Source organism: Roseicyclus amphidinii (assembly GCF_030163755.1).
GTDB lineage: Bacteria > Pseudomonadota > Alphaproteobacteria > Rhodobacterales > Rhodobacteraceae > Roseicyclus > Roseicyclus amphidinii.
In genome coordinates, this window is the sequence record NZ_JASJOE010000014.1 from 1 (window position 1) to 54,731 (window position 54,731).

Annotated in this window: 58 protein-coding genes and 1 other RNA gene (1 of these 59 running past the window's edge); 30 read left to right on the top strand and 29 right to left on the bottom strand. The window is 68.6% G+C overall.

All coding sequences use genetic code 11. The annotated features are described in order from the left end of the window. Positions 1-577: FAD-dependent oxidoreductase (locus QQK83_RS06690; protein ID WP_284262836.1), on the bottom strand; the 577-nt coding region annotated here is incomplete at its 3' end. 142 nt (positions 578-719) lie between these two features. Next, on the bottom strand, positions 720-1,766 hold the full coding sequence (hemE, locus tag QQK83_RS06695) for a uroporphyrinogen decarboxylase (protein WP_284262839.1): 1,047 nt from the start codon (positions 1,764-1,766) through the stop codon (positions 720-722). A gap of 105 nt (positions 1,767-1,871) precedes the next feature. Here hemE and hemC point away from each other — a divergent pair, with 105 nt between their 5' ends. The 6 genes from hemC (at position 1,872) to QQK83_RS06725 (ending at position 8,921) form a co-directional block, all read left to right on the top strand. Further along, positions 1,872-2,834, top strand: coding sequence for a hydroxymethylbilane synthase (gene hemC / locus QQK83_RS06700; RefSeq protein ID WP_284262841.1), 963 nt, complete (start codon positions 1,872-1,874; stop codon positions 2,832-2,834). A 124-nt stretch (positions 2,835-2,958) separates the two neighbouring features. After that, positions 2,959-3,543 (top strand): dTDP-4-dehydrorhamnose 3,5-epimerase, encoded by a 585-nt coding sequence (rfbC, locus tag QQK83_RS06705; protein ID WP_284262843.1) that lies wholly within the window; start codon positions 2,959-2,961, stop codon positions 3,541-3,543. After that, positions 3,540-4,580: a dTDP-glucose 4,6-dehydratase gene (gene rfbB / locus QQK83_RS06710; RefSeq protein ID WP_284262845.1), complete on the top strand. Its 1,041-nt coding sequence runs from the start codon at positions 3,540-3,542 to the stop codon at positions 4,578-4,580. Before rfbC ends, rfbB begins: the two co-directional genes overlap by 4 nt. 3 nt (positions 4,581-4,583) lie before the next feature. Continuing rightward, entirely contained in the window at positions 4,584-5,444 is an 861-nt protein-coding gene (gene rfbD, locus QQK83_RS06715) for a dTDP-4-dehydrorhamnose reductase (protein WP_284262847.1), read from the top strand. Continuing rightward, entirely contained in the window at positions 5,441-6,310 is an 870-nt protein-coding gene (rfbA, locus tag QQK83_RS06720; RefSeq protein ID WP_284262849.1) for a glucose-1-phosphate thymidylyltransferase RfbA, read from the top strand. The genes rfbD and rfbA overlap by 4 nt, the downstream gene beginning before the upstream one ends. A gap of 58 nt (positions 6,311-6,368) precedes the next feature. Beyond that, positions 6,369-8,921 carry a glycosyltransferase gene (locus QQK83_RS06725; RefSeq protein WP_284262851.1) on the top strand — a complete coding sequence of 851 codons (2,553 nt, stop codon included), beginning with the start codon at positions 6,369-6,371 and terminating at the stop codon, positions 8,919-8,921. Positions 8,922-8,941: 20 nt separating this feature from the next. On the opposite strand, the gene QQK83_RS06730 is transcribed toward QQK83_RS06725, so the two are convergent. After that, positions 8,942-9,757: a Stf0 family sulfotransferase gene (locus QQK83_RS06730; RefSeq protein ID WP_284262853.1), complete on the bottom strand. Its 816-nt coding sequence runs from the start codon at positions 9,755-9,757 to the stop codon at positions 8,942-8,944. A gap of 148 nt (positions 9,758-9,905) precedes the next feature. Here QQK83_RS06730 and QQK83_RS06735 point away from each other — a divergent pair, with 148 nt between their 5' ends. The 3 genes from QQK83_RS06735 to QQK83_RS06745 are packed head-to-tail and all read left to right on the top strand — an operon-like array spanning position 9,906 to position 13,715. After that, entirely contained in the window at positions 9,906-12,347 is a 2,442-nt protein-coding gene (locus QQK83_RS06735; RefSeq protein ID WP_284262856.1) for a heavy metal translocating P-type ATPase, read from the top strand. Further along, the gene (gene cueR / locus QQK83_RS06740) at positions 12,344-12,742 is read left to right on the top strand and encodes a Cu(I)-responsive transcriptional regulator (RefSeq protein WP_284262858.1); all 399 of its coding nucleotides are present in this window, start codon (positions 12,344-12,346) and stop codon (positions 12,740-12,742) included. Before QQK83_RS06735 ends, cueR begins: the two co-directional genes overlap by 4 nt. Before the next feature lie 52 nt (positions 12,743-12,794). Then, positions 12,795-13,715 (top strand): DMT family transporter, encoded by a 921-nt coding sequence (locus QQK83_RS06745; RefSeq protein WP_284262860.1) that lies wholly within the window; start codon positions 12,795-12,797, stop codon positions 13,713-13,715. 5 nt (positions 13,716-13,720) lie between these two features. Here QQK83_RS06745 and QQK83_RS06750 read toward each other — a convergent pair whose 3' ends face one another. The 3 genes from QQK83_RS06750 to nudC form a co-directional block, all read right to left on the bottom strand. Further along, positions 13,721-14,194, bottom strand: a complete 474-nt coding sequence (locus QQK83_RS06750) for an SRPBCC family protein (protein ID WP_284262862.1) — start codon at positions 14,192-14,194, stop codon at positions 13,721-13,723. 104 nt (positions 14,195-14,298) lie between these two features. Next, complete coding sequence (locus QQK83_RS06755) at positions 14,299-15,021, bottom strand: sulfotransferase family 2 domain-containing protein (protein WP_284262865.1); 723 nt, start codon at positions 15,019-15,021, stop codon at positions 14,299-14,301. A gap of 144 nt (positions 15,022-15,165) precedes the next feature. After that, positions 15,166-16,143 carry an NAD(+) diphosphatase gene (gene nudC, locus QQK83_RS06760; protein ID WP_284262867.1) on the bottom strand — a complete coding sequence of 326 codons (978 nt, stop codon included), beginning with the start codon at positions 16,141-16,143 and terminating at the stop codon, positions 15,166-15,168. 150 nt (positions 16,144-16,293) lie between these two features. On the opposite strand from nudC, the gene QQK83_RS06765 reads away from it, so the two are divergent. The 4 genes from QQK83_RS06765 to QQK83_RS06780 all read left to right on the top strand — a co-directional run bounded on the left by QQK83_RS06765 (position 16,294) and on the right by QQK83_RS06780 (position 21,170). Then, entirely contained in the window at positions 16,294-18,177 is a 1,884-nt protein-coding gene (locus QQK83_RS06765; protein ID WP_284262870.1) for a bifunctional 2',3'-cyclic-nucleotide 2'-phosphodiesterase/3'-nucleotidase, read from the top strand. A 168-nt stretch (positions 18,178-18,345) separates the two neighbouring features. Then, positions 18,346-19,359, top strand: coding sequence for an ABC transporter substrate-binding protein (locus QQK83_RS06770; protein WP_417750340.1), 1,014 nt, complete (start codon positions 18,346-18,348; stop codon positions 19,357-19,359). 186 nt (positions 19,360-19,545) lie between these two features. Beyond that, on the top strand, positions 19,546-20,406 hold the full coding sequence (locus QQK83_RS06775; protein WP_284262872.1) for an ABC transporter ATP-binding protein: 861 nt from the start codon (positions 19,546-19,548) through the stop codon (positions 20,404-20,406). Then, positions 20,403-21,170, top strand: coding sequence for an ABC transporter permease (locus QQK83_RS06780; RefSeq protein WP_284262874.1), 768 nt, complete (start codon positions 20,403-20,405; stop codon positions 21,168-21,170). The genes QQK83_RS06775 and QQK83_RS06780 overlap by 4 nt, the downstream gene beginning before the upstream one ends. Positions 21,171-21,192: 22 nt before the next feature. Here QQK83_RS06780 and QQK83_RS06785 read toward each other — a convergent pair whose 3' ends face one another. Then, positions 21,193-22,293 carry a TauD/TfdA family dioxygenase gene (locus tag QQK83_RS06785; protein ID WP_284262876.1) on the bottom strand — a complete coding sequence of 367 codons (1,101 nt, stop codon included), beginning with the start codon at positions 22,291-22,293 and terminating at the stop codon, positions 21,193-21,195. A 297-nt stretch (positions 22,294-22,590) separates the two neighbouring features. On the opposite strand from QQK83_RS06785, the gene ffs reads away from it, so the two are divergent. After that, an RNA gene (ffs, locus tag QQK83_RS06790) (signal recognition particle sRNA small type) lies at positions 22,591-22,689 on the top strand. Between the two features lie 43 nt (positions 22,690-22,732). Here ffs and QQK83_RS06795 read toward each other — a convergent pair. Beyond that, positions 22,733-23,101 carry a hypothetical protein gene (locus QQK83_RS06795; RefSeq protein ID WP_284262878.1) on the bottom strand — a complete coding sequence of 123 codons (369 nt, stop codon included), beginning with the start codon at positions 23,099-23,101 and terminating at the stop codon, positions 22,733-22,735. A 108-nt stretch (positions 23,102-23,209) separates the two neighbouring features. Between QQK83_RS06795 and QQK83_RS06800 the strand changes: the two genes are divergently transcribed. The 6 genes from QQK83_RS06800 (at position 23,210) to QQK83_RS06825 (ending at position 28,475) form a co-directional block, all read left to right on the top strand. Next, positions 23,210-24,970: a DNA polymerase III subunit gamma/tau gene (locus QQK83_RS06800; RefSeq protein ID WP_284262880.1), complete on the top strand. Its 1,761-nt coding sequence runs from the start codon at positions 23,210-23,212 to the stop codon at positions 24,968-24,970. Positions 24,971-24,991: 21 nt separating this feature from the next. Next, entirely contained in the window at positions 24,992-25,336 is a 345-nt protein-coding gene (locus tag QQK83_RS06805) for a YbaB/EbfC family nucleoid-associated protein (RefSeq protein ID WP_284262882.1), read from the top strand. Between the two features lie 12 nt (positions 25,337-25,348). Next, positions 25,349-25,948, top strand: coding sequence for a recombination mediator RecR (gene recR / locus QQK83_RS06810; RefSeq protein ID WP_284262884.1), 600 nt, complete (start codon positions 25,349-25,351; stop codon positions 25,946-25,948). A 60-nt stretch (positions 25,949-26,008) separates the two neighbouring features. Next, on the top strand, positions 26,009-26,665 hold the full coding sequence (gene trhA, locus QQK83_RS06815) for a PAQR family membrane homeostasis protein TrhA (protein ID WP_284262886.1): 657 nt from the start codon (positions 26,009-26,011) through the stop codon (positions 26,663-26,665). 122 nt (positions 26,666-26,787) lie between these two features. Further along, positions 26,788-27,549 (top strand): electron transfer flavoprotein subunit beta/FixA family protein, encoded by a 762-nt coding sequence (locus QQK83_RS06820; protein WP_284262888.1) that lies wholly within the window; start codon positions 26,788-26,790, stop codon positions 27,547-27,549. After that, positions 27,549-28,475, top strand: a complete 927-nt coding sequence (locus QQK83_RS06825) for an electron transfer flavoprotein subunit alpha/FixB family protein (RefSeq protein WP_284262890.1) — start codon at positions 27,549-27,551, stop codon at positions 28,473-28,475. Before QQK83_RS06820 ends, QQK83_RS06825 begins: the two co-directional genes overlap by 1 nt. A gap of 60 nt (positions 28,476-28,535) precedes the next feature. Here the strand turns inward: QQK83_RS06825 and QQK83_RS06830 are convergent, their stop codons facing one another. Then, positions 28,536-29,354: a DUF6473 family protein gene (locus QQK83_RS06830; RefSeq protein ID WP_284262891.1), complete on the bottom strand. Its 819-nt coding sequence runs from the start codon at positions 29,352-29,354 to the stop codon at positions 28,536-28,538. Between the two features lie 210 nt (positions 29,355-29,564). Between QQK83_RS06830 and QQK83_RS06835 the strand changes: the two genes are divergently transcribed. Beyond that, positions 29,565-30,440 (top strand): 3-hydroxybutyryl-CoA dehydrogenase, encoded by an 876-nt coding sequence (locus tag QQK83_RS06835; protein WP_284262892.1) that lies wholly within the window; start codon positions 29,565-29,567, stop codon positions 30,438-30,440. A 90-nt stretch (positions 30,441-30,530) separates the two neighbouring features. Here the strand turns inward: QQK83_RS06835 and QQK83_RS06840 are convergent, their stop codons facing one another. From QQK83_RS06840 to QQK83_RS06870, 7 genes are all read right to left on the bottom strand, one after another. Further along, positions 30,531-31,430, bottom strand: coding sequence for a lysophospholipid acyltransferase family protein (locus QQK83_RS06840; RefSeq protein WP_284262893.1), 900 nt, complete (start codon positions 31,428-31,430; stop codon positions 30,531-30,533). A 42-nt stretch (positions 31,431-31,472) separates the two neighbouring features. Next, positions 31,473-31,754, bottom strand: a complete 282-nt coding sequence (locus tag QQK83_RS06845) for an HPr family phosphocarrier protein (protein WP_284262894.1) — start codon at positions 31,752-31,754, stop codon at positions 31,473-31,475. Further along, positions 31,754-32,143, bottom strand: a complete 390-nt coding sequence (locus QQK83_RS06850) for a PTS sugar transporter subunit IIA (RefSeq protein WP_284262896.1) — start codon at positions 32,141-32,143, stop codon at positions 31,754-31,756. The genes QQK83_RS06845 and QQK83_RS06850 overlap by 1 nt, the downstream gene beginning before the upstream one ends. Then, the gene (rapZ, locus tag QQK83_RS06855) at positions 32,140-33,081 is read right to left on the bottom strand and encodes an RNase adapter RapZ (RefSeq protein WP_284262898.1); all 942 of its coding nucleotides are present in this window, start codon (positions 33,079-33,081) and stop codon (positions 32,140-32,142) included. The genes QQK83_RS06850 and rapZ overlap by 4 nt, the downstream gene beginning before the upstream one ends. Positions 33,082-33,204: 123 nt before the next feature. Beyond that, on the bottom strand, positions 33,205-33,702 hold the full coding sequence (locus tag QQK83_RS06860; protein WP_284262899.1) for an HPr kinase/phosphorylase: 498 nt from the start codon (positions 33,700-33,702) through the stop codon (positions 33,205-33,207). A gap of 13 nt (positions 33,703-33,715) precedes the next feature. Further along, on the bottom strand, positions 33,716-35,431 hold the full coding sequence (locus tag QQK83_RS06865; protein ID WP_284262987.1) for a sensor histidine kinase: 1,716 nt from the start codon (positions 35,429-35,431) through the stop codon (positions 33,716-33,718). Between the two features lie 30 nt (positions 35,432-35,461). Then, positions 35,462-36,163 carry a response regulator transcription factor gene (locus QQK83_RS06870; protein WP_284262901.1) on the bottom strand — a complete coding sequence of 234 codons (702 nt, stop codon included), beginning with the start codon at positions 36,161-36,163 and terminating at the stop codon, positions 35,462-35,464. A 325-nt stretch (positions 36,164-36,488) separates the two neighbouring features. On the opposite strand from QQK83_RS06870, the gene QQK83_RS06875 reads away from it, so the two are divergent. Further along, positions 36,489-38,087, top strand: a complete 1,599-nt coding sequence (locus tag QQK83_RS06875; protein ID WP_284262903.1) for a phosphoenolpyruvate carboxykinase — start codon at positions 36,489-36,491, stop codon at positions 38,085-38,087. Between the two features lie 65 nt (positions 38,088-38,152). Beyond that, positions 38,153-38,707 carry a DUF3859 domain-containing protein gene (locus tag QQK83_RS06880; protein ID WP_284262905.1) on the top strand — a complete coding sequence of 185 codons (555 nt, stop codon included), beginning with the start codon at positions 38,153-38,155 and terminating at the stop codon, positions 38,705-38,707. An 8-nt stretch (positions 38,708-38,715) separates the two neighbouring features. On the opposite strand, the gene QQK83_RS06885 is transcribed toward QQK83_RS06880, so the two are convergent. Continuing rightward, on the bottom strand, positions 38,716-39,489 hold the full coding sequence (locus tag QQK83_RS06885) for a sulfite exporter TauE/SafE family protein (protein ID WP_284262907.1): 774 nt from the start codon (positions 39,487-39,489) through the stop codon (positions 38,716-38,718). Positions 39,490-39,673: 184 nt separating this feature from the next. Here QQK83_RS06885 and QQK83_RS06890 point away from each other — a divergent pair, with 184 nt between their 5' ends. Then, positions 39,674-41,359 carry an acyl-CoA dehydrogenase family protein gene (locus tag QQK83_RS06890; protein WP_284262910.1) on the top strand — a complete coding sequence of 562 codons (1,686 nt, stop codon included), beginning with the start codon at positions 39,674-39,676 and terminating at the stop codon, positions 41,357-41,359. Between the two features lie 100 nt (positions 41,360-41,459). Further along, complete coding sequence (gene thpR / locus QQK83_RS06895) at positions 41,460-41,999, top strand: RNA 2',3'-cyclic phosphodiesterase (RefSeq protein ID WP_284262912.1); 540 nt, start codon at positions 41,460-41,462, stop codon at positions 41,997-41,999. Positions 42,000-42,001: 2 nt separating this feature from the next. Here the strand turns inward: thpR and recO are convergent, their stop codons facing one another. Beyond that, positions 42,002-42,739 (bottom strand): DNA repair protein RecO, encoded by a 738-nt coding sequence (gene recO / locus QQK83_RS06900; protein ID WP_284262913.1) that lies wholly within the window; start codon positions 42,737-42,739, stop codon positions 42,002-42,004. 65 nt (positions 42,740-42,804) lie between these two features. Here recO and QQK83_RS06905 point away from each other — a divergent pair, with 65 nt between their 5' ends. Then, the gene (locus tag QQK83_RS06905; RefSeq protein WP_284262915.1) at positions 42,805-43,422 is read left to right on the top strand and encodes a Pr6Pr family membrane protein; all 618 of its coding nucleotides are present in this window, start codon (positions 42,805-42,807) and stop codon (positions 43,420-43,422) included. On the opposite strand, the gene QQK83_RS06910 is transcribed toward QQK83_RS06905, so the two are convergent. Beyond that, positions 43,419-43,748, bottom strand: a complete 330-nt coding sequence (locus QQK83_RS06910) for a DUF1491 family protein (RefSeq protein ID WP_284262916.1) — start codon at positions 43,746-43,748, stop codon at positions 43,419-43,421. The two genes, QQK83_RS06905 and QQK83_RS06910, sit on opposite strands and share 4 nt — an antisense overlap. Before the next feature lie 3 nt (positions 43,749-43,751). Then, positions 43,752-44,657, bottom strand: coding sequence for a GTPase Era (era, locus tag QQK83_RS06915; RefSeq protein ID WP_284262917.1), 906 nt, complete (start codon positions 44,655-44,657; stop codon positions 43,752-43,754). A 181-nt stretch (positions 44,658-44,838) separates the two neighbouring features. On the opposite strand from era, the gene argC reads away from it, so the two are divergent. Next, entirely contained in the window at positions 44,839-45,753 is a 915-nt protein-coding gene (gene argC / locus QQK83_RS06920; protein WP_284262919.1) for an N-acetyl-gamma-glutamyl-phosphate reductase, read from the top strand. Here argC and QQK83_RS06925 read toward each other — a convergent pair. The 8 genes from QQK83_RS06925 to ispH all read right to left on the bottom strand — a co-directional run bounded on the left by QQK83_RS06925 (position 45,750) and on the right by ispH (position 52,139). Further along, the gene (locus tag QQK83_RS06925; protein ID WP_284262920.1) at positions 45,750-46,511 is read right to left on the bottom strand and encodes an NAD(P)H-dependent oxidoreductase; all 762 of its coding nucleotides are present in this window, start codon (positions 46,509-46,511) and stop codon (positions 45,750-45,752) included. The two genes, argC and QQK83_RS06925, sit on opposite strands and share 4 nt — an antisense overlap. Before the next feature lie 99 nt (positions 46,512-46,610). Further along, positions 46,611-47,294 carry a ribonuclease III gene (rnc, locus tag QQK83_RS06930; RefSeq protein WP_284262922.1) on the bottom strand — a complete coding sequence of 228 codons (684 nt, stop codon included), beginning with the start codon at positions 47,292-47,294 and terminating at the stop codon, positions 46,611-46,613. Next, complete coding sequence (gene lepB / locus QQK83_RS06935; protein ID WP_284262923.1) at positions 47,291-48,076, bottom strand: signal peptidase I; 786 nt, start codon at positions 48,074-48,076, stop codon at positions 47,291-47,293. Before lepB ends, rnc begins: the two co-directional genes overlap by 4 nt. A gap of 93 nt (positions 48,077-48,169) precedes the next feature. Then, on the bottom strand, positions 48,170-48,793 hold the full coding sequence (locus QQK83_RS06940) for a trimeric intracellular cation channel family protein (protein WP_284262925.1): 624 nt from the start codon (positions 48,791-48,793) through the stop codon (positions 48,170-48,172). Beyond that, complete coding sequence (gene rnhA, locus QQK83_RS06945; protein WP_284262927.1) at positions 48,790-49,239, bottom strand: ribonuclease HI; 450 nt, start codon at positions 49,237-49,239, stop codon at positions 48,790-48,792. Before rnhA ends, QQK83_RS06940 begins: the two co-directional genes overlap by 4 nt. A gap of 11 nt (positions 49,240-49,250) precedes the next feature. Continuing rightward, complete coding sequence (locus tag QQK83_RS06950) at positions 49,251-49,700, bottom strand: DUF3429 domain-containing protein (protein WP_284262930.1); 450 nt, start codon at positions 49,698-49,700, stop codon at positions 49,251-49,253. A 140-nt stretch (positions 49,701-49,840) separates the two neighbouring features. Then, complete coding sequence (locus tag QQK83_RS06955; RefSeq protein ID WP_284262931.1) at positions 49,841-51,016, bottom strand: ATP-binding protein; 1,176 nt, start codon at positions 51,014-51,016, stop codon at positions 49,841-49,843. Between the two features lie 163 nt (positions 51,017-51,179). Then, the gene (gene ispH, locus QQK83_RS06960; RefSeq protein ID WP_284262933.1) at positions 51,180-52,139 is read right to left on the bottom strand and encodes a 4-hydroxy-3-methylbut-2-enyl diphosphate reductase; all 960 of its coding nucleotides are present in this window, start codon (positions 52,137-52,139) and stop codon (positions 51,180-51,182) included. A 144-nt stretch (positions 52,140-52,283) separates the two neighbouring features. Here ispH and QQK83_RS06965 point away from each other — a divergent pair, with 144 nt between their 5' ends. Further along, the gene (locus QQK83_RS06965; RefSeq protein ID WP_284262935.1) at positions 52,284-52,757 is read left to right on the top strand and encodes a c-type cytochrome; all 474 of its coding nucleotides are present in this window, start codon (positions 52,284-52,286) and stop codon (positions 52,755-52,757) included. A 7-nt stretch (positions 52,758-52,764) separates the two neighbouring features. Then, a complete protein-coding gene (locus tag QQK83_RS06970) occupies positions 52,765-53,397 on the top strand; it encodes a class I SAM-dependent methyltransferase (protein WP_284262937.1) in 633 nt (210 codons plus the stop codon). Positions 53,398-53,490: 93 nt separating this feature from the next. On the opposite strand, the gene QQK83_RS06975 is transcribed toward QQK83_RS06970, so the two are convergent. Beyond that, positions 53,491-54,066, bottom strand: a complete 576-nt coding sequence (locus tag QQK83_RS06975; RefSeq protein WP_284262939.1) for a LabA-like NYN domain-containing protein — start codon at positions 54,064-54,066, stop codon at positions 53,491-53,493. 122 nt (positions 54,067-54,188) lie between these two features. Between QQK83_RS06975 and folK the strand changes: the two genes are divergently transcribed. Then, positions 54,189-54,731, top strand: the 5' portion of a protein-coding gene (folK, locus tag QQK83_RS06980) for a 2-amino-4-hydroxy-6-hydroxymethyldihydropteridine diphosphokinase (RefSeq protein ID WP_284262941.1). 69 nt of this gene lie beyond the right edge of the window; only the first 543 of its 612 coding nucleotides appear in the window; it begins with the start codon at positions 54,189-54,191; its stop codon lies off the right edge, out of view.

Consider the following 54,731-nt stretch of genomic DNA (forward strand, 5'->3'; position numbering starts at 1 on the left):
CGCCGTCGGCGAGCGTCAGCCGCGCCCCCTCCCGCCCGGTCACGGGCTGCGCCACCACCTCGGCCCCGGCGGCGACGGCCAGCGCCTCCTCGGCCCGGCGCATCGCGCGCGGATCGATCACGCCGCCCGAGGGATCGAAGACCGCGACACTGCCCGCGGGCAGCGCGAACATCGGCGCCCGCGCCGCTAGCGCCGCCCCCTCCAGCCGCTCATGCACCAGCCCCAGCCGCGCGGCCGAGCCCGTCACCGAGGCCATCATCCCCGCCATCGGCCCCTTTGTGGGCCCCGCCATCATCGCGCCGCATTGCGTGAAGAAGCCGATCCCGCTGCGCGCCTCGAGATCCCGATACCGCGCCATCGACCGCGTCGACAGCCGCGCCCAGACCGGATCTTCGGCGATCCCCCGCGTGATCCGCCCCGCATCGTGGAAACTGCCGAACGGCCCGTCATGTGCCACGGGGTCTTCGGGCTCGTCCGGCCCCACCAGCATCACGCGGCACCCCGCCTCGGCCAGGTGCCGCGCACAGGCGCTGCCCATCAGGCCGCGACCGACGACGATGATATCCGCGCGCCTCACTCCGACCTCCGGCTCGATGACGACCGTGGTGTGATCCGTATTTTTGGAAAGATGAAGGACAATTCGACTAAAATGCGCCGGGCCCCTTCATCTTCCTCCAAATACGGACGGCGACCGGTCCGCCACGGGCGCGCCGTTCCGGTCAGGAGCGGATCGTCTCCAGCAGCAGGTGAACGTTCTCCGGGTCGGCCTCGGGCGTGATGCCATGGCCGAGGTTGAAGATATGCGGCCCGCCCTTCAGCGCATCGACGATGCGGCGCGTCTCGTCCACCAGCGCCTGCCCGCCGGTGATCATGTGCTTCGGGTCGAGGTTGCCCTGCACGCAGCTGTCGGGCTGCAGGTGTTCGGCCGCCCATGCCGGATCGACCGAGGTGTCGATGGCCAGCCCGTCCGCGCCGACGGCTTTGGCGAAGCCCACGTATTTCTCGCCCGCTTCCCGCGGGAAGGCGATGACCGGCAGGCCGGGGTGACGGCGCTTCAGCTCCGCCGTGATCCGCTTCGCAGGCTCCAGCGCGTAGCGGTCAAAGGCCTCGCCCTTCAGCGATCCCGCCCAGCTGTCGAAGATCTTGACCACCTCGGCACCCGCCTGCACCTGGCAATCCAGGTATTCGATCGTGGCCGCGGTCAGAAGCTCCATCAGCGCGTCGAATGTGGCCGGGTCACCCTGCCGCAACGCGTGCGCAGGGGCCTGGTCGGGCGTGCCGCGGCCCGCGATCATGTAGGTCGCCACCGTCCAGGGCGCCCCGGCAAAGCCGATCAGCGTCGTCTCCTCGGGCAACTCGCGCGACAGGATGCGCACCGTCTCGTAGACGGGCGCGAGGTGGTCGTGGATGTCGTCCTTGCCCTTCAGCGGGGTCAGCCCCTCGGGGCCGGTGATGGTGGACAGGCGCGGTCCCTCGCCGGTGACGAACCACAGGTCGGCCCCCAACGCATCGGGGATCAGCAGGATGTCGGCAAAGAGAATCGCCGCGTCGAACCCGTATTTCCGGATCGGCTGCAGCGTCACCTCGGCGGCGAGGTCGGAATTGTAGCACAGCGACAGGAAATCCCCCGCCTGCGCGCGCGTCGCGCGATACTCCGGAAGGTAGCGCCCCGCCTGCCGCATCAGCCAGACGGGCGGCACATCCATCGCCTCCCCGGCGAGGGAACGCAGCAGTTTCTTCCGGCCGGTGGGGGGCGCGTCAAACATGGGAATTGTCCTTCGGTCGTTTGCGGGACAGGAATTGTCCGCGCAACAGAGTCTGTCAACCCGAAGGCGATTGTCAAGCAAAGTTGACAGGTATAGAAAGGCCCCATGACGATCGACCTCCCCACCCCCGCCCAACCGCTCCGCATCGGCACCCGTGGCTCGCCGCTGGCGCTGGCGCAGGCGCATGAGACGCGCGGCCGCCTGATGGCCGCCTTCGACCTGCCCGAAGCGGCCTTCGAGATCGTGGTGATCAAGACCACCGGCGACGACCGCAGCCTGATCGACGCCGACATCGCGTTGAAGACGCTGGGCGGCAAGGGTCTCTTCACCAAGGAGATCGAGGAGGACATGCTGTCAGGCAAGATTGACATCGCCGTCCACTCCATGAAGGACATGCCGGTGCTGCAGCCGCCGGGCCTGTTGCTCGACACCTACCTCCCGCGCGAGGATGTGCGCGACGCCTTCGTCTCGCTGCATCACGACAGCCTCGCCGCGCTGCCCGAGGGGGCGGTCGTCGGCTCCTCCAGCCTGCGCCGCCGGGCGCAGCTGGCCGCACGCCGCCCCGACCTGCGCGTGGTCGAGTTCCGCGGCAACGTGCAGACCCGGATGAAGAAACTGGGCGACGGGGTCGCCGATGCGACCTTCCTCGCCATGGCAGGCCTGCGCCGCCTCGGCATGACCGAGGTGGTGAAATCCGCCATCGCCCCCGAGGACATGCTGCCCGCCGTGGCGCAGGGCGCCATCGGGATCGAGCGTCGCGCGGATGATACCCGCGCCGCCGCCATGCTCGAGGCGATCCACCACGGCCCCACCGGCCAGCGCCTTGCCGCCGAGCGCGCCTTTCTCGCCGGGCTCGACGGTTCCTGCGAGACGCCCATCGCGGGGCTGGCGGAACTGGACGGCGGCACGCTGCGCCTGCGCGGCGAGATCCTGCGCCCCGACGGCTCCGAGGTGCTGACCGACGACCAGAGCGCCCCCATCGAGGATGGCGCGGCGCTCGGTGCCGAGATGGCGCGCGCGATGCGGGCGCGGGCGGGCGAGGATTTCTTCGACTGGATCACGGCCTGATCCGGGTGTGATCCGGGCCTGATCGGCCGGGCGGGGGGCTGCCCGGTTGCCGCCCCGGCCCCGACGTGCTTTCTATCGCGCGTGTCACCGCAAGGCGGTGAGGTGCTTGAATGGGGCGAAGCGGATGCAGATCGAGCAGACAGGTCTTCCCGGTCTCCTGGTGATCACGCCGCGCCGCTTCGGCGATGCGCGCGGCTTCTTCGCCGAGACCTGGAACAGCGACAGGTTTGCCGAGCATGGCATCACCACCGGGTTCGTGCAGGACAACCATTCCCTCTCGTCGCAGCCCGGCACAGTGCGCGGGTTGCATTTCCAGACCCCGCCGCGCGCGCAGGCCAAGCTGGTGCGCTGCGGGCGCGGGGTTCTGTTCGACGTGGCCGTCGACATCCGCCGCGGTTCGCCGAGTTACGGGCGCTGGTTCGGCATCGAGCTGAGCTTTGAGAACGGCCGCCAGCTGATGATCCCCGCGGGCTTCGCCCATGGTTTCGTCACCCGCGCCCCCGAGACCGAGATCATCTACAAGTGTTCCGACATCTACGCCCCCGAGACCGAGGGCGCGTTGCGTTTCGACGACCCCGACATCGGCATCGACTGGGGCATGGGCGACACCGCGCCGATTCTGTCGGACAAGGACGCCGCCGCGGGCGGTTTCGCGGGCTTCGACAGCCCCTTCACCTTTGACGAGACGAACGAGGGGGCGGGCGCATGAAGCTCATGGTCACCGGCGGCGCGGGCTTCATCGGGTCCGCCGTGGTGCGGCTTGCCGTGGCGCGCGGGCACTCGGTCGTGAATGTCGACAAGCTGACCTATGCCGCCTGCCTCGACAATGTCGCCAGCGTGGCCGAAAGCCCGCTCTACGCCTTCGAACAGGCCGATATCTGCGACCGCGCCGCGATGGACCGCATCCTTGCGGCGCATCGCCCCGATGCGATCATGCATCTCGCCGCCGAAAGCCACGTGGACCGCTCCATCGACGGGCCGGGCACCTTCATCGACACCAACATCACCGGCACCTACACGCTATTGGAAGCCGCCCGCGCCCACTGGACCGCGCAGGGCAAGCCCGAAAGCTTCCGCTTCCACCATATCTCGACCGACGAGGTCTATGGCACGCTGGGCGAGACGGGTCTCTTCACCGAAGACACGCCCTACGCCCCCAACAGCCCCTATTCCGCGTCGAAAGCCGCCTCCGATCACCTTGTCCGGGCGTGGCACGAGACCTATGGCCTGCCGGTTGTCCTGACCAATTGTTCCAACAACTACGGCCCCTTCCACTTCCCCGAGAAGCTGATCCCGGTCGTGATCCTCAACGCGCTGGCGGGCAAGCCCATCCCGGTCTACGGGCAGGGCCTGAATGTGCGCGACTGGCTGTATGTCGAAGATCACGCCGACGCCCTGCTGCTCGTCTGCGAGAAGGGCGCGCTTGGCCGCAGCTACAACATCGGCGGCAACAACGAGCGTCGCAACATCGACCTTGTCCGCACCATCTGCGCCCTGCTGGACGAGCGCCGCCCCGAAAGCGCGCCCCATGACCGGCTCATCACCTACGTCACCGACCGCCCCGGCCATGACCTGCGCTACGCGATCGACGCAAGCCGGATCACGTCGGAACTGGGCTGGCAGCCCTCCGTCACGGTTGAGGAGGGGCTGGCCAAAACCGTCGACTGGTATCTCGCCAACGAGGACTGGTGGCGCGCGCTTCAGGCCCGCGACGGGGTGGGCCAGCGCCTCGGCAAGGCGGGCTGAGGCATGAGCGTGCTCGTCTTCGGCCGCTCCGGGCAGGTCGCCACCGAGCTGCGCGCGCACGCGCCCGTCACCGCGCTGGGCCGTGACGCCGCCGACCTGACCGACCCTGACGCCTGCGCCGCCGCGATCCGCGCCCATGGCCCCCGCGCCGTCATCAACGCCGCCGCCCACACCGCCGTCGACCGCGCCGAGACGGAAGAAGACCTCGCCACCACGATCAACGCCGATGCCCCCGCCGCCATGGCGCGGGCCTGTGCCGACCTGGGCATCCCCTTCGTCCATATCTCGACCGATTACGTCTTCGCGGGCACCGGCGCGGCACCTTGGCAGCCGGGCGACGCAACCGCGCCGCTTGGCGCCTATGGCCGCTCCAAGCTGGCGGGCGAAAACGCGGTGCGCGCCGCGGGCGGCCCCCATGTGATCCTGCGCACGTCCTGGGTGGTCTCGGCCCATGGGCAGAACTTCGTCAAGACGATGCTCCGCCTCGGGGCCGAGCGTGAGCGCCTGACCATCGTCGCCGACCAGGTCGGCGCGCCGACGCCCGCCCGCGCCATCGCGGCGGCCTGCCTGTCCATGGCCGACCAGCTGACCGCCGACCCGGCGAAATCCGGCACCTACCATTTCGCGGGCACGCCCGACACCTCCTGGGCCGGCTTCGCCCGCGAGATCTTCGCGCAGGCGGGCCTGTCCTGCGACGTGATCGACATCCCGACCTCGGACTATCCCACCCCCGCCAGGCGCCCGCTCAACTCGCGCCTCGATTGCAGCGCCACGACCACGGCCTTCGGCATCGAACGCCCCGACTGGCGCGCGGGCCTTGGCGACATTCTCCAAACCCTCGCCTCGGAAGGACAATCCTCGTGACCCAACGCAAGGGCATCATTCTGGCTGGTGGCTCGGGCACCCGGCTCTACCCGGTGACGCTGGGCGTCTCCAAGCAACTCCTGCCGATCTACGACAAGCCGATGATCTACTACCCGATCACCGTGCTGATGCTCGCGGGTATCCGCGAGATCGCCATCATCACCACCCCGCAGGACCAGGAGCAGTTCCAGCGCACGCTCGGCGACGGTGGCCAATGGGGCCTGAGCCTGAGCTATATCGTCCAGCCCAGCCCCGACGGGCTGGCGCAGGCCTATCTGCTGGCGCGGGATTTCCTGAACGGTGCGCCCTCGGCGATGGTGCTGGGCGACAACATCTTCTTCGGCCACGGCTTGCCGCAGCTCCTGGCCGAGGCCGATGGGCAGGCAACCGGCGGCACCGTCTTCGGCTATCATGTCGCCGATCCCGAGCGCTACGGCGTGGTCGATTTCAGCGCGGACGGGTCCGTGAACGCGATCATCGAAAAGCCCGAGCACCCGCCCTCGAATTTCGCCGTCACCGGCCTCTATTTCCTCGACGGCACCGCCCCCGAGCGCGCCGCGACGGTCCGCCCCTCGGCCCGCGGCGAGCTCGAGATCACCTCGCTTCTGGAGACCTACCTTGCGGATGGCGCGCTGCGCGTCAGCCGCATGGGCCGCGGCTATGCCTGGCTCGACACCGGCACCCACGGCAGCCTGCTGGATGCCGGGAACTTCGTCCGCACGCTCGAGGAACGGCAGGGCATGCAGACCGGCTCCCCGGACGAGATCGCCTTCAACCAGGGGTGGATCACCGCCGAGGAACTGTCCCAACGCGCTGCGATCTTTGGCAAAAACGATTATGGCCGCTATCTTCTGTCGCTGATATAACACACGGGCGGCCCGCCGGGCCGGTGTTCAGAGTGTTGTCGTTCGAGTTGCGCCGCCGGTGTTTTATCGCCTTTACGCCCTCTACCTGCGCTACGTCGCGCATCACGCGGACCGGCTTGGCGGGTTTTCCATGCCGCGCGACCGCGGCCGGCGGCTGGGCCATATCGAGGAGATCAGGCGCGCCGACGGCACCACCCGCATCGTCGGATGGACCGGCGCACCCGAGCTGCGCCTGAGCTGGCCCGAAGGCTCGACCAGCGTCACGCCGACGATCGCGCGCCCGGACGTGACCCGGCGCTTCGGCCTGCCGCTGCAGTCCGGTTTCGAGATCGAGGCCCCCGAGGGGCAGCGCCCGCTTGTCCTGCATGTCCCCACCTCCGGCGGCCGGGTGCTGGACCTGCCGGTGCCCCATCCCGCCGATCCGCCGACGCCCCGCGCGTTGCGGCGGCTGCGCCGGGCCTTCGTGCTCGACCTGCTGTTCGCGCTGCCGGCGGCGCTGCGCTGGCTCGCCACCCGCGACCCGTCCGCCCGCGCGCGGATCAAGCACGCCTTCGGGCTCGAGGCCGTGGCCGTGGCCCTGCCGCTCGATGCGCGCTATTTCACCGGCCGTCCGGTTCCGCGCTCGGACAAGCCGGTGACGGTGATCCTTCCGGTTCACAACGCCTTCGACCTGCTGCCCGAGATGCTCCGCCGCCTCGAGGCGCATACCGATTGCCCCTGGCACCTCGTCATGGTCGAGGATGCCTCGACCGATGCCCGAGTGCGCCCTTTCTTGCGCACCTGGGCCGAGGAACGCCGCAGCCATGTCACCCTGATCGAGCTGCCCGAGAACCTCGGCTTCGTGGGCGCGGTCAACCGCGCGCTCGAGGCCGTCGCCGCCGGTGCGCGCGCCCGTCCGGGGCCGGGCCATGTCATCTTGCTGAACTCCGACGTGATGCTGCCGCAGGGCTGGGCCTCGCGGCTGCTCGCGCCCTTCGACGGCGACCCCTCCATCGCCTCGGTCACGCCGATGTCGAACGACGCCGAGATCTTCTCGGTCCCCACCATCTGCGAGTCGCTGCCGCTTCCCGACGGCATGGTCGACCGGATCGACGCGGTCGCCCGCGCCCTGTCGCAGCCTGCGCGCCTGCCCTCCGCACCGACCGGCGTCGGCTTCTGCATGGCCATGAACGCCCGCTGGCTCGCGCGTGAGCCGCGCCTCGACACCGCCTTCGGCCGCGGCTACGGCGAAGAGGTCGACTGGTGCCAGAAAACCCGCCGCGCGGGCGCGCGCCATGTCGGCCTGCCCACGCTGTTCGTCGAGCATCGCGGCGGCCAGAGCTTCGGCCGCGAGGCCAAGGCCGCCCTCGTGCTCAAGGCCAACGCCGCCATCGCCCGGCGCTACCCGACCTATGACCTCGAGGTGCAATCCTACATCGGCCGCGACCCGCTGCGCAGCCCGCGCCTTGCGCTCGCCGTGGCGCTCGCGGGCGAGATGAGCCTCGACGCGCTGCCGCTTTTCCTCGCGCATTCCATGGGCGGCGGCGCCGACCACGCCCTGAACGCCGAGATCGCGGCCCGCACCGCGCAGGGGCAATATGCCCTCGTCCTGCGCGTCGGCGGCCCGCACCGCTGGCAGCTCGAGGTGCATGGCCCCCACGGCACCCTCAGCGGCACGACCGGCAGTCTCGACCATGTCCGCCGCATGCTCGACCCGGTTCCGGCGCTGCGCATCGTCTATTCCTGCGGCGTCGGCGACCGCGACCCCGTCACGCTCCCCGAGGCGCTCCTGTCGCTAGACCGCCCCGACAGGCCCACCCGTGTCGAGGCGCGGCTGCATGATTACTTCCCGGTCAGCCCGTCCTATTGCCTGCTCAACGCCGATGGCCGCTACCGCGGGCCGGTGCGGGCCGACACCACCGACCCCGCCCACACCAGCCCCCGGCCGCAGGGCCGCGTCGCCTCGCTGCGCGAGTGGCAGGCGGCCTGGGGCCGCTTCCTGTCGCGTTGCGACGAGATCACCGTGTTTTCCGAATCGAGCCGCTGGCACCTGCTGGAAACCTACCCCGGCCTGCACGGCCGCGTCGCCTACCGGCCCCACGCGATGATCGAGCGGATCCCGCGCATCCACGCCCCCGGACACGGGGCCTCGGCCGCCGGCACGGTCGCGGTGCTGGGCAACGTCAACCTGCAAAAGGGGGCGGGCGTGCTGACCGCCCTCGCCGACCGCATCGCGCAGCGCGGCACCGGCCCGCGGCTGGTGCTGATCGGCAACATCGACACCGCCTTTTCCCTGCCGCCCTCGGTCAAGCTGCACGGCAGCTACGCGCGGTCCGATATCGCCGATCTCGCGGAACGCTACGGGGTGACGGCGTGGCTCGTGCCCTCGATCTGGCCCGAGACCTTCTCCTTCGTCACCCACGAGGCGCTGGCGACCGGCCTGCCGGTCTACGGCTTCGACATCGGCGCCCAGGGCGAGGCGCTGAGGCGCGCGCCCAACGGCATGGCGATCCCCTTCGACCCCGACGCCGACCACGCCGCGGCGATCCTCGCGGCCTTCGACAACCGCGCCCCCGGCTGGGTCGAGCCGGGCACGCCCTCGCCCCGCGCCCTCGACGAGGCCGCCGAGTAACGCCCCCGCAACCGGCGGCGCTACCCCTCGGCCGGATCGTCCCGGTCGTGGCCGCGGCAGGCCGCCGCCAGAACCTCGCGGTAGGCGGCGCGAAAGGCGTCGTTCGTCGCATCGGCCTGCTTGGCAAGCCGGGTCTCCGAAGGCTGCCAATCGGGGCAGGGCTGCCCGATCTCCTGCATCACATGGCGCAGCGTCTCGGCCGGGTGGCTGACCAGCGCCTCGTAGGTCACCTCGGTGACCGCAAGGCCGAAGGCTTCGAAGATCATCGGGAAAAGTGCATCCTCGCGGACCACCGCCGCGACCTGCCGCGTGATCCGGTCCGCGTCATACCGCGGGGTGACCTGGGTCTCGACCGGGGTCAGGCTGGTCCATTTGCCGGTCTGCCACGCGATCTCGCGCGAAATCGCCTGCCCGACCACGTCACGCCGGCGGATATGCACCACCCGCAATCCGCCCTCGTGCATCTCGGGGATGCGGCAGCGCAAGAGCATCAGCAACTGGTCCCAGGACGCCTTGACGCCAAAGGGCACGCGATGCCGCTCGGCCAGCTCGGTGAAATAGCCGGGGAAGGTCTCGACGCCCCAGGCCTCGCATCGGCGCGCGACCGTGTCGGCATTCAACGCCTCGCCCAGCCCCGCCACGCGCCCGGTCGAGCGCATGAGTTCCGCAAGATGGTTCGATCCGCTGCGATTGGTGAAGGCGATCACGACAAGCGGATGCGGGATCACAGGGCCGCTGCCCTCCCAGCAAAGCTTGCCGTCGAACACCGCCTCGATCTCCTGCTGGTGCATCCCGGTGTCGCCGAGCTGCGCAAGAAAGAGGTCTGCATACTGCATGTACTGTCCCGTCGCGGTCCTGCCGCGGCCGCTTGCCAAAGCAATAGACGACGCGGCGCAGCTTGAAAAGTCAAAGGCCCCGGATCGGGGGCTTGACCCTCCAGTCACTGGAAGGCCTATGTCCCTCCCATCGAACCCGGAGGGCAGCATGCCGCGCGATACCCAGCACAAGACCCGGCGCTATGCCGTGGACAACCTCACCTGCGGCGGCTGCGTTGCGCGGGCCGAGGCGGCGCTGGCGGCCGTGCCCGGCGTCGTGTCGGCGCAGGTGAACCTTGCCACGCGCCGCGCGGATGTCGTCACCGACGACGGCTTCGACGCCACGGCGCTGGATGCCGCGATGCGCGGCGCGGGCTACCCGGTGCAGCCCACCGGAGGCCGCGAGCTTCGCGTCGCGGTCGCCAACATGACCTGCGGCGGCTGCGCCTCGCGCGCCGAAACCGCGCTCAACGCCCTGCCCGAGGTGCTCGAGGCGCAGGTCAACCTCGCTCTCAAGCGCGCCGATATCCGGCTCGCCGAGGGGGCCGACCTCGCTCGCGTCGAGGCCGCGATGAAGGCCGCGGGCTATCCCGTCACCCCGCTCGACCCGCCCGAGACGGCCAACAGCGACCCCGACACGCCCGAGGATGAAACAGCCCCGCTCCGCCGCGCCTTTCTCTGGGCCGCGGCGCTGACCCTTCCGGTCTTCGTGATGGAGATGGGCGGCCACCTGGTCCCCGCCTTCCACCACTGGCAGATGCAAACCTTCGGCACCTTCCGCCTGCATCTCGTGCAGTTCCTGCTGACCACCGCCGTCCTCTTCGGACCGGGCCGGGTGTTCTTCCGCCTCGGTGTGCCCGCGCTGATGAAAGGCGCGCCCGAGATGAACAGCCTTGTCGTCCTCGGCGCGGGTGCCGCCTGGATCTGGTCCACCGTCGTCACCTTCGCGCCGCAGGTGATCCCCGAAACCGGCCGCTTCGTCTATTTCGAGGCCGCCGCCGTCATCGTCACCCTGATCCTTCTGGGCCGCTGGCTCGAGGGGCGCGCGCGCGGTCAGGCGGGTGCCGCGATCCGCGGCCTCATGGCGCTCCGCCCCGACACCGCCTTGCGCGTCGAGAATGGCCAAGAGACCGAGGTGCCGCTGTCCGACCTGCGCCGCGGCGACCTTGTCCGGCTCAAGCCCGGCGGCCGCGTGGCCGTCGACGGCGAGGTGGTCGAGGGTGAGACCTACATCGACGAGGCGATGCTGACCGGCGAACCCCTTCCCGTCGCCAAGCGCGCGGGCGACCCCGTCTCCGCGGGCACCGTCAACGGCACCGGCACGCTGCTTTACCGCGCCACCGCCGTGGGGGCCGACACCGTGCTCGCGCGCATCGTCGCCATGGTCGAGGACGCACAGGCCACCCGCCTGCCGGTGCAATCGCTGATCAACCGCGTGACCGCGATCTTCGTGCCGGTGGTGCTTGTCATCGCGCTGCTCGCTGCGGGCGCGTGGCTCGCCTTCGGCCCCGAGCCGGCCAAGGCGCTGGTGATCGGCGTTTCCGTCCTGATCATCGCCTGCCCCTGCGCCATGGGCCTTGCGACCCCCGTCTCGATCCTCGCCGGCACGGGCCGCGCCGCCGAGCTGGGCGTGCTCTTCCGCAAGGGCGACGCCTTGCAAGACCTCTCCCGCGTCACCCTCGTCGCCTTCGACAAGACCGGCACCCTGACCGAGGGGCGGCCCTCCGTCACCGCCATCGCCCCCACCAGCGACTGTGACGAGGCCACGCTCCTCACCCTCGCCGCCGGGGCCGAGGCGGCGTCAGAGCATCCGCTCGCCCGCGCCATCCTCTCCGAGGCCCGCGCCCGCGACCTGACGCCTGCCCGCACCGACAGCTTCGAGGCCGTCACCGGCGGCGGCGTCATCGCCATGATCGAGGGTGAAACCCTCCGCCTCGGCTCCCGCGCCTTCCTCGAAGCCGAAGGCGTCGCCGTCCCCCCCACCGATCCCGGCCCCGCGACCGAGGTGCATGTCGCCCGCGGCGCGCTCTACCTCGGCCACCTCGCCCTTTCGGACAAGCTCAAGCCCGAAGCCGCCCGCGCCGTCGCCGCCCTCAAGGCCCGCGGCGTGACCGTGGCGCTTCTCTCCGGCGATGCCGAGGGGCCGGTCGACGCCGTCGCGCGTGAACTGGGCATCGACGAAGCCCACGCCCGCCTTTCCCCCGCCGCCAAGCGCGAACAGGTCGCGGCGTGGCGCAAGCAGGGCCTGAAGGTCGCCTTCGTCGGCGACGGCCTCAACGACGCCGCCGTGCTGGCCGAGGCCGATGTCGGCATCGCGCTGGGCACCGGCACCGACGTGGCGATCGAGGCGGGCGACGTGGTGCTTGTCTCGGGCGCGCCCACCGGCGTGGCCACCGCGATGGAGGTCTCGCGCCGCACCCTGCGCAACATCGCGCAGAACCTCGTCTGGGCCTTCGGCTACAACGTCGCGCTCATCCCCGTCGCCGCGGGCCTTCTGGCCCTGCTCGGTGGCCCCTTCCTCAACCCCATGCTGGCGGCGGGCGCGATGGCGGCAAGCTCCGTCCTCGTCGTCCTCAACGCCCTCAGACTGCGCCGGATGGAGGCCGCATGAACATCGGAGATGTCGCCCAGGCCGCGGGCCTGCCCGCCAAGACCATCCGCTATTACGAGGATATCGGCCTGATCGCGCCCGACCGCAGCGCCAACGGCTACCGCCGCTTCACCGCGGCCCACCTCCACAAGCTCGCCTTCATCGCCCGCGCCCGCGGCCTCGGCTTCTCCATCGAGCAATGCCGCACCCTGCTCGCCCTCTACGAGGACCGCGACCGCGCCAGCGCCGACGTCAAGGCGCTCGCCGAAACCCACCTGGCCGAGATCGACGCCAAGATGCGGGAACTCTCCGAGATGCGCCGAACGCTGGCCGATCTCGTCCACGCCTGCGCGGGCGATCACCGCCCCGACTGCCCGATCCTCACGGGCCTCGCCGCCCCGGTCGAGACCGATTGAACCCCGCCCGCACCGGGCGTAGGGTCGCCCCACATCCCCCACCCGGTGCGCCATGTCCCCGCTTCGCGGCATCACCCTCAAGATCCTGTCGGTCTGCGTCTTCGTGGCCATGGCCTCGATCATCAAGGCCACTTCCGACAGCATCCCCCCCGGTCAGGCGGTGTTCTTCCGCTCGCTCTTCGCCATCCCCGTCATCGGCGTCTGGCTGGCGATGCGAGGCGAGCTGCACACCGGGCTGACCACGCGAAACCCCATGGGCCACGTCTGGCGCGGGCTGGTCGGCACCTCCGCCATGGGCCTCGGCTTCGCCGGCCTCGGCCTCCTGCCGCTGCCCGAGGTCACCGCCATCGGCTATGCCGCGCCGATCCTCGTGGTGATCTTCGCGGCCATGTTCCTCGGCGAACAGGTGCGCCTCTTCCGCCTGTCGATGGTGGCGCTCGGCATGGCCGGCGTGCTCGTCGTCCTCAGCCCCCGGCTGCAACTCGACCCCGCTGCCGCCGACACGCGCGAGACGCTGGGCGCGGTCCTCGTCCTGCTCTCGGCGGTCTGCGCCGCGCTGGCGCAGGTCTTCGTGCGCAAACTGGTCCAGACCGAGACGGTCTCGGCCATCGTCTTCTACTTCTCGATCACCGCGACGGTCCTGTCGCTCCTGACCCTGCCCTGGGGCTGGACCCTTCCCGAACCGCAGGTGCTGGCGCTGCTGATCTGCGCGGGGCTTCTGGGCGGGGTGGGGCAGATCCTGCTCACCTCCAGCTACCGCCACGCCGACGCCTCGCTGATCGCGCCCTTCGAATACGCCTCGATGATCCTGTCCATCGCGGTGGGCTACACCGTTTTCGGCGAGGTGCCGGGCGCGGCCACCCTCGCGGGGGGCGCCATGGTCGTGACCGCCGGTATCCTCATCATCTGGCGCGAGCGCCAGTTGGGGATCGAACGCGCGCGCCAGCGCAAGGCGGGCCCGAGCCAGCCGTAACAGGCCTAACTCCGCTGGCTCCGCCGATAGGCCGCCTCGACCGCGTTGCCCTGCCGCGCGATCATGCCCTGAAGCCGCTGCAACACCTTGCCGCGCGCCAGCTTCATGGTCTGCAGCAACAGCCGCGCGGTCAGCGTGTTGGCCGACAGCTCCAGCACCAGCGCGACCCGCGTCACCTCGGCCGACAGGGGGATGAACTGCATCTCGTGGCGGCATTCCATCCCGCCGATGCGGCTTTCGATCACGCACAGCTCGTCGGGAATCATCTGCGTCACCCGCGAGGCGATGGCCCGCGCCTTGCCCCTCACGGTGACCTCGCCGCGCCACTCGACACCCTCGGCCGCCTGCGTCCAGTTGCCGACCCGTGTCACCCGCGCGCCGCGTCCGCGCGCCTCGTCCTCGAACCCGGAGAAATCCGTGAATTGCCGCCACACCAGATCCTGCGGCGCGTCCACATCCTCGGAAACCTTGAATTTCATCCTGCACCCTTACCCAGACACCCGTTACGCCGCCCGCAACATCCCGCGTCATCCCGCGATCCCGACGCCCGGTCAACCGGCGTCAGCCCACAGTCAGCCCACCGTCAACCGACCGTCACCGACTGCCACAGCGCGTCCGCGCCGACCGTTTCGCCCTCGACCAGATGCGCATAGGGCTCCCAGTAATCCGGGAACAGCTGGAAGGCGACATCGGTCCGGCAGATCTCGAGGATTTCCAGCTGTACATCCTCGTCCAGTGCGAAGAAATCAAGCTTCGCCCCACCGGTCTGCAGCCGCGGCATCCGGGCCTGCGCGCCGCAGGCCGCGTTCACGAAATCCGCCAGCTCGTCGACCTCTTCCAGCCGGAAGATCCGCTCGTAGAACCCCGCATCCGTCCCGACGAAGGCCTGCTGCTTCAGGAAATGCCGCGCCATGGGCTTCGAGCATTGCAGGTAGCCGATGTAATTCTCGACAAAGGTCGAGATATCCGGGTCCGGCGGCAGCCCCTGCTGCAACAACTCGCGCCCGGCCGCCTCGATCGACAGCTCGCGGTAATGCAGCACCCGGTTGGAATAGCCCGACAGGAACCGCCGGACCGGGTCGCGCAGCAAGGCGAACGTCCGGTAGCCCTCGATGGCGGCGTGATCCACCCGGTTGAACCGGTAATTCGCCGTCAGCTTGTTCGCATCGACCGGCTGCCCCTGCACCGAGTAGTTGCGGAATGGAAAGCCGTTCTCGACATGGAAGAGGAAGGCCCTCAGCGACGTTCCCCCGGCCTTGGGTGAGAAAAAGAACGCCATCCGCTGCGCGGGCATGATGTATGGCATGACCTGACCCCTACTCGATACGCCTGATATCTCTTGTTTTCCATCACTCTAGCAGACAAGCGCCGCACCCGACAACAGGGCAGGTGCCGCGCCGGGCGCAGCTGTGGCAGCTGTGGCGGTGGGCGGCAGGGGCGGCCCGCTGCGTCAATCCAGCCGGTCCGCCAGCCAGGCCTCGAGCAGGAAATGCGCGATCGCGCCGCGGCGCGCGGGCCGGATCTCGGGGTGGGTGCCGGCAAAGACCGTCAGCATCTCCGAGCGGCTCACCCAGCGCGCGGCCTCGATCTCCTCGGGGTCGATCTCGATCTCGTCGCTCACCGCCTCGCCCCGGCAGCCCATCATCAACGAGGCCGGAAACGGCCAGGGCTGAGCCGCCAGGTAGTCGACCGCGCCCACCCTGACGCCCGTCTCCTCCAGCACCTCGCGGCGCACCGCGGCCTCGATGGTCTCGCCCGGCTCGACGAAGCCCGCCAGCAACGAGAACATCCCCTCGGGCCAGCCGGGCGAGCGGCCCAGAAGCACCCGCTCGCCGCGGGTGATCAGCATGATGACCACCGGGTCGGTGCGCGGGAAATGATGCGCGCCGCAGGCGCCGCAGCGCCGTTGCCACCCGGCTTCCGCGATCTCGGTGGGCGCGCCGCAGCGCGCGCAGAACCCGTGGCTCCGGTGCCAGTTCAGCAGCGCCCGCGCCGTCGCCGCCAGCTCCGCGTCGCGCGCCGACAGCTGCGTCATCACCGCGCGCAGCTCACGAAAGGCGGTGCCGTCTCCGGCCTCGGGATGGCGCTGCACCGTGGGGTCGAGAAACGCGCCGATCTGCGCCTCGTCCACCGGCTCCTGCGGCTCCCAGCCCGAGATGTCCTGCGCAAAGATCGCCGCGCCCTCGATCCGGCCAAGAAACAGCGGTTCTTCCTCCGCCGCCGTCAGCACCCCGTGCCCCGCGGGCACCAGCGCCAGCCGGCAGCCCCCCTCGGCCGGGTCGCCCGCCACCAGCGGCTTGCCCCGCCAGACCGGCAGGATGCCCGCCCCCGCCGCCAGTTCCCCCGCCAGCGCCGCCGCGTCGCGCCGCTCTGCCGCCGAGCGGTCCAGGTCCGAACCGCCGAATGTCACCCCGAACGCATGTCGCATCGCCTATCCTTTCACCGCTCCCTCGCCATGGGTATGGCGCGTCGGCCACAGTGGGCGCAATCCATCCCGAAATCCATGGGCTTGCCCGCGATGCGGTTTGTGGTGGCCCGGCCACCTCGAATAGTTGTGACTGGAAAGGTTTGACACGCAATGGTCGTCACGCGGACACTGCAGGGACTTCCGGCCGACCGCGACGGGCGCGCGGCGCTGCTCGACCTGCGCCTTCTGGCCAGTTCCGACCTGCACGCCCACCTGTGCCCGTTCAACTACTTCACCGACCGCCGCGACGATGGCGTCGGCCTTGCCGGCCTTGCCGACCTGATCGCGCAGGCCCGAGCCGACTGCCCCAACACGCTCCTGCTGGACAATGGCGACACGCTGCAGGGCGCGCCGCTCGGCGATGCCGCCGTCTCGGATCTCCTGCCCGAGGGCAGCGCCCACCCGATGATCGCCGCGATGAACGCGCTCGGCTACGACGCCGCGACGCTCGGCAACCACGATTTCGACTTCGGCCTCGCCGCGCTGGAGCGCGCCCTTGCCGACGCGCGCTTCCCGGTCCTGCTCGCCAACGCGACCCGGTCCGGCGGCGCGCCCTTCCTGCCGCCCCATGTCATCCTCGAGCGCAGCCTCACCGACCGCGCCGGCCGCGCGCACAGCCTGCGCATCGGCCTCACCGGCGTCGTGCCGCCGCAGCTGGCGCAATGGGGCCACGCCCATCTCGCCGGGCGGATCGAGGTCGCGCCCATGCTCCCCGCCGCCGCCCGCGCCACCGCCAGCCTGCGCGCCGCGGGCGCGGATCTTGTCATCGTCATGGCCCACAGCGGCCTCGGCCAGCCCGACGCACCGCCCGATGCCGAGAACGCCGCCCGCGCCATCGCCCGCATCGCCGGGGTCGATGCCGTGATCGCCGGACACAGCCACGGCGTCTTTCCGCCCGAGGGCCTCGCTCGCCACGACCCCGGCGCGGCGGCGCTGGTGCAGCCGGGCTGCAACGGCTCGCATCTCGGCCAGATCGACCTCGTCCTGTCGCGCGACCGCATCTCCGACCGCTGGACCGTCTCCGCCGCCACCAGCCGCACCACCCCCGCCCCCGGCACCCCGCCGCCCAAGACCCGCCAGCCGCGCGCGCTGCGCGACCAGCTGTCGCGCGCCCATCGCATGACCCGCAGCTATGCCGCCCGCGTCATCGGCCGCAGCGCGGTCCCGCTCGAGACCTATTTCAGCCTCCGCGCGCCCTGCGCCGCGACCCAGCTGATCGCCGACGCGCAGCGCGCCGCCGTGCAGCCGGTCATCGCCGCCGATCCGGCGCTGGCCGCCCTGCCGCTGCTGTCGGCCACGACGCCCTTCAAGGCCGGCGGCCGCGGCGGGCCCTCGGCCTACACGGATGTTCCGGCCGGCCCGCTGCTCTTGCGCCACGCGGCCGACCTGTATGGCTACACCAACGGCCTTGCCCTGCTGCGCGCCACCGGCGCACAGCTCCGCGACTGGCTCGAGCGCAGCGCATCCGCCTTCCACCGGATCGAGCCCGGCGCGCCGGGGCCGCAACCGCTGATCGACCACGCCTTCGCCAGCTACAATTTCGACCGCATGGACGGGCTGCTCTACGAGATCGACGTCAGCGCGGCCGCGCGCACCAACGCCGAAGGCGACATCCTCCATGACGGCCCCGGACGCATCCGCAACCTGCGCCACCGCGACGGCAGGCCGGTGGCCGAGAGCGACAGCGTCCTCGTCGTCACCAACACCTACCGCGCCGCGGGGGGCGGGCATCACGCCGCCGCCGCCACCTGCGAGCTGATCCATGAGGCAGCCGATCCCGTCCGTGACCGGCTCGTCGCCCATATCGCCGCCAGCCCCGCGCCGCTTGCGCCCTCCGTCCCGCCCGGCTGGTCCTTCACCCCGCTCGGCGGCACCCCCGTGATCTTCGAGACCGGCCCCGGCGCCCTGCGCCATGATGCGCGCGCGCAGGCGCTCGGGCTCTCCCAAAAGGGGAAATCCCCCGCGGGCTTCATGCGCTATCTGCTGCACATCTAGCCGCTTTCGGGCGGTCTGCACAAAAAACTGGCGCGTGCTGCGACAATCGCGCAGTCTGCCCCAAGCCGCGCCGATGCGGGGGCAACGCTCTGTTGACCTCGGACGGGCGCGCCGATGATGTGGCGCAGCCTCAAGGCGAATGTGCTGCCAAGCCGAAGGAGAGACCGCTTGTTCACCCGTGCCATTCCGACCCTCGCCGCCGCCCTGATCGCCGCGACCCCGCTCGCCGCGCAGGACACCACGATCAACTTCGCCCTCGACTGGCGTTTCGAAGGGCCCGCCGCGCCCTATTTCCTCGCCATCGACAACGGCCATTTCGCCGCCGAGGGCCTCTCGGTCGAGATCGCCGCGGGCCAGGGCTCGCTCGACGCGATCCCCAAGGTCGCCTCGGGCGCCTTCCCGCTGGGCTTCGCCGACATCAACAGCCTCGTGCGCTTCCTCGACCAGAACCCCGGCGCGCCCGTCACCGCCGTGATGATGGTCTATGACAGCCCGCCCTTCTCGATCGTGGGCCGCGTCAGCCAGGGCATTTCCGGCATCGAGGACCTCGAGGGGTCCATCCTCGGCGCGCCGCCGCCCGATGGCGCATGGGCGCAGTTCCCGATCCTCGCCGCGGTGAACGACATCGACGTGTCGACCATCACCGTGGAACCCGTCGGCTTCCCCACCCGCGAGCCGATGCTGGCCGAGGGCAACGTGGACAGCGTGACCGGCTTCAACTTCTCCTCCTACCTGTCGCTCGCGCGGCTGGGCGTGCCCGAGGATGACATCACCACGATCATGTTCTCCGATCACGGCGTCGCGCTCTACGGCAACGCGGTGATCGTCAACACCGACTTCGCCGAAGCCAACCCCGAGCTCGTGACCGGCGCGCTGCGCGCCATCGCCCGCGGTGTCGCCGACGCCATCGCCGATCCCGCCGCAGGCGCTGCCGCGGTGATCGACCGCAACCCCGCCGGCGACGTCGAGCTGGAAACCCGCCGTCTCCAGCTGGCGCTCGATGCCAACATCCTGACCGACTACGTGATCGAGAACGGCATGGGCAACATCGACGCCGACCGCATGGCGCTGGCGCTCGAGCAGATGCAGCTCACCTACGAGTTCCAGGGCGAGGTCGACGCGTCGCTCTACTTCACCGACGCCTACCTGCCCGAGGCCGAGGTGCTGATGATCGCGCCCTGAGCGCGGCAGCCCACGTGATCCCGGCGGGCCTGTCACCCGGCAGGCCCGCCGGACCCGCGTATGCACGCGGTGTGTACGGGGTGTGCACGCGCTGTGACTTGCCCTGACCGCCCAGCCCGTTAACCATGGCCTTGCACAAATCCCACATGTGTTGACGCGCCGTTTACCACTCGAAAGCCCCCCCGGATGCAGACTGACCCCTCCCATTACATGATCGAACTGCGCGAGGTGACCCACGCCTACAAGACCAAGGCGGGTCCGCTTCCGGTGCTGGACAACCTCTCGATCAAGATCCCCGAAAACAGCTTCTGCGCCGTGGTCGGCCCTTCGGGCTGCGGCAAGTCCACGCTGACGCGGCTGGTGTCGGGCCTGATGAAGCCGAACGAGGGGCAGGTCTGGCTGCACAACAAACTCGTGACCTCGCCGCGCCCGACGGTGGGCATGGCCTTCCAGAACCCCGTTCTGCTGGAATGGCGCACGATCCTGCAGAACATCCTGCTGCCGCTCGAGATCGTCAAATCCCCCATGTCCAAGGCCGAGGCCGTCGAGCGCGCGCATCACCTGCTCGACCTCGTCGGCCTGACCGGCTTCGCCGAGAAACGCCCCTCCGAACTGTCCGGCGGGATGCGCCAGCGCGCGAGCCTGTGTCGCTCGATCATCCACAAGCCCGACGTGCTGATCCTTGATGAGCCCTTCGGCGCGCTCGACGCATTCACCCGTGAAGACCTGTGGTGCACCATGCATGACCTGCGCGCGCAGGAGCCCTTCACATGCCTGCTAATTACCCATGATCTAAGGGAATCCGTCTTCCTCGCCGATCAGGTCGTGGTCATGTCCGGGCGCCCCGCCCATGCGCAATACGTGCTCGACGTGGACATCCCCGGCAAGCGCACGCTCGACGATCTCTACGCGCCCAAGGCGGTCGAGATGCTGGCCACCCTCCGCCACCAGATCCAGGTCGCGCAGGGCCGGACGACGGACGAGGACGCGCCGCCGCCGCCACCGAAACCGGCCCGTAGCCAACCCATTCCGGGGGCGATGCAATGAACGACACGGCCCGCAAGATCCTCGCGCCCACGCTCTTCATCGTGGCGATCCTCGGCTTCTGGGAATGGGCGGTCTGGTATAACGACCTCCCCGATTTCCGCATGGCCAGCCCCTCGGACCTGATCCCGCGCTACGTGCAGTTCTGGGACCTGTTCCTGGTGAAATCCTGGGAAACCCTCTGGCGCACGGTGGTGGGCCTCGGGTTGGCCGTGGTGGTCGGCACGCTGATCGGCATGGTGATGGGCTTCTCGCAATTCGCGCGCGAGGGGCTCTACCCGATCCTCGTCGGCTTCAACGCCATCCCCAAGGCCACCGTCGTGCCCATCGTGGCGCTGATGTTCGTGGGCCAGCATGACTTCAACACCGTGCTGATCGCCTTCATGATCAGCTTCTTCCCCATCGCCGTCTCCGTCTCCATCGGTTTGTCGACCTTGGAACCGGAATACCGCGACATCCTGCGGTCGCTAGGCGCTTCGAATTTCACGATTTTCTGGAAGATCGCCCTGCCCAAGACCCTGCCGGAGTTCTTCGGCGCGCTGAAAGTCGCGGTCACCCTCGCTTTCATCGGGACCAACCTGATGGAGATCGTCAGCCCCCATGGCCGCGGCCTTGGTGACCTGTTCGACAGCGGGCGGATCAGCGCGGATTACCCGCTGATGTTCGCCGTCCTCTTCGCGCTGGCGGCACTCGGCATCCTGCTGTTCTACGTGGTGGTCTTCCTCGAGCGCATCTTCGCCGGTTGGGCGGAACGGTCGCCCGGCTGACACCAGCCGGACGACCGATGTCTCAGCGCGACAGAACGCGGATGCGGCTCAACACCTCGCCGCGGTCGACGTAGCAACCCTGCAGGTGGCGATGCCCGGTCGCGGGGTCGAAGGCCTCGCGCCCGTGCAGCACGCGGCGGTTGTCGAAGACGACCATCTCGCCCGCTTGCAGCTTCAGCCGCACCTGGAACGCCGGATCGCGCGTCAGTGCCATGAAGGCGCGATAGGCGCGGTAATAGGCGGGCATCACCGCGGCCTCCATGTCGAAGACGCCGGCCAGATGCGCGTTCCACTTGATCTCGTGGACCTCGCCGTCATGGGTCAGGTTGATGACCGGGCGGTGGATGCGGATGTCGACCTCGCCGTCATGGAAGCGGAAGGGGATCGGCACCCGCGCCAGCAGGTCGAAGGCCTCGGGGTCTTCGGCGCGCAGCGCCTCTGCCATCGCCACGCCATCGGCAAAGACCGATCCGCCGCCCGCGGCCTCGTTGGCGATGCAATGCAAGAACTGGTAGCCCGGCGGCAGCTCCTGGTTGGCGAGGTCGGTGTGCAGCGGAAGTGCCAGCGCCGTGTAGGCGAGGTTGTTGGGGTTGGGCTTGCTGATCACCTCGAAGGCGGTGCCGAAATTCGTCTGCCGGAGAAACCCGATCCGCTCGGCCAGCGCCAGCCCCGCGCCCGGTTCCTTCGCCACGCCTTCGACAATGGTCAGCCCGCAGGCGACCGTGTCGCGCAGCCAGTCCAGCAGCGCGGTGTCATCCGCGGCAATGCGCGCGCCGTGGTGGCGGGGCACGGTGAACCCGGCGCGCCAGGTGACATGCGGCAGCTCGGCAGGGTCCGCCACCGGGGTGCCCGGCCCGTGCCGTTCCAGCCAGTCGAGCGCAATGCGGCTTTCGCCGCCATCCGCCCAGTGCAGGACCAGCCCGCCCTCGCCAAGCTCGGCCGCGGTCGCCTGCGGCTCGGGGTCGATGGACAGAAGGTCGGTCACCCGCTCCTGCGTGTCGGGATGCAGGCCGGCGGGGTCATTGTCGCGCAGCCAGATCAGGGGGAAGTCGCGGGCCGTGCCATCCGGCCAGCGCAGCCCGACGGTATCGCGCCCAAGCGCGATCTCGAAAGTCGAAGTCATGTTCGATGTCCTTTGGTGGTGTCGTGGTCGGTCAGGATCACGCGCCGAGCGGCGGCGGCCACCATTGTTGCGTCTTGCCATAGGGCAGGCCCGTGGGCCGCTGCGTGCAGGGCCGCCGCAAACGCCGCGCGCGCCCGACGCCTCCCGCAGGAGGCCGGGCCGGTGCGGCGGGACATGTCGGGGTGCGACTCATCGGGGGCCTTTCGGAACAGCGGCGAGACTAGCATGCTGCGGCCTGCACCAAAGCGGAATTGCACGGGGGTTGCGACTCTGCCCGCGATTCCCTATCTCCCATCCCGAGGGGTTGGCGCGGGCAGGCGCCTCGCCAACCCGGTCAGGTCCGGAAGGAAGCAGCCGTAACGAGCCCCGCTTGGGTCGTTGTCCAGCCTCTCACCCTTGCAAAGCGCACCGCCCCGGCGGTGCGTTTCGCGTTTGGCCCTCAGCCTGTCGCGCTGTCGATGACCGGGCTGATCACGTCCCCCATCGCCGAGACGAGCAGGTAATTGAGGAAAATCCCCAGGATCACCGACAGGATGAAATAGGCCGTCGCCGCCTCGAGCAACACGCGGCGGCGCGGCGACAGCCCGGCTCGCGTCCATTGCCACAGCAGGATGCCGATGATCGCGGCCGGGATATGCAGCGTGACCAGCGTGGCGATGGCCCCCGGACCAAGGGCCGCCATCAGCCCGGACAGGCCGCCGGGCCAGAGCAACCCGCCCAGCCAGAACAGCAGCGACGCCGCGGCGACGGCCCAGAAGATCCCGGTCATCGCCATCAGCAACGCGGCGGGTGGTTGGTGTTCGGACATCGCTCCTCCGTCCCTTTGCGGCAAACCTAGCACGCCGCCGCCGCTTCACCATGGACCTTGGCGCGCGGCTTCACTAGGGTCTTGCACGCACGCATCCCCCGAGGCGACATGAGCGACACCCCCGATACCGGCTACCAGGTTCTGGCGCGGAAATACCGCCCGGCGACATTCGCCGACCTGATCGGTCAGGACGCCATGGTGCGCACGCTGAAAAACGCGTTCGAGGCCGATCGCATCGCGCAGGCCTTCATGCTGACGGGCATCCGCGGCACCGGCAAGACCACGACCGCGCGGATCATCGCCAAGGGGCTGAACTGCATCGGCGCGGACGGGCAGGGCGGGCCGACGACGGACCCCTGCGGGGTCTGCGAAAACTGCGTCGCCATCGCCGAGGGGCGGCATGTCGACGTGATGGAGATGGACGCGGCCAGCAACACCGGCGTGCAGAACATCCGCGACGCGATCATCGAGACGGTGAGCTACCGCGCGGCGCAGGCGCGCTACAAGATCTTCATCATCGACGAGGTTCACATGCTGTCCACGAGCGCGTTCAACGCGCTTCTGAAGACGCTGGAAGAGCCGCCGCCGCACGTCAAGTTCCTGTTTGCCACCACCGAGATCCGCAAGGTGCCGGTCACGGTGCTCAGCCGTTGCCAGCGTTTCGACCTGCGCCGGATCGAACCCGAGGTGATGATCGCCCATCTGCAGCGCGTCGCAGCCAAGGAAAACGCGCAGATCGCCGAGGATGCGCTGGCGCTGATCACGCGCGCCGCCGAGGGCTCGGTGCGGGACGCCATGAGTCTGCTGGACCAGGCCATCGCCCATGGCGCGGGCGAGACCACTGCCGACCAGGTGCGCGCCATGCTGGGGCTGGCCGACCGGGGCCGGGTGCTGGACCTGTTCGAGGCGATCATGGGCGGCGACGCGCCCGGTGCGCTGTCGGAACTGGGCGCGCAATATGCCGACGGGGCCGACCCCGTCGCGGTGCTGCGCGACCTGGCCGAGATCACGCATTGGCTCTCGGTCGTGAAGATCTCGCCCGAGGCGGCCGAAGACCCCACCATCCCGCCCGAGGAACGCGCGCGGGGCCGCTCACTGGCTGACCGTTTGCCGATGCGCGTGCTCACGCGGATGTGGCAGATGCTGCTCAAGGCGCTGGAAGAGGTGGCCCTTGCCCCCAACGCCATGATGGCCGCCGAAATGGCGGTGATCCGCCTGACCCACGTGGCCGACCTGCCGACGCCGGGCGACCTGGTGAAGAAGCTGCACGCGACGCCCGCGCCCGCGGGTGGGGCGGGGCCCGCGCGCCCCTCGGGTGGTGGTGGCCCGGTCCATGCGCCGCGTGCGCAGGCGCCCGTCGCGCGCGGCAGCGGCGGGCCGCAGGCGGCCTTGCAGGCGCAGCCGGGGCCGGACCTGTCGCTTTACCCGACCTTTGACGCGGTGGTCGCCCTGATCGAACAGGCGCGCGACATCAAGCTGCTGGTCGAGGTGAAGACCTGCCTGCGGCTGGCCGCCTACGCCCCCGGCCGGATCGAGTTCGAGCCGACCGAGACTGCGCCCGGCGACCTCGCCCAACGCCTTGGCCGCGCGCTGCAACTGGCCACCGGCGCGCGCTGGATCATCTCGACGGTGCGCGAGGGGGGCGGGCAGACCATCGCCGAGGCCGAGCAGGCCGAGCGCCGCGCGCTCGAGGCCGAACTGGAGCAACACCCGCTGTTGCAGGCCGTGAAGGCCGCCTTCCCCGAGGCGAAGATCGCCGCGATCCGCACCCGCGAGGAACTTCAGGCGCAGGCCCAGGCCGAGGCGCTGCCGGAATTGCCGGATCCCGACGAACTCCCAGAGGATTGGGACCCGTTCGACGACGAATGACATCACACGAGGAATGAACCGATGCTGAAGGGTTTGGGCGGTCTTGGCGACATGGCCAAGATCATGAAACAGGCGCAGGAAATGCAGACCAAGATGGCCGAGATGCAGGAAAGCCTGGCCTCGATCACGGTCACCGGCGAATCCGGCGCGGGGCTGGTCAAGGCGACCGCGACCGCCAAGGGCGAATTGACCGCGCTCGACATCGACCCGTCGATCTTCAACCAGGACGACAAGGAAGTGGTCGAGGACCTGATCCTCGCCGCGATCAAGGATGCGCAGGCCCGCGCGCAGGAGAAAAGCCAGGAGGAACTGGCGAAGCTGACCGAGGGCATGGGCCTTCCGCCCGGCATGAAGCTGCCGTTCTGAGGCATCGCGCCGATGGCCGACGCGCCCAGGGATATCGAGGCCCTGATCGAGATCATGGCCCGCCTGCCGGGGCTTGGCCCCCGGTCGGCAAGGCGTGCCGTGCTGCAGCTGATCAAGAAGCGCGGCGCGCTGATGCGCCCCTTGGCCGAGACCATGGCCCGCGTGGCCGAGACGGCGCGCGAATGCCTGAACTGCGGCAATATCGGCACCGCCGACCTGTGCCCGATCTGTTCCGACGACCGGAGGGCGAACGGGCTGATCTGCGTGGTCGAGGACGTCGCCGACCTCTGGGCGATGGAACGCGGCGGCGCCTTTGGCGGGCGGTACCACGTGCTTGGCGGCACGCTCTCGGCGCTGGATGACATCGGGCCGGAAGACCTGCGCATCCCGCGGCTGCTGGACCGCGTGACCGGCGAGGGTGTCTCGGAGGTGATCCTTGCGCTGAACGCCACCGTCGACGGGCAGACCACCGCCCATTACATCGCCGACGCGCTGGAGGGGGCGGGGGTTGCCGTGACCTCGCTGGCGCAGGGCGTGCCCATCGGGGGCGAGCTGGATTACCTCGATGACGGGACGATCTCGGCCGCGCTCAGGGCGCGCAAGGCGGTCTGACGGACCGCTGCCGCAACGTCCCGTTTTGCGTGCGGGGCCGCGTGCGCTACCCTTTCGCGCATGAGCCACATCAGCGGAACGCGCCCCTATTCCCGCGCCGAGTATATCTCGGACGCCATCGTGCATGCCTCGGGCATCGGTGCCGCGCTGGTCGGGGGGCCTGTCCTGATCGTGCTGGCGGCACTCTGGATCGGAGAGGCGGCGCTGGTCGCGGCGCTTGCCGTCTATGTGGCTACCGGTCTTGCGATGTGGAGCTTTTCGGCCGCCTACAACCTGTTGCAGCGCCCCGCCTGGGTCGAGCGGCTGCGGCGTTTCGACAAGTCGGCGATCTATTTCAAGATCGCGGGCACCTACACGCCCTTTGCCATCCTCGTCTCGGCGCATGGCGCCTTTCTGGTGGCGATCTGGTCGGTCGCGGCGCTGGGGGCGCTGATGATCCTGTTTTCCTCGCGGCTCGGCTGGCTGTCGATCCCGCTTTACCTCGGCCTTGGCTGGGCCGGCGCGATCTGGGGCGGGCCGCTTGTCTCGAGCCTCAGCCCGGCGGGTTTCTGGCTGCTGGCGGCGGGGGGGATCACCTATTCCTCGGGCATCGCGTTCCTTCTGTGGACCCGGCTGCCGTTCCACAACACGATCTGGCATGTCTTCGTCTTTCTCGGCTCGCTCGCCTGCTACGCGGCCATCGCCGCCGAGCTGTGGCTGCGCGCCAATCCGGTCTGACGCGGCGTCCCCGGACCCTGCCGCGTCGATTTTGACCTGTTTTCCACCCCCTGATCGCACTATCACTTCCCCTTGAAACGGCATGTGGCGCCGGGGAGGCGCCGGAGAGAGGAGAGGTCCGCATGAAGGTACTTGTGCCCGTCAAGCGCGTGATCGACTACAACGTGAAGGTCCGCGTCAAGGCGGATGGGTCCGGGGTCGATCTCGCCAACGTCAAGATGTCGATGAACCCGTTCGACGAGATCGCCGTCGAGGAGGCGATCCGCCTGAAGGAGGCCGGCAAGGCCGAGGAAATCGTCGCCGTCTCCATCGGCGTCAAGCAGGCACAGGAAACCCTGCGCACCGCGCTGGCGATGGGGGCTGACCGCGCGATCCTCGTGGTGGCCGCCGATGACGTCCACACCGACATCGAGCCGCTGGCGGTGGCCAAGATCCTCGCCAAGGTCGTGGAAGAAGAGCAGCCGGGCCTCGTGCTTTGCGGCAAGCAGGCCATCGACAACGACATGAACGCGACGGGGCAGATGCTGTCCGCGCTTCTGGGCTGGTCGCAGGCGACCTTTGCCTCCGAGGTGTCGGTCGAGGGCGATGCCGCCGTCGTGACCCGCGAGGTCGATGGCGGTCTGCAGACCATCAAGGTCAAGATGCCCGCGATCATCTCGGTCGATCTGCGCCTGAACGAGCCGCGCTACGCCTCGTTGCCGAACATCATGAAGGCGAAGAAGAAGCCGCTGGATGAAAAGACCGCCGCCGATTACGGCGTCGATGTCACGCCGCGGCTGGAGATCGTCACCACCACCGAGCCCGAGGCCCGCAAGGCCGGCGTCAAGGTGGGCTCGGTCGACGAGCTGATCTCGAAACTCAAGGAAGAAGCGGGGGTGATCTGATGGCGGTTCTTCTTCTGGCCGAGGTGACCTCGGGCGAGCTGAACATGGATGCGACCGCCAAGGCGGTCACGGCGGCGGGCAAGCTGGGCGATGTGACGGTGCTTTGCGCCGGTGCCTCCGCCAAGGCGGCGGCCGACCAGGCGGCGACGATCAGCGGCGTGGCAAAGGTGCTTTGCGCCGAGGGCGAGAGCCTGGGTCACCGGCTGGCCGAGGCCACGGCCGAGCTGATCGTGGGCCTTGCGGGCGATTACAGCCACATCGTCGCGCCCGCGACGACCGACGCCAAGAACATCATGCCGCGCGTCGCGGCGATGCTGGACGTGATGGTGATCTCGGACGCCTCGGGCGTCGTCGACGCCGACACGTTCGAGCGCCCGATCTACGCGGGCAACGCGATCCAGACCGTCAAGTCGAAGGACGCCAAGAAGGTCGTGACCTTCCGCACCTCGAGTTTCGAGGCGGCGGGCACCGGCGGCTCGGCCGCGGTCGAGACGGTGGCGGCCCCCGGCGCCTCGGCGCTGTCGTCCTGGGTCGAGGACAAGGTCGCGGCCTCGGACCGGCCCGAGCTGACCTCGGCGGGGATCGTCGTTTCCGGTGGCCGCGCGCTCGGCTCCTCCGAGCAGTTCGCGCTGATCGAGGGGCTGGCCGACAAGCTGGGCGCCGCCGTGGGCGCATCGCGCGCGGCGGTCGATTCGGGCTATGCGCCGAACGATTGGCAGGTGGGCCAGACCGGCAAGGTCGTGGCGCCCGAGCTTTACATCGCGGTCGGCATCTCCGGGGCGATCCAGCACCTTGCGGGCATGAAGGATTCGAAGGTCATCGTGGCGATCAACAAGGACGAAGAGGCCCCGATCTTCCAGGTCGCCGATTACGGCCTGGTCGCCGACCTGTTCGACGCCGTGCCGGAGCTGACCGGCAAGCTCTGAGCCGATCCGCCCGACGTCTTCGCCGCCTCGCGCCTCACCGGGCGCGGGGCGGTTCGCGTTTCAGGACAGCAGGCGGGCGAGACGCCGTGCGGCGGCCTCGTGCAGCTCGGGGCCGGGCAGGGCACGGGCGGCAGCGGCCTCGCGCGGGGCGAAGAACATGCCGCGCGTCCCGGTCGAGATCTGCCCCCCCTCAGGGGCCGCGATGGTCAGCGAGGCGGCCGCGGCGGCGACGCGGTCCAGCATCTCGCGCGTGACGAACAGCGGGTCGGGCCCCAGTGTCTGCGGGCTGTCCGGATCGTCGGGATGACGCCGCGACAGCCAGAGCAGGTGAACCGGCATCGGCGCGTCGCGCAGATAGGCGGTCATGCGCGCCACCCAGGCGCTGCGCAATTCATGGGTGACGAGCGCGAAGCGGTCCGGCGACAGGCCCATCAGGCGGCTCAACAGGTGCCGGGTGAAGTGGAACTCGGTGAAATCCACCTCGCGGTAGATGGTGCGCAGGATGCCGTTGGCCCGGATGAACCGGTCGTTGCGGCGCGGATGGACCGAGTAGAAGCGGTTGGTCATGTTCTGTGCGCCGGGGATCTGCAGCACGACGGCCCGCGCGCCGGTCCGCGCCGCGCGAATCGCGGGGTCGGTCATCAGAACGTCGAGCCCGGCGTTCATCACCCCCATGTTCACCACGTCGAGCGGCAAGGCGGCGTCGAGCTGGGCCGCGAACGGCGCGTGAACGAAGCGCCCGAATGTCTCGGACCCGCCGAGACACAGAACGTAGGGCCGCGCCAGCCCGTGCGCAGGGCCGCGGAACCGGAGAACAGACCCCGGATAGACCACCGGCCGGTAGTCGAGCGGCAGCAAGCCGCGCCTTTGGAAACTCATCTCCCTCGCTCCTACCCAGTTCGAGACTCACCCATGGATCAGGATGTGACCAAGGTCTTTCCAAAGTCATAACCTTCTATTTTTGCGAATATTTTAGACGCCTGCCGCCTCGCGCCCGCGCGCTTGGGCCGCGGGGGGCGGGCTTGTCTACGCCGGGCTGCCGGGCCTATCCTGCGCGAGACACAGGGACGGCGCGCGCAAGGGGCGGACATGGACATCAAGTCGATCGGAGTGGTTGGGGCAGGCCAGATGGGCAACGGGATCGCCCATGTCTGCGCGCTGGCGGGCTATGACGTGGTCATGACCGACATCAGCGCCGAGGCGCTCTCCAAGGCGCTCGCGCTGATCGAGAAGAACCTGGCGCGCCAGGTCGCGCGCGAAAAGATCACCGAGGCCGAAATGGCCGAGGCGCTGGGCCGCATCCGCACCACGACGACCTTGATCGAGGTTGGGCCGAGCGACCTGATCATCGAGGCCGCGACCGAGCGCGAGACGGTGAAACAGGCGATCTTCGAGGACCTGCTGCCGCATCTGAAGCCGCAGACGATCCTGACCTCGAACACCTCCTCGATCTCGATCACCCGGCTGGCGAGCCGCACCGACCGGCCCGAGAAATTCATGGGCTTCCATTTCATGAACCCCGTGCCGGTGATGCAGCTGGTCGAACTGATCCGCGGCATCGCCACCGACGAGGAAACCTTTGCCGCCTGCAAGGCGGTGGTCGATCGGCTGGGCAAGACGGCCGCCACGGCCGAGGATTTCCCGGCCTTCATCGTCAACCGCATCCTGATGCCGATGATCAACGAGGCGGTCTACACGCTCTACGAAGGCGTGGGGAACGTGAAGTCGATCGACGAGTCGATGAAGCTGGGCGCGAACCATCCGATGGGGCCGCTGGAACTGGCCGATTTCATCGGTCTGGACACCTGCCTTGCGATCATGAACGTGCTGCATGACGGGCTGGCCGATACGAAGTATCGCCCCTGCCCGCTGCTGACGAAATACGTCGAGGCCGGCTGGCTTGGGCGCAAGACGCAACGCGGGTTCTACGACTACCGCGGCGAGACGCCGGTTCCGACGCGCTGACAAGACCCTTGCAAGGGTCTGACAAGGCGCTTGCAAGCGCCTTGTGACGTCCTTGCAAGGACGTCATCCGTTTCTTGCAAGAAACGGGCGCTACGATTGATCGGGGTTGTCCCGGAGGGACAGGGTCCGCGCGCGCAGCCAGGCCATGAATTCGCGCGGCTTGCCGATGCGGCTTTCCCATTGGTCGGGCGTGATCGGCCTGCCGATGATCGGGGCTTGCGGCTTGTCGAAGCTGTGAACGACCTCGTGGATCAACAGCCCCTGCCGCAGGATCGGCGAGATCCGGTTGGCGACCTGGTACCAGCGCGAGTTGGAGCCGGTGAAGAAGCAGGGCACGATGGTGGCCCCCGACTTGCGGATCATCTTGGCGGTGAAGACGTTCCACTCGCCTTCGATGGCGGGGCCGGTCATCGTCTCCGAGGCGGCCACGGCACCCGAAGGGAAGAGCGCGATCAGCCCTTTCTGCTCGAGATGCGCCATCGCGGTCGCGCGCATCTGCAGCATCTTTTCCTGGGCGTCGGGCTCATGCGGGAAGGGCACCGGGATCATGTAGCCGGCCGCGCTCTCGTCCAGCCCGGTCAGCAGCGCACGGGTGAGGATGCGGTAATCCAGCCGCCGCCGCCCGATCAGGTCGGCCAGTATCATCCCGTCGACCAGCCCGTGGGGATGGTTGGCGACGAAGACCACCGGCCCCTCGGCCGGGATGCGGTCAAGCTGGTGCTGGGGCGTCTGCAGGTCGATCCCCATCACCTTCATCGTGGCGGGCCAGAAGGCCTGTCCCTTGAACTCGCCCATCTTCTCGAACTGGCGCACGCGGCGGATGATGGTGAGCTTGCCGGTCAGCCATTCGATCGCCTTGATCGTGTGACGGGTCCAGAAACTGTCGAAACTGTTGGCATAGGTCAGGCTGCGCCGGTCATAGACCCGATCGGGCCCCGGCCGCAGCGCCGGTCGCGGCGCCGAGATATTGCGGGAACTTGTGTCGGTCACGCGCCCTTGTCCCATCGCGTCATTCCAGCCGCCTGCCCCGGCTCAGCTGTCCTCGCCGAAACGGTCCGCGACCAGCGCCTGCAGCGCATCTGCAAGCTTTTCCGCCTCGGGGCCGTTGGTTTCGACCTCAATAGAGGTTCCCATGGAAGCTGCCAACATCAAAAGCCCCATGATGGAATCCCCCGAGGCGCTGAGGCCGTCGCGGCGGACGGTGGCCGTTGCGTCATGCTCTTCCACCACTTCCACGAACCGCGCCGAGGCGCGGGCATGCAGCCCCTTCACGTTCACGATGGCGAACTGCCGGATCACGCTGTCATCGGACATCAGGGGGCCCCGTCGAAACTGTTGATGTAGCGGCGTCCGGCCTCGGCTGCGCGGGCCACGGCCTCGTCGACGCTCAATTGCCGGGATTTCGCCAGCTTGATGAGCATCGGCAGGTTCACCCCGGTCAGGATCTTGCGGTTCTGCGGCCGACAGGCCGTCAGCGACAGGTTCGAGGGCGATCCGCCGAACATGTCGGTGACCACCACGACACCGGAGCCGTCGTCGACGGCATCCGCGGCGTCGCAGATTTCGCGCGTGCGCGCGGCGCGGTCGTCCTCGGGGCCGATCGAGATGGCGATCATCGCCGCCTGTCGGCCGACCACATGTTCCGCCGCCCGCTTGAGCTCGGATGCGAGCCCGCCATGGGCAACGATCACGATGCCGATCACCTGTCTGTCGCCTCTGGCCTGTCAGCCCCGCCGGCCGTCACGACGCGGCGCTGTTCCACTTCCCTGTGACGTTTAGACACCGGCCACCCGGCCTCTGCAAGATGCGCGGCCAGGAATTCGGTCATCGCAACCGAACGGTGTTGCCCGCCGGTGCATCCGAAGGCGATGGTCAGGTGGCTTTTTCCTTCGGCTTCGAAGGCGGGCAGCAGCAGCTCGGCCAGGTCGATGATCCGGTCGCAGAAGGCGTCGAACCGCGGATCGGTGGCGATATGCGCCTGCACCGCCGGGTCGCGCCCGTCCAGCGGTTTCAGCGCAGGGTCCCAGTGCGGATTGCGCAGGAAACGGCAGTCGCAGACCAGGTCCGCCCCGGTCGGCAGCCCGTGCCGGTAGGAAAAGGACATGACCGTGATCGCCAGCCGCCCGGCACCCTCGGGCGCGAACAGGCGCCCGATCTCGGCGCGCAGGTCATGCGGCGTGAGCGCGGAGGTGTCGATCAGAACGGTGGCGCGGGCCCGGACGGGCACCAGCAGCGCCAGTTCCCGCGCGATCCCCTGCGCGGGCGCGGCATCCGGGGCGAGCGGGTGGCGGCGGCGCGTCTCGGAATAGCGGCGCTGCAGCACGTCGGCGGCGCAGTCGAGATAGAGCAGGTCGGGCGCGTAGCCCGGTTCCCCGGCCAGCCGGTCGACGGCGGCGACAAGCCCGGTGGCCGAATAGTCGCGGTTGCGCGCATCGGTGCCGAGGGCCAGCGGCCGGTCGGGCGGCGGCCCCTCGAGCAGGCGCGGCAGGAGGCTGAGGGGCAGGTTGTCGATCGCCTCGAAGCCGAGGTCTTCCAGCGCGTTGATCGCGGTGCTGCGCCCGGCACCGGACGGGCCTGTCACGAAGACCACGCGCGCGGGAGGTCGGCCCTCGGCCGGTGTGGAGTGCGGATCGCTTGGCATGGTTGTTTGGGTGCCTTGGCCTGTGGTGTCGCGTTCAAGCGTCGTCGCGCGGCTTAGTGTAGCGTCTTGATGGCGCATGTTCGAGAGGCGCAAACCCGGCGCGCACTTTTGCACAATGCGCTCTTACGGGGCGGCGCGGCCGTGGCGCGCCATGATGACGAGGGACGCGGCAAGGGAGGGCGCTTGCCCGCCGAGGATCAAGGGGTAGGTCCAGTCTCCGATCCCGAGCACGCGCCGCGGCGGCAGGCGGGCGGTCTCGGGCCGGTCGAGGTCGACCGCGATGGCGAGCGCGACGGACCGGGTGACCGGCCCGCCCTGCAACAGGCCGACGCCGCGCGCCTCGATCAGGTCGGGCGAGGTGTCGGGGCGTTCCAGAAGCGCCCCCCCGGGCAGGGGCCGCAGCCGCACCGCGTCGTCGCTGACCAGCGTCGCGCCATGGGCCATGAGCGCAAGCGCGAGGCTAGATTTGCCCGAGCCCGACGCGCCGAGGATCAGGATGCCCGCCGCGTTGACCGCCACCGCCGTCGCCTTGAGCCAGAGAGCCCCATCCTCCTCGCCGGTGACCCAGCGTGAGACGGGTTCCGGTGCCGGATCGGGGCCGGGGCCGTGCGCGGGGGGCATCGCCGCGCCCCGCTCAGATCGGCAGGCCGACGACGAAGCGCGCGCCGAGCGGTTCGGAGGTCGCATCAGCCGCGGTGGGGCGGATGTTCTCGGCCCAGATCACCCCGCCATGCGCCTCGACGATCTGCTTCGAGATGGCGAGGCCGAGGCCGGAGTGGTTGCCGAACTGGCTGACCGGGCGTTCCGAGTAGAAGCGGTTGAAGACCTTGGTCAGTGCCGCTTCGGGGATGCCGGGGCCGGTGTCCTCGACCACGATCAGGACGCGGTTCTCGCGGCGGCGGATCCACAGGCGCACGGCGTCGCCCTCGTCGCAGAACGAGATGGCGTTCGACAGAAGGTTGACGAAGACCTGCGCCAGCCGCCCCTCCAGCCCCGAGATGGTGATGCGGTCGTCCGGCAGGTCGGTGATGAAATCGACGCCTTTCTTGCCGGCCTCCTCGGCGTGGTATTGCGAGATGTTGCGCAGGGTGCGGACGAGGTCGAAATCCTCTTCCTCCTCCTTCACCAGCTCGCTGTCGAGCCGCGAGGCGTTCGAGATGTCCGACACCAGCCGGTCGAGGCGCTGCACGTCATGCTCGATCACCTCGAGCAGGCGGTTGCGCTGATCTTCGGTCTTGGCCAGCCGCATCGTGCCGACCGCCGAGCGCAGGCTGGCGAGCGGGTTCTTGATCTCGTGGCTGACATCGGCGGCGAATTGCTCGTTCGCGTCGATCCGGTCATAGAGCGCCGAGACCATGCCGCGCAGCGCGCCCGACAGGCGACCGATCTCGTCGGGGCGACCGGTCAGGTCGGGGATGCGCACGCGCGTCGGGCTCATCTTGCGGGCGTTCTTGGCGCGGCCCAGTTCGGCTGCCTCGGCCAGGTCGGCCAGCGGATGCGCGATGGTCGAGGCCAGCACGAGGCTGAGGCCGATGGAGACCAGCAGCGCGACGACGAACATCTGCAGAAGCTGTTCGCGCTCGACGCGGACCAGCTGGTCGATCTCGCCCGCCGCTGTGGTCACGACGATGATGCCGACCGGCCCGGAGGGGCCCATGATCGGCGTCGCCGCGGCATAGAGCGTGCCGGTCGCATCGACGCCGCGGTTCAGCACGGTCACCCCCTCGGCGGCGGGGCCGACCAGGCCGGCGGCGAGCTCGGCGCTCGTCATCGTGTCGCGCGGGGCCTGCCCGCCGGTCAGCAGGCCCGACAGGCCGGTCCAGACGGTGTTCAGGAAATCGGTGATCAGCAGCGTGTCCTGCCGCCGCTCGAGGCCGCGGACCGGGCGGGCCGGGCTGCGCGACAGGCTTTCGGTGGAGGCGACCAGCCGTTCGGGCAGGGCGTAGACGAAGACATCGACCCCGTCCGACAGGCCGAGGCGGCTGAGGACCTGCGCGGCCTCGCCCCCGTCGGGCCCGGTGAGGGGCGCATCGCTTTCCATGCTGTCCGCCTCGGGCAGGCGGGCTTCGAAGACCTCGGCGATCAGCTGCGCCTCGACGGCCAGCGCGCGCTCGCGCTGCACGGCGAGGCTGTCGCGGAACGGGTTGAGATAGAGCACCCCCGCGACCAGCACGACCATGGCCAGCAGGTTGAACAGGATGATCTTGCGCGCCAGCGGCGAGCGGTTCAGCGAAACGAGGCCGCGCTGCGCGCGCGCGGCCTTGAGCTCGGTCTCGACCGTGCTGTGCGGGCGATCCCAATCCTCGCCCAGCACGATATCGGCCCGGTCGCGGGGGCGGCGGTCGGTCATGGAAAGATCGGTGGGCACGGGCAGGCCGCCTTATTCTTCGTTGTAACGGTAGCCGATCCCGTAAAGCGTTTCGATGGCGGAAAAGTCGTCATCGACCTGCCGCATCTTCTTGCGCAGGCGCTTGATGTGGCTGTCGATGGTGCGGTCATCGACATAGACCTGTTCGTCATAGGCCACGTCCATCAGCTGATCGCGGCTTTTCACGAAGCCGGGGCGTTGGGCCAGGGCCTGAAGCAGCAGGAATTCCGTGACCGTCAACGAGACGTCCCGTCCCTTCCAGCTGACGGCGTGGCGCAGCGGGTCCATCGTCAACTCGCCGCGCACCATGACGGCGCTTTCCTCGGGCGCGCCGGAGGCGTCCGAGGCGATGGCCTCCTGCCGGCGGAGGATCGAGCGGATACGCTCGACCAGCAGGCGCTGCGAAAAGGGCTTCTTGACGTAATCGTCGGCGCCCATGCGCAGGCCCATCAGCTCGTCGATCTCGTCATCCTTGGAGGTGAGGAAGATCACCGGCATCCGGCTTTTCTGGCGCAGGCGCTGGAGCAGGTCCATGCCGTCCATGCGGGGCATCTTGATGTCGAAGACGCCAAGATCGGGAAGGCGGCGGTTGAACGCGTCGAGTGCCGATTGGCCGTCGTTGTAGGTCTCGACGTCGAAGCCTTCCGCCTCGAGGGTCATAGATACGGACGTCAGGATATTCCTGTCGTCGTCGACAAGTGCGATACGCGGCATTGCCTGTTCCTTGTTACTGCTCAACTGCCTTGTTTTTTCCACATTGTCCCGTTTCAGGCCCGGAGAATCAATCTCTATTCGCCGAATCGGCTTGGCCATGGCCCTCAAACTAGGTTCGGCGGGGTTAATGCGTGGTGAAACTGCCACAGCCCCCCTGTGCCTTTGGAACGGTTTTGCGGGTCAATCACGAAACAAAATTTCGGCATGGTTGCGCTAACTGTGCGGAACCGTCCTGTTCAGTCTCAAAACCGTCATGTTATAGCGCCCTCGAGAGGGGTCTGTCCTTGGTCACAGCCCCGCAACACCGGTCCAGGAGCGACGACACATGACCACCCCACGCGTGAATCCGGCGCAGACGTTGGAAACCCAGGGCATGACGGGGCTCGGGGCGGTGCATTACAACCTGCTCGAACCGGCGCTGATCGAGGCCGCGGTGAAGCGCGGCGAGGGGAGGCTGGGGCTTGGCGGCACCTTCCTTGTCGAGACGGGCAAGTTCACGGGCCGCTCGCCCAAGGACAAGTTCGTCGTCCGCACCCCCGCCGTGGAAGACCACATCTGGTGGGACAACAACGCGCCGATGGAGCCCGAGGCCTTCGACCGCCTGCATGCCGACATGCTCGAGCACATGAAGGGCGGCGAATATTTCGTGCAGGACCTTTACGGCGGTGCCGACCCCGAGCATCGCCTCGACGTGCGGGTGGTGTCGGAGCTGGCCTGGCACAACCTCTTCATCCGGCACCTGCTGCGCCGTCCCGCCGCCGAGGAGCTGGCAGGCTTCGTGCCCGAGTTCACCATCATCAACTGCCCCAGCTTCAAGGCCGATCCCGAGCGCCACGGCTGCCGCAGCGACACGGTCATCGCGCTGAACTTCGAGCGCAAGATGATCCTGATCGCCAACACGGAATACGCGGGCGAGAACAAGAAATCGGTCTTCACGCTGCTCAACTACATCCTGCCCGGAAAGGGCGTGATGGCGATGCATTGCTCGGCCAACCACGCCACCGGCAACCCCGAGGATGCCGCGGTCTTCTTCGGCCTGTCGGGCACCGGCAAGACGACACTGTCGGCCGATCCGGGCCGCACGCTGATCGGCGATGACGAACATGGCTGGTCGGACAAGGGCACCTTCAACTTCGAGGGCGGCTGCTACGCCAAGACCATCAACCTCCGCGAAGAGGCCGAGCCGGAGATTTTCGCCACCACGCGCAGCTTCGGCACCGTGATCGAGAACATGGTCTACGATCCCGACACGCTGGAACTGGATTTCGACGACGACAGCCTGACGGCCAACACACGCTGCGCCTATCCGCTTGAGCAGATTTCGAACGCGTCGGCGACCGGCCTTGCCGGGCATCCCAGGAACATCGTGATGCTGACCTGCGACGCCTTTGGCGTGCTGCCGCCCATCGCGCGGCTGACGCCGGCGCAGGCGATGTATCATTTCCTGTCCGGCTTCACCTCCAAGGTGGCGGGCACCGAGCGCGGCGTGACCGAGCCGGAGCCGACCTTTTCCACCTGCTTCGGCGCCCCCTTCATGCCGCGCCGCCCCGAGGTCTACGGCAAGCTCCTGCAGGAGAAGATCGCCACCCACGGCGCGACCTGCTGGCTGGTCAACACCGGCTGGACCGGCGGGGCCTACGGGACGGGCTCGCGCATGCCGATCCGCGCCACCCGCGCTCTGCTGACCGCGGCTCTGGATGGCACGCTGAACAAGGGCGAGTTCCGCCGCGACCCGAATTTCGGTTTCGACGTGCCGATGACCTGCCGCGGCGTGGCCGACATCCTGCTCGACCCGCGCCGGACGTGGGGCGATGCGGCGGCCTATGATCGGCAGGCGCAGAAGCTTGTGCAGATGTTCGCCGACAACTTCGCGCAATACGTGCCCTACATCGACGACGACGTGAAAGCCGCCGCGATTTCGTGATACCCTGCGCCCTGCGCCTGACCCTTCGGTCGGCGCAGGGCGAGGCAGGCAAGCGGGATCGGCAGATGATGCGGGCGAGTGTCGGAACGGTGGCGGCCCTTGGCGCGATGCTCTGGGCCGCGGCCTTGTCCGCCCAGGACCTGCCGAACCCCTATGCCTCGGACCTGGTCGATAGCCTTGTCCACGGCGTCTATTGCGCCGAGGCGCCCATCGACCTCGAAGAGGCGCCCGAGACAGCCGCCGGTGTCGTCAACATCGTCCCCGCCCTGCCCGAGATGCGGCGGATCACCACGCTGGTCCCCGCCCAGCTCGGCATCGGTTTCGGCCTGCTGGTCGAGGCGCGCGAGGGGCTGGTGCTCGACCCGATGACGGTCACGATCACGCACCCGCCCTATCCCGACAGTGGCGTCGAGGTGGAACGCTGGGTGACCGGCATCGACGGCGAGGGGCCGGGGCTGATCGGCTTCAGCTTCGAGCTGGAGAGCGAGCTTGTGATCGGTCCGTGGGTCTTCGAGGCCGAGCACGAGGGCGAGATCGTCTTTCGCGTCAGCTTCGAGGTGGTGCCGCCCGCGCTATTGCCCGAGCTGGCGCAGGGCTGCGCGGGGGCGGTCCTGTCCTGACGGTGGGGTCAGCCCATCAACCCGCGCCGCACGAGGTTGGCACCAGCGACCACCAGGACGATCAAGGTCAGCTTGCGGAACATCTCGGGGTTCAGCCGGTCCGACATCCAGAACCCCACCTGCATCCCGAGGAAGGCCGGGACCAGCAGCGCCGCCGACCAGGGCAGCGTGACGGCATTCAACACCCCCGACTGCAGGTGCCCCGCCAGCAGGCTGACCGAGCCCAGCCCGTAGACAACCCCCTGCACCAGCATCTGCTTGGCCTTGGGCGTCTCCAGCGCGATCAGGTAGAGCACCGTGGGCGGCCCCCATGTGCCGGTCAGCCCGCCGATCCCGCCCGCCAGCAGGCCCACGCCCCATTCCGACGCGCGTCGCCACGCGGGTGCGATGTGGAACCGCACGCCAAGCAGCTGGATCAGCGACAGCACCACCACCGGCACGCCGAGGACGAGGTAGAAGGTCTGTGTCGGGATGGCGGTCACGAATTGCGCGACGACGACGATCATCACGCAGACGATCAGGATGTAGCGCCAGTATTCCCGCAGCGCCTCGCCCGCCTGCGACCACGGGTAGCGCATCACCTGCAGCAGGTTCGACATGACGATCGGCAGGATGATTCCCGCCACCGCAACCAGCGGGTCGAGGAACAGCGACAGCCCCGAGATCATGATCAGCGGCATGGCAAAGCCGATGGAGCCCTTCACGAATCCGGCCACCAGCGTGACCGCGCAGGCCGCGACGAAACCCCACAAGGGCATGAGTTGCATGGTGTCCTGAAGCATGGCCGCCTCCTGTCGGCGTGTTATCTACTGCAGCGCCGGGCGCGCTGCACCGCAAAAACGACGCGACATTTTCGTGCGCAGCTGCGACAAAACAGGTATTTTTGTTGCGCTGCACCTGCAAAGGCCCTAAGTCAGCCGGAACGCCCCAAGGGCGGCCCGCATGCCATATCGAAGGAGACCGACCATGCCCCGTGACGGACAGCCGATCCCCGAAAGCCAGACGATCCTGCCGGGTCTGCTGGACCTGACCGCAGCAGCCGTCGCGCCTGCCGAGGCGCTGCTGGCCAAGGCGCGGGCGCGCCTTCTGGCCGAGGTCACGGTCGACGGCCGCATCTCGGGCGGTGCCATCGAGGCGAACCAGACCGCGGCGCATGGGCTGGCGTGGCTGGCCACCTACGTCGAATCGCTGCGCCAGATGCAGGCCTGGGCCGTGCGGTTGCAGGGCGATGGCAAGTTCGGTGAGGTCGAGCAGCTGATCCTCCAGATCGCATTCGGCGAATACCTCTGGCAGCTCTACGGCGGCATCCAGATGAACCAGGCCGAGGTCGTGCGCCCGCAGGACCTGGGCCTGACGCAGGAAGACCAGCGCGGGCTGATGACGCCCGAGGTGATGACCCTGACCCAGTCGGGCAACACGCAGGCCGCGCGTATGCGGCTGGTCGAGCTGATGCAGGAACGCCGGGCCGAGATCACCGTGGGGGCCACCGGCCTCGACGAGGAGCTCGAGATGATCCGCGAGCAGTTCCGCCGCTACGCGCTCGACAAGGTCGCGCCCTACGCCCACGAATGGCATCTGAAGGACGAGCTGATCCCGATGGACGTGATCGAAGAGCTGGCCGAGATGGGCGTCTTCGGCCTGACCATCCCCGAGGAGCATGGCGGTTTCGGCCTGTCCAAGGCCTCGATGTGCGTCGTCTCGGAGGAGTTGAGCCGCGGTTACATCGGTGTGGGCAGCTTGGGCACCCGGTCCGAGATTGCGGCCGAGCTGATCCTTGCCGGCGGCACGGATGAGCAAAAGGCCAAGTGGCTGCCCGGCCTTGCCTCGGGTGAGATCCTGCCGACCGCCGTCTTCACCGAGCCCAACACCGGTTCGGACCTTGGCAGCCTGCGCACGCGCGCAGTGAAGAACGAGGCGGGCGACTGGGTGCTGAACGGCAACAAGAGCTGGATCACCCATGCGTCGCGCACCCATGTGATGACGGTTCTGGCCCGCACCATCCCCGACACGACCGACTACCGCGGCCTGTCGATGTTCCTGGCCGAGAAGACGCCGGGCGACGACGCCAACCCGTTCCCGGACGAAGGCATCTCGGGCGGCGAGATCGAGGTGCTGGGCTACCGCGGGATGAAGGAATACACCGTCAACTTCGACGACTTCACCGTGAAGGGCGAGAACCTGCTGGGCGGCGAGGAAGGGCAGGGCTTCAAGCAGCTGATGCAGACCTTCGAAAGCGCCCGCATCCAGACCGCCGCGCGCGCCATCGGCGTGGCGCAGGCGGCGCTGGACGAGGGGATGCAATATGCCGAGGACCGCAAGCAGTTCGGCAAGGCCCTGATCGCCTTCCCGCGCGTGGCCAACAAGCTGGCGATGATGGCGGTCGAGATCATGGTCGCGCGGCAGCTGACCTATTTCTCCGCTTGGGAAAAGGACAACGACCGCCGCTGCGACCTCGAGGCCGGAATGGCCAAGCTGCTGGGGGCCCGCGTGGCCTGGGCCTGTGCCGACAACGCGCTGCAGATCCACGGCGGCAACGGCTTCGCGCTGGAATACAAGATCAGCCGCATCCTGTGCGACGCGCGCATCCTCAACATCTTCGAGGGTGCCGCCGAGATCCAGGCGCAGGTGATCGCGCGGCGCCTGCTGGGCTGATCGCGCCGGGCCGATGCGCATGAGCCGCCAGTGACGGAACGGTCGCTGGCGGCTATTGCTTGGGCATGACGTCACGCGACCGCCCCGAGACCAAGACCTGATGCGCGCCTTCCTCGCCATCCCGATCCCGGACGAGACGACCGAGGCGCTGGTGCGCCTGCAATCGGCGATCCCGGTCGGCAAGCCGGTGCCCGAGGAAAACCTGCACCTGACGCTGGCCTTTCTCGATGTCGCGCCCGACGCGGCGCTCGAGGATCTGCACGAGATGCTCGAGGCGTTGCGCGCGGCCCCGGTCGAAATCCGCTTCACCGAACTGGACAGTTTCACCGAGCTGGAGCGCGGGCTGGTCTTCGCCGCCGTGGAGCGGACCGACGCGCTGCAGGCGGTGCATGACCGGGTGGCGGGGCTGTGCCGGGTGGCGGGTCTGGACCTGCCGCGGCGCAGGTTCCGGCCGCATGTCACGCTGATGCGCGCCCGTCGCCAGCCCGCAGGCCCGGACCGCGACCGGCTCGCGGCAATGCTGGGCCCGGTGCCGGGTCTGCCGGGGTTCACCGCGCGGGCGATGACGCTCTACCGCTCCACGCTGACCCCGCGCGGCGCGCTGCACGAGCCCCTCGCCAGCTATCCGTTGAGCGGCTGAGATCAGCGCGCGCCCTCGGCCGCGCGGGCCGCGATCAGGTCGACAAGCCGCTGCCGCGCCGGAGGCAGGGGCCTGTCGCCCAGCGAGGGGGCAAGGTGTTCGGACAGGAAATGCCCGGTCGTGCGCAGCCCCTCGACCACCTCTGCCGGATCGCCGCCCGCGACGCCGCGCATCACGCCCGGCAGCGGCAACAGCCGCGCGGCCCACTCTCCCGCGCCTGCACGCGACACCGCCCGCCCGCTGCGCGGCGAGACATAGGCAAGGTCTTGCGTCACGCCCGTCGCCGCACAGGACGTGAGGTCTAGGCCGAAGCCGGTTTCCTCAAGAAGCGCGAGTTCCCAGCCCAGGTAGGCCTCGGCCCATCGCTCGGCCCCCAGCCCGTCCAGCAGGACAATGCTGCGGGCATGAAGCGCGGGGTAGGCGTGGCGCTCCGGCAGGGCGAAGGACAGAAGCGCGCAGACCGCGTTCAGCCCCGCCAGCGCCAGCCGGTCGCCCATCGCCTCGGCGGCGCGGCCGCGGACAAGCTCGACCGTGTAGCTGCCGAGATGCGCATCGAGCCGCGCGCGCCATGTGGCATCCAGCTGCGCGCCCGGCTGCAGAAGCGGCGCCATCCGGCGCGAAGCGCCACCGCGGACGACGCCCATGTGCCGCCCATGCTCGGCAGTGAACAGGTCGAGGATGGCGGCATGTTCGCCATGCCGCCTCACGCCCAACAGGATGCCTTCCGCGCGCCAGTCCATGCCCGCCAGATAAGCGCCGCGCCTGTCGCTTGTCCATCTGGCGACCCCGTGGCAGGCTTCGCGGCATGTTCCCGACGTTGTCGAGACCCGCCCGCCGATGGGCCCTGCTGATCGCCCATCTGGCGGCGGTCTCGGTCGTGGCGCAATTCCTGCACCTCAACGCCCTTCGCGCCGAACCGCCCGCGGCCACGGCCTGGGACATGGCGCGGTATTTCACGATCCTCACCAACCTCCTGGTTGCCGTGACCTTTGCCGTGATCTCGCGCCCTATCCGCGACGGGTTGCCCGCGGCATGGGTGGCTGCGCTGACCTTTGCGATGGTGATGGTCGGCGGCATCTACCACCTGCTTCTGTCGCACCTGGTCTCGTTCACCGGCCTTGGCTGGTGGGCCGATCACGGGCTCCACACGGTCGGGCCCCTGGCGATCCTTGGCTGGTGGTTGATCCACGCGCCGAAGCGGCGGCTGGACTATGCCGACCTGCCCATCTTCGTGCTGTGGCCCGCGATCTACGCGGCCTATGCCCTGGCGCGCGGCGCGCAGGACGGGGTCTACCCCTATCCCTTCGTCGACCTGACGACGCTCAGCCGCGAGGCGGTGGCTGTGAACCTTGCCGGGCTGACGGTGGTCTTCCTGCTGGGTGGGGTCGGCATGATCTCGATCGGGCGCTACGCCGACCGTTAGGCCAGCCCCGGCTCGCCCAGCAGGTGCCGCCCGGCGCGGTCCTCGACCTCGATCACCCAGAGGTCCGGGTCGAAGCCGCGCTGCTTGCCGATGGCCCCGTCCACATCCGCCTCGGGGCCGCGCGCCAGTTCCATCCAGGCGCTCTCGCCGGTCATCAGGTCGATCCGGCGCTGGTGCAGCGTGGCGGAGCCGTCGAGCGTGTTGCACTTGACCAGCACAGCACCCGCCGTCGCATCGCCGCGGGCGACGACGAAGGCCGGGATATCGGCCAGCCGCAGCCGGGCGAGATAGGCGTGGACCCAGAATTCGGCCGTCAGCCGCGCCAAGGCTCAGTTCCCGTCGCGGAAATCGAGGCCCATCTCGGAATAGCGTTCGGCCTCGTCCAGCCAGTTCGGGCGCACCTTGACCTGCAGGAACAGGTGCACCTTGCGGCCGAGAAACTCCTCCAGCTCCTCGCGGGCGGCCTTCGACACCGCCTTGATCGTCTCGCCGCCCTTGCCGAGCAGGATGCCCTTGTGGCCGTCGCGGGCGACATAGACCACCTGGTCGATCCGGGCCGAGCCATCCTTGCGCTCTTCCCAATGCTCGGTCTCGACCGTCAGCTGGTAGGGCAGTTCCTGGTGCAGGCGCAGCGTCAGCTTCTCGCGTGTCATCTCGGCGGCGATCATCCGCATCGGAAGGTCGGCGATCTGGTCCTCGGGATAGAGCCACGGACCCTCGGGCATCGCCTCGGCCAGCCATTTGCGCAGGTCATCCACGCCGTAACCCTTCTCGGCGGAGATCATGAAGGTCTGCTCGAACGGATAGGCCGCGTTCATCTTTTCGGTCAGCGCGAGCAGCGCCTTGGCCTCGACCCGGTCGATCTTGTTGATGGCAAGCGCCACGCGGCGACCCTGCGCCTTTTCGCCCAAGGCCTCGAGGATCGCGTCGACCCCCTCGGTCTTGCCGCGATGCGCCTCGATCAGCAGGACCACGACATCGGCATCCGCCGCGCCCCCCCAGGCCGCCGCCACCATCGCGCGGTCGAGCCTGCGGCGCGGGCGGAAAAGGCCGGGCGTGTCGACGAAGACGATCTGCGCGTCCCCCTCCAGCGCGACGCCGCGAATGCGGGCGCGGGTGGTCTGCACCTTGTGGGTGACGATCGAGACCTTCGCGCCCACCATGCGGTTGAGCAGCGTGGACTTGCCCGCGTTGGGCTCTCCGATCAGGGCAGTGAAACCGGCGCGGGTGGTCATGGGGCGTGTGATCCTCGGGGTTGATCCTATGCTCCTTAGACGGGAACGCGCGGTTTGGCCAGAAGACCCCGGCGCAGCCGGATCATCACGGTTCGTGATGGATACCCATCGGAAACATCTATTGCGACGGACGGGGCGTTGCCGCTATTGCAGCCGCGACCATCACGAAAGGACAGGGGCCATGACGGCAAAGGTGTTCATCGACGGCGAGGTTGGAACGACGGGTCTGCAGATCCGCGCGCGCCTCGAGACGCGCGAGGACATCACGCTGATCTCCCTGCCCGAGGAAGAGCGGAAATCGCGGCTGGCCCGGCTCGGCGCCTTCGCCGAGGCGGATGTCGCCATCCTCTGCCTGCCCGATGCCGCGGTTCACGAGATCGCGCCGGACCTCGCCAATCAACCCTGCCGCGTGATCGACGCCTCGACCGCGCACCGGACCGACCCGAACTGGGAATTCGGCTTCGCCGAGCTGGACGCCGGCGCGCGTGACCGGATCGCGGGGGCGAAATACGTCTCGAACCCCGGCTGCTATTCCACCGGGGCCATCGCGCTTCTGCGCCCCATGCTGGACGCAGGGATCATCGCGCCCGACCACCCGGTCACGGTCAACGCGGTCTCGGGCTACTCGGGCGGCGGCAAGGCGATGATCGCCGAATTCGAAAGCGGCGCCATCACCGGCGGCTTCGTCTATGCCACGGGCCAGCATCACAAGCACCTGCCCGAGATCGTCGCCCGCGCGGGCCTGACCCGGCGGCCGATCTTCGTGCCGCAGGTGGGGCAGTATGCGCAGGGCATGATCGTGCAGGTTCCCCTGCACCTCGCCCCGGGTGGCCCCGCCGCGGCGCTCGAGGCGCTGCGCGGTCATTACGCGGGCCAGCACTTCGTGCAGGTGGTCGAGCGGGAGGAGCTGGGCGACCGGATCGACCCGCAGCGCCTGAACGGGACCAACATGATGCAGCTCACCGTCGATGGCGATGCCGAGACGGGGGCGACCGTGCTGATCGCGGTGCTCGACAACCTCGGCAAGGGGGCCTCGGGGGCGGCGGTGCAGAACCTCAACATCCTGCTGGGCCTCGACGAGGCGACCGGCCTCTAGGGTATGTGCCGGATGAAGGGGGAGTGGCTGGGGGCATCGGCCTTCAGCCGCCCCTCGGCATCGAACTCGGCGTCTGCGTTGAACGGGAGGAGCGGGCGCTCCGCCAGCCCCGCGATCACCTCCGCCTGATCGTCAAGAACCTGCGCCAGCCGTGCCTCGAGCCCGGCCTTGCGCGCGCCCTCGTGGTAGCCGTGGACGCCATGGACGAGCAGCGGCTCGGCCACCTCCATCCCGCAATAGCGCAGCGTGTAGGCGAGCGGCCAGAGCAACAGGCGCGTCTCGCCCTCCTTGCCGTCGGGGCCGCTTTCCGTTGCGCGCGACCCGGTGGTCACGCAAAATAACGCCCGTTTGCCCCAGAGCAGCCCTGCGTCGAAGCGCCGGTCCACGTCATGCAGCAGCCCGTGAACGAGGCAGCGGTCGCACCAGCCCTTGAGCATCGCGGGCGGTGCGAACCACCAGAGCGGGAAGTGAAACACGATCCGGTCCGCGGCGCGGATCTTCTCGACCTCTGCCAGCACGTCGGCGGGCAACATGCCCCGCGCAGTGGCCCATTCCTGCGCCTTCAAGGGGTCGAAGGGCTCCGGCGGCTCGGTATACCTGTCCGGCCCCTCGGCGGGGTGAAACCCCTGCGCGTAGAGATCGGACCACAGCACCCGGTCGCCCGCGGCCCCGGCCGCCGCCGCGCTCGCCTCGGCCCAGGCCCCGCAAAAGGATCGCCGCTCGGGATGTGCCAACACGATCAGCGTCGTCCGTCCCACCTTTCGCCCCTTCTCCGTTTCGAAAATATCCTCGGGGGAGCGCGAGGGGGCAGACAGCCCCCTCGCACGGGTCGACGCCGCAGGCGGCGAAACCCCTCCCTATCCTTGGTCCAGCCGGTCGAGGAGCGCCTTCGCCGCCGCTTGCTCGGCCTGTCTCTTGACCCGGCCCTCCGCCTCCGCCGCGCGCCCGTCGCCAAGTCGCGCCGCGACGCGGAAGACGGGGGCGTGATCCGGCCCTTCGCGCGACAGCTCCTCGTAGACCGGCGGGGCCATGCCGCGGGCCTGCGCCCATTCCTGCAGCGCGGTCTTGGCGTCGCGCGCATCCTCGGCGACGCTCGCAACCCGCGCGCCCCAGAGCCGCAGGACCACGGCGCGCGCCGCCTCGAATCCGGCGTCGAGATAGACCGCGGCGATCACCGCCTCCATCGCGTCGCCCAGAAGCGCGGTCTTGCGCCGACCCCCTGTCGTCATCTCGGACTTGCCCAGCCGCAGCACCGCGCCAAGGTCGATGGCGCGCGCCACCTCGGCGCAGGCCTCTTTGCGCACCAGCGCGTTGAACCGCGGCGCAAGCTGCCCTTCGCTGGCGGCCTGGTCCTGTGCCAGCACGGCCTCGGCCATGACGAGGCCCAGAACGCGGTCGCCCAGGAACTCGAGCCGCTGGTTGTCGGGCCGCGTCGCCGAGGAGAGTGAGGCATGGGTGAGCGCGCGCGTGATCAACTCGGGCTCGGCGAAGCGGTGGCCGAGCCGGTCGCAGAACGCCTCGATCTCGCGCGACAGCTTCACTCGATCGCCTCGAAGAACCGGTCGCTGCGCCATGTCCAGAAATAGACCATCCGTTGCCCCGCCGACGAGAACATGACCCGGTCCGCGCGGCCGAGGATGTTTTCCATCGGCACGAAGCCGACGCCGCCCACCGATTGCGGGAACCGCGAATCGACCGAGTTGTCGCGGTTGTCGCCCATCACGAAGACATGCCCCGCGGGCACCACGTATTCCGGCGTGTTGTCGCCCCGCGTGCCGTCGGCGATGTTCAGGATCGAGTGGCTGACGCCGTTCGGCAGGGTCTCGGTGAACCGGTCCTTGAGGCAGACACCGCCTTGTCCCACGGGCGCATTGGCACAGCGCGGCGGCAGTTGCTGCGGACCCTGGCGGTCGAAGACCTCCTCGAAGGGGGCCTCGGGCGTCAGGCTGACGGCCGCGCCGTTCAGATGCAGCACCCCGTCGATCACCTGCACCCGGTCGCCGGGCAGGCCGATCACCCGCTTGATGAAATCCGTGCCCTCGGTCGGGTGGCGGAACACGACGACATCCCCCTGTTCGGGCTCGGATCCGAAGATGCGGCCCTCGAAGGGGCACATCGAGAATGGGCAGGAGTGGCGCGAGTAGCCGTAGGCCATCTTGTTGACGAAGAGGAAATCGCCGATCAGCAACGTGTCCTTCATCGAGCCCGATGGGATCCAGAAGGGCTGGAAGAAGAGCGTCCGGAACACCCCCGCGATCAGCAACGCGTAGACCACCGTTTTCACGGTTTCCCAGATGCCGTCCGACTTGGCCTGTTCCGCCATGATCCGCCCTGCCTTTTCGCGTCGCTTGTCTGCGGGCGTCTTGGGCCAGCCCCGCGGCCGAGTCAAGGAAAGCGGCTCACGGAACGCGGCGGGTCAGTTGCGCGGCGGGCGCGGCTTGTAGACGGGCATCTGCCAGCCATACAGCAGCGATCCCGCGCGCAGCGCGAAACAGACAAGGATGCAGGCCCCCAGCGACAGCATGTCGGACGGCCAGAGCAGGCCGGAAAGGAGATAGGCCGCCGCCCCGGCAAAGGCCGCGGTGACATACAGCTTGCCCGTGCGGATCAGCAGCGGCACCTCGTTCGCCACGATGTCGCGCAACAGCCCCCCGAAACAGCCCGTGGCGATCCCCATGATCAGGATGATCGGCACGCTTTGGCCCATCTCGCTGGCCGCGCGCACCCCCGCCGCGACCGCGATGGGCAGCGCCAGCGCATCCAGCCAGGTGATGACGGCCATGCGGCTTTCCAGCAGATGCGCGGTGAAGAAGACCAGCACCGCCGCGCCGCAGGCGATGGCCAGTGGCATGGGGTCGGCGATCCAGAACACCGGGTTGCGGTCGAGCAGCAGGTCGCGCACCGTGCCGCCGCCCATGGCGGTCAGGCTGGCGAGAAAGGCGAAGCCCACGATGTCGAGCTGCGCGCGCGAGGCCACCAGCGCGCCGGTGAGCGCGAAGACCAGCACCGAGGCGTAATCGAGCGCGGTCAGGATGCTCATTTGAAGGGCTTCATGCCCGCCCGCGCCAGCTCGTCCGCGCGTTCGTTCTCGGGGTGGCCGGCATGGCCCTTGACCCATTCCCAGGTCACCCGGTGGCGCGCCTGCGCCTCGTCCAGGCGGCGCCAGAGATCCTCGTTCTTCACCGGCTTCTTCGTGGAGGTTTTCCACCCGTTCCGCTTCCAGCCGTGGATCCAGCCGGTGACGCCGTTCTTCACATAGGCGCTGTCGGTCACGATGGTGATGGTCGAGGGGCGCTCCAGCGCCTCCAGCGCCGCGATGGCGGCAAGCAGTTCCATCCGGTTGTTCGTGGTGTCCCGCTCGCCGCCGTTCAGCTCGCGTTCCTTCACCACCGTCGCGCCGTCCTTGGCCTGCAACAGCGCGCCCCAGCCGCCGGGGCCGGGATTGCCGGAGCAGGCACCGTCCGTATAGGCGAAAAGATCAGGCATCGCGGTTCCCCTTACGCCAGAACGCCGATGGCCAGGCAGGCCACCACGACCGTGGTAAGCAGGAGGCGCAGCGACATCCACCACGCGGGCGCAAGCCCCTGCCGCGCGGCGCTGGCGTCGATGGCCAGGAGCGCGACGAAGCCGAGGATCAGCATCACGAGGCTGGGCCGCGGCGCGCTGAAGGCGGTGAGGAAGACGAAGATCGCCGGGATGACCGAGAGCGCGTAGTAGAAGGTCGCCGCCCGCCCTTCGGTCCGGGCCGCGAAGCCCCAGATCACGCCGGCCATGAAGCACAGGATGACGATGCCATAGGCCTGCAGGATCTGGACGCCCTGGTAATTGCTGCCCCAGAGGCGGCCGATGGCCCCGGTGGCGGGCACCAGCACCGACAGCGCGCCGTAGAGGAACGGGATGAGGCCGGCGAGGCCGAGGATCAGGGCGGGGCGGGGGATCTGGCTCATGCGCCCGGTTCTGCCCCGGAGCGGGGGAAGGGGCAAGGGGCAAGGGGGGGGCAAACACTTGTTGCTTTCAGTAAACTAATGGCCCGCATTCATGACCCCGACCTGCGCATGAGACCGTTTGGGTTCACTGAAAAAGCTTCTCAAACACCAAGCTTCCAATTTCGGCGAAGGTAGTCGTCGAACATTGGCACCGTAAAATCTATGTCGCCATACTGAGGACTATAGATCATGCCCTTGTCAATTATTTGCGCCCGACGAGGTCCAAGCTTTGACGGGGGCTCGCCCAAGCGGTCAGCCACTTCCGAGGAGCGATACGGTCCCTTGCCCAGTTCGGCCATCGCAATTACATACTCGCGTTCCTTTGGCGTCAGCCTGTCGAAGCGGACCTGGAAGAAGCCGTCGTCCAGTCTCCTCAGGGCGCCGTCGGTGGCCCTTTTGACGTCGTCCACGTCAATAGGTGACGTCTCGGCCATGTTCCAGGCTTGGAAACCCCACTCTTGAAGAAAGTATGGGTAACCTTCGGTAATTTTGCATATTTCACTGAGTGCTTGAGGGGTTATTTCTTCTCCCTCATCGTTGATGGGGTCTTGAACTGCTTTCAGGGCGGCGTCTTGGTCGAGTGCCCCAATCTTCGGGTAGGAGAACAGACGTTCCGCATATGATTTGGCATCGCCGGACAAGCCTGCCAACTGTGGAAGGCCCGCGCCGAAGAAAATCACTGGAAGCTGTTTTTGACCAACTTTGTGGATCGCCACAATGAGCGCTGCTAGCTCATCGGACTTGAGGTATTGAACTTCATCGATGAGCAGGCACCAGCCTTTGCCTGCCGCCTTTGCAGCATGTCCAATTGCAACGAACATGTCAGGAAGATCATATTCCAAGTTTCCGCTATCTGCGACTCCCGGTTCAGGATCGACCGACACCGACAGATCGCCGATCTGGACTTTGAATGCGCTGGCAAAGCTTCTTAATGCTTTCATCGCAGCATGTGTCTTTGCCTTGGCAGCCTCGATCAAGGAGAGCTTTCGCAGCACCTGCTGCATTTTGGGATACAACAATTCAGCAAGTGGCTTGTCCTCGGGCGCCTCAATAACAGACGTCAAGTAACCAATATCGTCGGCGGTGTTTTCGATGGTGTTGAGCAATACGGTCTTGCCAGTGCCGCGTAGCCCAAGAAGCATCTGTGACTGTGCGTGCTTGCCAATGAGCATTCGTCTCAAGGCGGTGGTTGCATCTGCGACTACCTCATCCCGGCCCGCGAGTTCCGGTGGTTGTGAGCCCGCGCCGGGCGCGAACGGATTTCTTACGGGATCCATCGATCTAGCCACCTATAACCAGTTATATCTCAAGTATCATATAACTGGTTAGAAGTCGATACAGTGATGCGTCAGGATGGAGATGCTCTGAGTGATCCAACGTGCTCTGTCCCTCACGGCTGCCTTGGGGCCGTTGTTCCGCGGGTAGCGCCCCCCCCCCCCCTCAAACCACCTCCCGCAACACCCGCGGCACCTTGAACTCGACGTTCTCCTCCGCCGTCACCACGGGTTCCACCGTCACCTCGAACCGCGCGCGGAAGGCGTCGATGACCTCGTTGACCAGCACCTCCGGTGCAGAAGCCCCCGCCGTGATGCCGAGCGAGCGGATGCCCTCCAGCGCGCGCCAGTCGATGTCCGCCGCCCGCTGCACCAGCTGCGCATAGCCGCAGCCCGCGCGCGCGCCGACCTCGACCAGGCGCTTGGAATTCGACGAATTCGGCGCACCCACCACCAGCATCGCGTCGCAGAGCGGGGCCATGGCCTTCACCGCCTCCTGCCGGTTGGTGGTCGCGTAGCAGATGTCTTCCTTGTGCGGGCCGACGATGTTCGGGAACCGCGCCTGCAGCGCCGCGACGATGTCGGCGGTGTCATCGACCGACAACGTCGTCTGCGTGACGAAGGCCAGCCGGTCGGGGTCGCGCACCGCGACACGCGCCACGTCCTCGACGGTTTCGACCAGCAGAACCTCGCCCTCGGGCAGCTGGCCCATGGTGCCGATCGTCTCGGGGTGGCCCTCGTGGCCGATCATGATCATCTGCAGCCCGTTCTCGTGGTGCCGGGCGGCCTCGATATGCACCTTGGAGACAAGCGGGCAGGTGGCGTCGACATAGACCATCTGCCGCCGCGCGGCCTCGGCCGGGACGGCTTTGGGCACGCCATGGGCCGAGAAGATCACCGGGCGATCCAGCGGGCAGTCGTCAAGCTCCTCGACGAAGACCGCGCCCTTGGCGCGCAGGTCGTCGACGACATACTTGTTGTGCACGATCTCGTGCCGGACATAGACCGGCGCGCCCCATTTCCCGAGCGCCATCTCGACGATCTTGATCGCCCGGTCCACGCCCGCGCAAAAGCCGCGGGGCGCGGCGAGGTGGATGGTGAGGGGCGGCTTGGTCGCGTCTGTCATGGGGGCCTCGGGCGGCGGGAGTGTCCGATCTGGTTTACACCAGAGGTAAGGTGAAACGCGCGATGCGTCCAGCCTCGGGGGTTGCCTTCCCGTAGGGGGAAGCTGCGAGATATCGCGCAGGACCGCGATGGGGAGTGTGACGGGATGCGACGCGATGTGATGATGGGGCTGGCCGGGGGTGTGGCGCTGATCGGGCTGGGCGTGGTGCTGTGGCCCGCCGCTGCGACCGAGGCACCGGGGCAGATCCTGCGCTGGCAGGACCCGCAGGTCGTGGCCGAGGGGGCGGAGCTGTATGACCGGTTCTGCGCCTCCTGCCACGGGGCCGAGCTCGAGGGGCAGCCGAACTGGCGCGAGCGGAACGCCGCCGGTCGACTTCCCGCGCCGCCGCATGATGTGACCGGCCACACCTGGCACCATGCCGATGCGCTGTTGATCGACATCACCACGCGCGGCACCGCGGCGGTGGTCGGGCGCGGCTACGAGAGCGACATGCCCGGCTTCGGCGACGTGATGACCGAGGACCAGATCATCGCGGTCCTGAGCTTCATCAAGTCGACCTGGCCCGCCGAGGTGATCGCGGCGCATGACCAGATGAACGCCATGTCGGCGTTGGAGTGAGGGGCGCGTGGCGGGTGCTGAGGACCACTGGGATGCCGTTTACACTGGCCGTGCGCCCGAGGCGCTGACCTGGTTCGAGGAGGTGCCCGAGGTCTCGCTGGCCTTGATCCGCAGCTACGGGGCGAAGGACGCGCCCATCATCGACGTGGGCGGCGGTGCCTCGCACCTGCCCGATGCGCTTCTGGCCGAGGGGTTCGAGGCCGTCACCGTGCTCGACCTGTCACCGGCGGCGTTGGAGCTGAGCAAGACACGCCTTGGCGCGGCCGCGTCGCGGGTGCGCTGGGTGGCGGGCGATGTCACGCGCTGGGTGCCCGACCGGGCCTACGGCCTCTGGCATGACCGGGCGGTGTTCCATTTCCTGACCGATCCCGCGGGCCAGGACGCCTATGTCGACGTGATGCGCCGGGCCGTGACCCCCGGCGGCCATGCCATCATCGCCAGCTTCGCCGAGGACGGGCCCGAGCGGTGCTCGAACCTGCCGGTGCAACGCTATTCGCCCGAGGCGCTGGCCGCCCGGCTGCAGCGGGCCGCGCCCGGTGTCTTCGCCCCGCTAGAGGCGCAGCGCCTTGTCCATGTCACCCCGATGGGGCGGCGACAGGCCTTCCAGGTCTCGGTGTTCGCGCGGTCGGCCGCCGACTGAGCGTCCGGGCGCACCGACCTGCACCCCGGCATCCCTGCGCCGGGATGGGTGGGGCAACGTGCCGATGCCCGCACCACGTGGGTTGGCCGTGGATCAGTCCGCGGCGTCGGCGTCGTGGCGCGCGCGTTCCTCGCGGGGCTCGCGCGGGGGGCGGCCGATCACTTCGCGCAGCTCGTCGAGCTCGATGAAGTTGTCGGCCTGGCGGCGCAGGTCGTCGGCGATCATCGGCGGTTGGCTGCGTATGGTGGACACCACCGACACCCGGCACCCCTTGCGCTGAAGCGCCTCGACCAGCGGCTTGAAGTCGCCGTCGCCGGAAAACAGGACGATGTGATCGACATGGGCCGCCGTCTCCATGGCATCGACCGTCAGTTCGATGTCCATGTTGCCCTTTATCTTGCGCCGTCCCTGGCTGTCGGTGAACTCCTTCGCGGGCTTCGTCACCATGGTGAAGCCGTTGTAATGGAGCCAGTCGACCAGCGGCCGGATCGGCGAATAGTCGTCGTTCTCGAGCAGGGCCGTGTAGTAGAAGGCGCGCAAGAGCTTGCCTCTTTGCATGAACTCCTGTCGAAGAAGCTTGTAGTCGATGTCGAACTGCAGCGCCTTGGCTGCAGCGTAGAGATTGGAGCCGTCTATGAACAACGCCAACCGTTCGTCGCGGTAAAACATGGCAAAAGATCCCGTCATAATGCTGGAATGCGAACGCGTTGGTGATAGGGAGTGAAGCTATCTACGATCACGGCCAGACCGGCATAACTTAATGAATTGAAGAGCGGATGCAATCATCCGATATGGACAAGCCGGCAGCGACTGCCCTCATCGCCCTGGGCGCGAACCTGCCCGGTGACGGGCGGTCGCCCGAGGCCGCGGTCGCAGCCGCCATCACGGCGCTGGCCGCGCGCAGCGACAGGCCCCTGCGGGCAAGCCGCCTCTACCGCACGCCAGCCTTCCCGGCGGGAAGCGGGCCGGATTTCGTGAACGCGGCCGTCGCGCTGGACTGGGACGGCACGCCCGAGGCGCTGCTGGCGCTTCTGCACGGGATCGAGGCCGATTTCGGCCGGACCCGCAATGCCCGTTGGGAGGCGCGGATGATGGATCTCGACCTGATCGCGCTCGGCGCGCGCGTCCTGCCCGATGCCGCCACCCACGCACGCTGGGCCGCCCTGCCGCCCGAGCGCGCGGCCGTCGAGGCGCCCGGCGAGCTGATCCTGCCCCATCCCCGGCTGGCCGAGCGGAGCTTCGTGCTGGTGCCGCTGGCCGATGTCGCGCCGGACTGGCGACACCCGGTCACCGGGCGCGACGTGCGGCGGATGCTGGCCGACCGGCCCGCCGCG

What these genes read in the sequence shown, in the direction of transcription:
- hemE (WP_284262839.1), bottom strand. Translation starts at nt 1,766, where the DNA reads ATGTTTGACGCGCCCCCCACCGGCCGGAAGAAACTGCTGCGTTCCCTC.
- hemC (WP_284262841.1), top strand. Translation starts at nt 1,872, where the DNA reads ATGACGATCGACCTCCCCACCCCCGCCCAACCGCTCCGCATCGGCACC.
- rfbC (WP_284262843.1), top strand. Translation starts at nt 2,959, where the DNA reads ATGCAGATCGAGCAGACAGGTCTTCCCGGTCTCCTGGTGATCACGCCG.
- rfbB (WP_284262845.1), top strand. Translation starts at nt 3,540, where the DNA reads ATGAAGCTCATGGTCACCGGCGGCGCGGGCTTCATCGGGTCCGCCGTG.
- rfbD (WP_284262847.1), top strand. Translation starts at nt 4,584, where the DNA reads ATGAGCGTGCTCGTCTTCGGCCGCTCCGGGCAGGTCGCCACCGAGCTG.
- QQK83_RS06730 (WP_284262853.1), bottom strand. Translation starts at nt 9,757, where the DNA reads ATGCAGTATGCAGACCTCTTTCTTGCGCAGCTCGGCGACACCGGGATG.
- QQK83_RS06735 (WP_284262856.1), top strand. Translation starts at nt 9,906, where the DNA reads ATGCCGCGCGATACCCAGCACAAGACCCGGCGCTATGCCGTGGACAAC.
- cueR (WP_284262858.1), top strand. Translation starts at nt 12,344, where the DNA reads ATGAACATCGGAGATGTCGCCCAGGCCGCGGGCCTGCCCGCCAAGACC.
- QQK83_RS06745 (WP_284262860.1), top strand. Translation starts at nt 12,795, where the DNA reads ATGTCCCCGCTTCGCGGCATCACCCTCAAGATCCTGTCGGTCTGCGTC.
- QQK83_RS06750 (WP_284262862.1), bottom strand. Translation starts at nt 14,194, where the DNA reads ATGAAATTCAAGGTTTCCGAGGATGTGGACGCGCCGCAGGATCTGGTG.
- QQK83_RS06755 (WP_284262865.1), bottom strand. Translation starts at nt 15,021, where the DNA reads ATGCCATACATCATGCCCGCGCAGCGGATGGCGTTCTTTTTCTCACCC.
- nudC (WP_284262867.1), bottom strand. Translation starts at nt 16,143, where the DNA reads ATGCGACATGCGTTCGGGGTGACATTCGGCGGTTCGGACCTGGACCGC.
- QQK83_RS06765 (WP_284262870.1), top strand. Translation starts at nt 16,294, where the DNA reads ATGGTCGTCACGCGGACACTGCAGGGACTTCCGGCCGACCGCGACGGG.
- QQK83_RS06775 (WP_284262872.1), top strand. Translation starts at nt 19,546, where the DNA reads ATGCAGACTGACCCCTCCCATTACATGATCGAACTGCGCGAGGTGACC.
- QQK83_RS06780 (WP_284262874.1), top strand. Translation starts at nt 20,403, where the DNA reads ATGAACGACACGGCCCGCAAGATCCTCGCGCCCACGCTCTTCATCGTG.
- QQK83_RS06785 (WP_284262876.1), bottom strand. Translation starts at nt 22,293, where the DNA reads ATGACTTCGACTTTCGAGATCGCGCTTGGGCGCGATACCGTCGGGCTG.
- QQK83_RS06795 (WP_284262878.1), bottom strand. Translation starts at nt 23,101, where the DNA reads ATGTCCGAACACCAACCACCCGCCGCGTTGCTGATGGCGATGACCGGG.
- QQK83_RS06800 (WP_284262880.1), top strand. Translation starts at nt 23,210, where the DNA reads ATGAGCGACACCCCCGATACCGGCTACCAGGTTCTGGCGCGGAAATAC.
- QQK83_RS06805 (WP_284262882.1), top strand. Translation starts at nt 24,992, where the DNA reads ATGCTGAAGGGTTTGGGCGGTCTTGGCGACATGGCCAAGATCATGAAA.
- recR (WP_284262884.1), top strand. Translation starts at nt 25,349, where the DNA reads ATGGCCGACGCGCCCAGGGATATCGAGGCCCTGATCGAGATCATGGCC.
- trhA (WP_284262886.1), top strand. Translation starts at nt 26,009, where the DNA reads ATGAGCCACATCAGCGGAACGCGCCCCTATTCCCGCGCCGAGTATATC.
- QQK83_RS06820 (WP_284262888.1), top strand. Translation starts at nt 26,788, where the DNA reads ATGAAGGTACTTGTGCCCGTCAAGCGCGTGATCGACTACAACGTGAAG.
- QQK83_RS06825 (WP_284262890.1), top strand. Translation starts at nt 27,549, where the DNA reads ATGGCGGTTCTTCTTCTGGCCGAGGTGACCTCGGGCGAGCTGAACATG.
- QQK83_RS06830 (WP_284262891.1), bottom strand. Translation starts at nt 29,354, where the DNA reads ATGAGTTTCCAAAGGCGCGGCTTGCTGCCGCTCGACTACCGGCCGGTG.
- QQK83_RS06835 (WP_284262892.1), top strand. Translation starts at nt 29,565, where the DNA reads ATGGACATCAAGTCGATCGGAGTGGTTGGGGCAGGCCAGATGGGCAAC.
- QQK83_RS06845 (WP_284262894.1), bottom strand. Translation starts at nt 31,754, where the DNA reads ATGTCCGATGACAGCGTGATCCGGCAGTTCGCCATCGTGAACGTGAAG.
- rapZ (WP_284262898.1), bottom strand. Translation starts at nt 33,081, where the DNA reads ATGCCAAGCGATCCGCACTCCACACCGGCCGAGGGCCGACCTCCCGCG.
- QQK83_RS06860 (WP_284262899.1), bottom strand. Translation starts at nt 33,702, where the DNA reads ATGCCCCCCGCGCACGGCCCCGGCCCCGATCCGGCACCGGAACCCGTC.
- QQK83_RS06865 (WP_284262987.1), bottom strand. Translation starts at nt 35,431, where the DNA reads ATGACCGACCGCCGCCCCCGCGACCGGGCCGATATCGTGCTGGGCGAG.
- QQK83_RS06870 (WP_284262901.1), bottom strand. Translation starts at nt 36,163, where the DNA reads ATGCCGCGTATCGCACTTGTCGACGACGACAGGAATATCCTGACGTCC.
- QQK83_RS06875 (WP_284262903.1), top strand. Translation starts at nt 36,489, where the DNA reads ATGACCACCCCACGCGTGAATCCGGCGCAGACGTTGGAAACCCAGGGC.
- QQK83_RS06880 (WP_284262905.1), top strand. Translation starts at nt 38,153, where the DNA reads ATGATGCGGGCGAGTGTCGGAACGGTGGCGGCCCTTGGCGCGATGCTC.
- QQK83_RS06885 (WP_284262907.1), bottom strand. Translation starts at nt 39,489, where the DNA reads ATGCTTCAGGACACCATGCAACTCATGCCCTTGTGGGGTTTCGTCGCG.
- QQK83_RS06890 (WP_284262910.1), top strand. Translation starts at nt 39,674, where the DNA reads ATGCCCCGTGACGGACAGCCGATCCCCGAAAGCCAGACGATCCTGCCG.
- thpR (WP_284262912.1), top strand. Translation starts at nt 41,460, where the DNA reads ATGCGCGCCTTCCTCGCCATCCCGATCCCGGACGAGACGACCGAGGCG.
- recO (WP_284262913.1), bottom strand. Translation starts at nt 42,739, where the DNA reads ATGGACTGGCGCGCGGAAGGCATCCTGTTGGGCGTGAGGCGGCATGGC.
- QQK83_RS06905 (WP_284262915.1), top strand. Translation starts at nt 42,805, where the DNA reads ATGTTCCCGACGTTGTCGAGACCCGCCCGCCGATGGGCCCTGCTGATC.
- era (WP_284262917.1), bottom strand. Translation starts at nt 44,657, where the DNA reads ATGACCACCCGCGCCGGTTTCACTGCCCTGATCGGAGAGCCCAACGCG.
- argC (WP_284262919.1), top strand. Translation starts at nt 44,839, where the DNA reads ATGACGGCAAAGGTGTTCATCGACGGCGAGGTTGGAACGACGGGTCTG.
- lepB (WP_284262923.1), bottom strand. Translation starts at nt 48,076, where the DNA reads ATGGCGGAACAGGCCAAGTCGGACGGCATCTGGGAAACCGTGAAAACG.
- QQK83_RS06940 (WP_284262925.1), bottom strand. Translation starts at nt 48,793, where the DNA reads ATGAGCATCCTGACCGCGCTCGATTACGCCTCGGTGCTGGTCTTCGCG.
- rnhA (WP_284262927.1), bottom strand. Translation starts at nt 49,239, where the DNA reads ATGCCTGATCTTTTCGCCTATACGGACGGTGCCTGCTCCGGCAATCCC.
- QQK83_RS06950 (WP_284262930.1), bottom strand. Translation starts at nt 49,700, where the DNA reads ATGAGCCAGATCCCCCGCCCCGCCCTGATCCTCGGCCTCGCCGGCCTC.
- QQK83_RS06955 (WP_284262931.1), bottom strand. Translation starts at nt 51,016, where the DNA reads ATGGATCCCGTAAGAAATCCGTTCGCGCCCGGCGCGGGCTCACAACCA.
- ispH (WP_284262933.1), bottom strand. Translation starts at nt 52,139, where the DNA reads ATGACAGACGCGACCAAGCCGCCCCTCACCATCCACCTCGCCGCGCCC.
- QQK83_RS06965 (WP_284262935.1), top strand. Translation starts at nt 52,284, where the DNA reads ATGCGACGCGATGTGATGATGGGGCTGGCCGGGGGTGTGGCGCTGATC.
- QQK83_RS06975 (WP_284262939.1), bottom strand. Translation starts at nt 54,066, where the DNA reads ATGTTTTACCGCGACGAACGGTTGGCGTTGTTCATAGACGGCTCCAAT.